This is a genomic window from Rhodococcus sp. IEGM 1307 (assembly GCF_030056915.1).
GTDB classification, from domain to species: domain Bacteria; phylum Actinomycetota; class Actinomycetes; order Mycobacteriales; family Mycobacteriaceae; genus Rhodococcus_F; species Rhodococcus_F opacus_D.
The window spans coordinates 230,687-285,849 of the sequence record NZ_JASHKW010000008.1; the positions used below are offsets into that span (position 1 = coordinate 230,687).

The window sequence follows — 55,163 nt, forward strand, 5'->3', positions numbered from 1 at the left end:
GGAAGTTCGCGAGCAGTTCGTGACCGAAGGCGGTGCTGATCGACTCGGGGTGGAACTGGACGCCCCACAGCGGACGAGTGCGGTGACGGACACCCATCAGCAGGCCGTCGGCGGTCCAGGCGGTGACCTCGAGGTCGTCGGGGAGATCCTCGACGATCAGCGAGTGGTAGCGGACCGTCGGAAACGGTGACGGAATGCCCGCGAAGAGTTCGGAACCGTTGTGTTCGACGAGGGACACCCGGCCGTGCATCGGTTCGGGTGCGAGAACCACACTGCCCCCGAACAGCTGGCACAGCCCCTGATGGCCGAGGCACACGCCGAGGACGGGGAGTGCGGTCTCCGTGATGACGCGCGCACTGATGCCGAAGTCCCGTTGCCGCTCCGGGCGTCCGGGGCCGGGGGAGATGACGATGTTGTCGAAGTCGGACCAGGGGATCGAATCCCACTCCACATCGTTGTGCACGACCGTGGGGGGTTCACCGTTCACCTCGGCCAGGAGGGTGAATAGGTTGTAGGTGAAGGAATCGTAGTTGTCGACCAGGAGCGTCCGGGTACTCATCACGACTCGACATTCGCAGAGGGCACGGAACTGTGACGAACGTGGTGGTTGTCACGGTGGTCGTGGTGTCCGTTGTGGTAGAGCCCCTCGTCGGCGGGCTCCGCGTTGATCACGAGGTCCTCGAGCCTGCAGGTCTCGGCGATGAGAAGGTCGTAGAGCGAGTCGAAGAACTCCGGGGACAGTGAGTGGCTGTCCGCGTACTGTCGCGCCCGTTCGTGGACGATGTGGATCCGGCCGGGCTGCATCATGGCGATGTGCTCGCGTCGCTTCAGTTCGCCGATGCGCAGGCACACCTCCAAGCGCTGCCGGACCGCGTCGAGAAGGGTCGCGTCGACTGCGTCGAGTTCCGCGCGCAGACCGTCGAGTGCCTGCTGCGCCGAGGCGTCAGAATGCTCTCCGGAATCGTCGCCGTTCCGCTGTCCTACGGAGAAGTACATAATCGCCCCACTCACTCGATCGGCAGTAGCTTTCTCTTCCCGACTATCGTGTGTCGTTGGTGGTTCGTTTCCATGAGCCTCCCGGATGGCCGGGAGGACCGTGTTCGATCGGCCGAATACGAACCAGGTGGGTTATCACCCCCAGAGTCTCGATCTCGAGTTGAGACTTTGATGGACGGTTGGCTAACGTAACCTGAAGTCTATTTCCGCTCACTCAGGATACGAGGAATATGCGTATATCGTCGGCCAGTAGGGCTCTGATGTTCGTGCTGGCAGGCATTGTGATGCTGGGCGGCGCGGCACCAGCGGCAGCGGATCCCGTGGAAGCGGAACCCGCGCCCGTGGTCGATCCGTCCGTGCTTCCAGGGGCGAACGACTGGAGCTGTAAGCCATCCGCGGCACATCCGCGTCCCGTCGTGCTGGTGCACGGCACCTGGACGGGCATGGTGGGAACGTGGAAGGACCTCGCTCCGGCGCTCCACGCGGAGGGCTACTGCGTCTTCGCCCTCAACTACGGACAGGCCGCCGGTCTGACCGAGGGCAACATGATGCGCATGTTCGGCGGCGCCGACATCGCGGAGTCCGCTCAGCAGCTCGCCGGCTTCGTCGATCAGGTCCGCACCACCACCGGCGCTTCGCAGGTCGACATGATCGGGCATTCGCTCGGTGGCACGGTGTCCCGCCAGTACCTGCGGTTCGACGGCGGCGCGGACCGCACGAACCCGGCGCTGAACAAGGTGCACTCGCTCGTCACGCTCGGCGCCACCAACCACGGCACCAGCTTCGGGGACGTCCAATCGCTCGGCGCGATCGCGCAGGCACTGGGTGTGCCGGTCACGACGCTCGCCGGTGTCGCGGTCGGACCGTCCTACATCCAGCAGATGGTGGGCTCGCCCTTCCTTCAGCTCCTCAACGCGGGCGGCGACACCGACCCGGGCATCGAGTACACGGTGGTCGCCAGTCGCAGCGATACCGTGTCGACCCCGCCGGAGAACACGTTCCTGACGGCCGGTCCGGGGGCCGTCGTGCACAACATCTGGCTCCAGGACGGCTGCGACGCGAACACGGCCGAACACAATCAGCTGACCACCGATCCGCGGGCCGTGTACATCATCCAACGGGCGCTGGACCCCACGTACGGAGATCGCAACCCCGCACCGTGCTGACCCGGCGCCGGGGACCGGTGGTGCCGGTCAATCCCAGATGCCGACCTCGTCGAGATGCGCGACCAGCCGCTGGGCGCCGTCGATGAAGTGGGCCTTGTTCTCGGCACCCACCACGCCGGCCTTCCCGTCGGCGAGGGCGGCGATGAGACGGCGATGGCTGTCGACCGCCGACTCGCCCCAGGCCGGATCGGACGAATAGAACTGCACCGGGGTGTATCGGGTGGCGCTGAGCAGGAACCACGACAGCTTGCTCGCGTCGGCAAGCCGGTTGATGACCCGGTGGAACGAGAACTCGAGGTCCTCGATGCGGTCGGCGTCGCCGTCCTCGACGGCGCGTCGCAGCTTCTCGTTGATCGCGGTCAGCTCCTCCACGGCCTCCGGAGTGGCCGACCGCGTCGCGCGGACCGCGAGTTCCTCGGCGATCTGCCCCTGCAGCCAGAAGAGGTCGTGGATGTCGTCCCGGCTGAGCGGGGCGACGACGTACCCGCGGTGAGGAACCAGTTCGACGAGTCCCTCGCCCCGCAGGGTCAGGAGCGCCTCACGGACAGGTGTGACGCTGACCCCCAGGTCCGCCGCGGTCTCGTCGAGCCGGATGAAGTCACCCGGGCGAACGCCCCCGGACATGATCAGGTTACGGACGTGCACGGCGACGTCGTCCGACAGCTGGGGTCGACGGCGCAGGGTGCGGCCCGCTGGGGATCGTGACACGGAGGGCGATGCCATGGAGAACTCCTTCGATGCGGCAAACCAGCATAAACCGCAGGGGATGATTACAAGCCGTAGGTCTTGCCGATGATGTCGCGCTGAATCTCGTTGGTACCGCCGTAGATGGTCGACACGATGGTGGAGCGGACGTGCTTCTCCATGTCGAACTCGGTGGCGTAGCCGTACCCGCCCATCATCTGCATGCCCTCGAGCGCGACCTTCTTCGCCGTCTCCGTGACCTTCAGTTTGGCCATCGACGCCTCGCGGGCCAGCATCTTGTCCGGGTTCGCGTCGACGTCCTCGGCGACGCTGTAGACGAGCAGCTTGCAGCACTCGATCTCGGTCGCGAGATCGGCGATGCGGTGGCGCAGCGCCTGGAACGATCCGACGGGCCGCCCGAACTGCTTGCGCTGGGTGACGAAGTCGAGGGTGTCGGCGAACGCGCGCTGCGCGGTGCCGAGCATCATGGCGGCGAGGATCAGGCGTTCGAAGTTCAGGCCGGTCATCAGCTGGCGCCAGCCGTTGCCGACCTCGCCCACCACCGCGTCCTCGGGCAGGACGCAATCGGTGAAGTAGAGATCGTTGACCTCCTTGCCGCCCATCGTGTCGATGCCGCTGATCTTCAGCCCGGCGGTATCCGCGGGGACGTGGAACATCGTGAGGCCTTCGTGCTTGCCGTCGCCGCGCCCGGTGCGGGCCACGAGCAGGATGTTGTCGGCGAAGTGTGCGTTGGAGCACCACGTCTTCTGACCGTTGATCACCCAGCCGTCGGCGGTCTTCTCCGCGCGGGTGCTGAGGTTGCCGACGTCGGAACCGGCTTCCGGCTCGGACATCGAGATGGACTGTGATCGGCCGGCCACGATGCCGCGCAGCACGATGTCCTTCTGTGCGTCGGTCCCGAACTTCGCGTAGGCGCCGCCCGTGATCAGGGTGGGACCGATGCCGCCGATGGGGGCCATGCCCTTGGCGGCCTCCTCGAGCAGGATGCACATGTCGACGTGGCTGGCGGCCGATCCGTCGTACTCCTCGGGAATGGTGATGCCCAGCCAGCCCAGCTTGGCCATCTTCTCGTAGACGTCCTGATTGTGGTTGTGCTCGCCGTGATTCGTCAGCCTGTCGCGCTGCTCGCGGGTGCCGCTCTCGCGCTTGCAGAAATCGGCGATTGCCGACGCGAAGTCCTTTTGTTCACTGGTGAATTCGACGCTCATGTCCGGGGGACTCCTCGAGGTTGATTCGGCCGGCGAATCGGTCGGCCGGAGGTGACTGTGTGGGGCTTGCCGCGATGGGGTCTGCCGCATACTGTGATGTCCACTACATTACATCACATCACATATATTTGATGTGATCTCGAGGGAGGACAGACCATGCCACAGCAGGCGGAGACGACCGAGACGACGGCCGGCGCGCAGCCCGCGGCCTCGACGGAGCAGGCGCCGAAGACGTTCGCGTCCCTGGACCCGCGCAACGGCAACGTCCTGGCCGAGTACCCGATCCAGGGGGAGCAGGAGGTGCGCGAGGCCGTCGACGCGGCCCGAGCGGCCGCTCAGTGGTGGAACGCTCTCGGATTCGACGGCCGCAAGCAATGGCTCCTCGACTGGAAGAAGTCCGTCGCGCGAGACGGTGAGCAGCTCGCCGCACTCGTCGCCGCCGAAACCGGTAAGCCGTACGACGACGCGCTCCTCGAAGTGATGCTCGCCGTCGAACACCTCGACTGGGCCGCGAAGAACGCGGGCAAGGTCCTGAAGCGGCGCAAGGTGCCGTCGGGCCTGGTCAGCGCGAACCAGGCCAGCAGTGTCGGATACGAGCCGATGGGTGTGGTCGGTGTCATCGGGCCGTGGAACTACCCCGTGTACACGCCGATGGGGTCGATCTCCTATGCGCTGGCGGCGGGCAACACTGTCGTCTTCAAACCCAGCGAGCTGACCCCCGGGGTCGCGGTGTGGCTCGCCGACAAGTGGAAGACGCTCGTTCCCAACCAACCCGTGCTGCAGGTGGTCACCGGAGACGGGTCGACCGGCGCGGCTCTCGTCTCGGCCGGGGTCGACAAGATCGCCTTCACCGGATCTGCCGCCACCGGCAAGCGCGTCATGGCCGCGTGCGCCGAAACGCTCACCCCCCTCGTCGTCGAGGCGGGCGGCAAGGACGCCATGCTCGTCGACGCCGACGCGAATCTCGACGAGGCGGCCGGCTTCGCGGTGTTCGGCGCGATGGGCAACGCCGGACAGACGTGCGCCGGCGTCGAGCGCATCTACGTCGTCGACTCGGTGTACGACGAGTTCGTCCGACTGGTCGCCGAGAAGTCGAAGGTCCTGCACCCCGGCCCCCGGGACGCCGCCTACGGTCCGATGACGATGGCCGGCCAGTCCGACGTCGTCCGCGGCCACGTCCAGGACGCACTCGACAAGGGCGGATCCGCGGTGGTCGGCGGACTGGACTCCATCAAGGACGGCTACGTCGGGCCGATCGTGCTGACCGGCGTTCCCGAGGACAGCACCGCGATCCGCGAGGAGACGTTCGGACCCACGGTCGTCATCAACAAGGTCGCCAGCCTCGACGAAGCGGTCACGAAGGCCAACGGCACCACGTTCGGGCTCGGCGCATCCATCTTCACCAAGGATGCGACGAAGGCGATGCAGGCTGCCGAGAAGCTCAGGACCGGAGTCGTGACGATCGGTTCGGTGCTCGGGTTCGCCGGTGTGGCGGCGCTGCCGTTCGGGGGTGTCGGAGATTCGGGCTTCGGCCGCATCCACGGCGCCGACGGTCTGCGTGAATTCAGCCGGGTCAAATCCATCGCCAGGCAGAAGTTCGCGGCTCCGCTGAACCTGCTCACCATGCAGCGCAAGTCGCGGGACATGAAGATCTCGGCCTGGATGTTGAAGAACCGGCACGGACGCTGATCACACGGCAGGAGGGTATTCACATGCTGATGAAGACCAAGCGTGCCGACACCGGCGCGCCGGGCGAGGTTCCGCGGGGCAGGCACGGCTGGCGGCGCCGCATCGAGGAACTCGACCCGATTCGGGATCACCAGGAAATCCATCGCATCACGGCCGGCTACGAATTTCCGTGGGACTACCAGCGATCCCTCGAGTTCGCGCTGTTCCGGACGTACTGCGTCCCCACCATTTCGGAACTGCTGCAACGCACCGGTGAGTTCGAGAAACGGCCACAGAAGCGGTACGACGACACCGCGCTGCTGATGGCCGAACTCGTCGAACACGGCTACGACTCCGAGCGCGGCGTCGAATCGCTGCGCGTCGTGAACCGCATGCACGGCAAGTACGACATCGACAACGACGACATGCTGTACGTGCTGACCACCTTCATCTACGAGCCGATCGACTGGATCGACCGCTTCGGGTGGCGGCGGCTGACCCCGAACGAGCGTCTCGCGTGTTTCCATTTCTACCGCCAGGTGGGAATCCGAATGGGAATCAAGAACATTCCCGAGCATTTCGAGGACTTCTACCGGTTCAAGGTGGACTACGAGCGGAAGCATTTCCGGTACACCGACGACAACCATCGCGTCGGCACCTACACGCTGAAGCTGTTCTGTTCCTGGTTTCCGGCGCCTCTCCGGCCGCTCGTCGCTCAGGGGGTCTACGCCCTCCTCGACCCGATGATGCTGTCGGCGTTCGGGTTTCCCGCCGCCCCGATCTGGCTGCAGAACGCGTCCCGCCGTGCGCTGCGGATCCGTGCGAGGTTCGTGCGCTTCCTGCCGCCGCGGCGGGAGTCCAAGGCCGCCCGGGATCGGCACAACCGGAGCTATCCCGGATACCCGGTCGGCTACCGTCCCCGGGATCTGGGCGCGGACAGCGACAATCACCGTGGAGCCCGTCGACAGGTCGCATGACGGCTGTGCCCCTGGGCGACTCGTCCAGGGACACGGCCTCAGTGGCCCAGTAGTACCGCCGTCATCAGGGTGTGGAGACGCGCACGCGACTCCTCGCGGGTGTCGAAGTGGACCAGTCGGCCGATATCGAGAACCAAACCCAGCGCCGCGTGAACCAGGAACCGTGCCTCCGGAGCCGAGAGTTCGGAGCGCACGGTGGTCACCAGGTGGACCCACTCCTCGACGTGCAGGCGCTGCACGTTGCGGAGATTGGTCCGCTCGTTCTTCGGGAGATTCCCGATCTCCGCGAAGTACACCGACAGCACTTCCGGGTTCCGGAAGGCGAGTTCCAGATAGGACTCCGCGAGTGTGCGGAGTGCATCCTCGGGGCCGGTGGCGGTGGACAGCGCTGCCGAGGTAGCCACAGCCAGCCGGTCGGACGCGCGGTAGAACACCGCCGCGAGAAGGTCGGCCTTGCTGGGGAAGTGGCGGTACACGCTCGACGCGTTGATGCCGGCCGCGGCGCCGATTTCTTCGATGCTCGAGTCGTGATAGCCGTGCCGGTCGAATATCTTCACGGCCTCGTTGATCAGCAACTCGCGCTTGGACGTCACCGCCAGGCCGCGTACCGCACCTGTGCCCGCGTTCCTGCCGTCGGCCGGGACGGCGGGAGGCAGTGTCGCGTGCAGGATCGATTCGCACGCCGACTCGAGTAGCGCGCCGAGCCGGCGCGTCGCGAGGGTGGTGCGGTGTGCGCTGATGCTTCCCATCACGCTCAGTGTCGACGCCCCCAGTGTCGTGGCGTCGACGGACGTGAGTTCGGGGCGCAGTTCCCGCAGGGGGCCCGCCACGCACTGGGTGACGTGAACGAAGACGTCGCGGATTCGCGTGCGATCCTCGGCCTCGAGGTACCGGCCCTCCCAGCGGTAGAGCCCGGCGACCTTGCGGTTCTCGATGGTATTCGCGACGAGCGCGGAGATCAGATGGTCGAGGCGGTCTCCGGGCTCGCGTTCGGCCATCCCCTCGAGCGCGCCGTCCGCGGCTGCCTGCAGAGCGTCGGCCGTCGTGGTGGCGGCGTGTACGAGCAGGGCGTACTTGTTGGGGTAGTGCCGGTAGAGGGCGGGGCCGGAGATCCCGATGGTGGCCGCGATCTCGTCGACGCCGACCGCGTGGTAGCCGCGCTCGCTGAAGGCCTCGGCAGCGACGTTCGCGATCTGGGCCTTGCGGTTCTTCGGGCGACGGCGGATCGGCCGCTCGGTGGCGGCACCGGCCGTCGTGCTGGTCCGAGCCACGGTCACCTCCAGTAATTGGCAGTCATCTGCCAGTTTAACTGTCGATCATCTTAACCGAGACTTTCGCATCGTCTGGTCGGCTGAGGGTTGCGTTCGGAGAAATTCTCACGCCGCATTCTCGGAAAATGCCGGTGAATCCGGCCGACAAGGTGTCGTGGGGGTATTGACACGTGAGGAACAGGCGGAATAAGTTAACCGAAATTCGCATGTGCCCGCGGTCTCTCCTGACGGTCGTGCGCTCCTGGTTGTCACATTTCGAACTATCGGAGGTAGCTGGAACATGAGTGCAACCCGGCAGAGCGGGCAGGCATTGATCTTCGACGCGATCAGAACCCCTCGTGGGCGGGGCAAGAGCAACGGTGCCCTGCACGGCACCAAGCCCATCGACCTGGCGGTCGGGTTGATCGAGGAGATCCAGGTCTGGAATCCGAATCTGGACCCGGCGCTGATCGACGAGTTCGGCCGCAAGGGTCGCTCCACAGGCGCCGGCTTCTACGAGTACGCGGACGGTAAGCGCGTCGGATTGTGGTCCGGGCTCGAGATGTTCCGGCGCGATGGTGCGCACACCGAGATCCCGTTCGAGGACATCAAGGAGCGGATGCTCTTCATCGAGGCCGTCGAGACGGTCCGATGCCTGGAAGAGGGGGTGCTCGAGTCGACCACCGACGCCAATGTCGGTTCCATTCTCGGCATCGGGTACCCCGGCTGGACCGGTGGCGTGGCCCGCTACATCGACCAATACGCGGGCGGGATCCAGGGGTTCGTCTCCCGGGCGCAGCTGCTGGCCGCGCGGTACGGCGACCGATTCCTTCCACCCCAACTACTGCTGGACAAGGCTGCCGCAGGCGGCACGTTCGAAGAGGTGAACTGAGATGAGGACGAAATTCACCGAGGCCTTCGGTGTCGAGCATCCGATCGTCCAGGGCGGCATGATGTGGGTCGGCCGTGCCGAACTCGTAGCGGCCGTGGCCGATTCGGGGGCGCTCGGATTTCTCACCGCGCTCACCCAGCCGACTCCCGAAGATCTCGTTGCGGAGATCGCCCGCACACGGGAGCTCACCGACAAGCCCTTCGGTGTGAATCTGACGATCCTCCCGTCGATCAACCCGCCGCCGTACGCCGAGTACCGCCAGGCGATCATCGATTCCGGAATCGGGATCGTCGAGACCGCCGGCTCCAATCCGGTGGACCACCTCCCGCACCTCAAGGACGCGGGGATCAAGGTGATCCACAAGTGCACGAGCGTGCGGCACGCGGTGAAGGCGGAACAGGTGGGTGTCGACGCGGTCAGCATCGACGGCTTCGAATGCGCAGGGCACCCGGGTGAGGACGACGTCGCGGGCCTGATCCTGATCCCGGCGGCCGCCCGAAAGCTCACGATCCCCCTGATCGCGTCCGGAGGTATCGCGGACGCGCGTGGTCTCGTCTCAGCACTCGCACTCGGCGCCGACGGCGTGAACATGGGCACCCGATTCATGTGCACGGTCGAATCCCCGGTGGCACACGCCGTCAAGGAACAGATCGTCGCCAACACCGAACGCGACACCGAACTCATCTTCCGCTCCCTTCGCAACACCGCCCGCGTCGCGACCAACGCGGTCAGCACCGAGGTGGTCGACATCGAATCCCGTGGCTGCGAATTCGCCGACATCCAGCATCTCGTCGCCGGAGCCCGGGGACGCACGGTGTTCGAAAGGGGCGATCTCGACGCCGGAATCTGGACCGCTGGACAGAGCCAGGGCCTGATCGACGACATCCCGACCGTGTGCGAACTCGTGACCCGGATGGTCACGGAGGCGGAATCGATCATTACCGGACGGCTCGCGAGCACGGTCGACTCGCGCATCGGAGCGGTGTCGTGACCGCCCCGGCGGTCGACGGGCTGCGCGTCGTCAACGAGGCCGGGATCCTCCGGATCACGATCGACCGCCCCGACCGGATGAATGCCCTCGACCTGGCACACATGACGGCACTGGGCGACGTGCTCACCGCAGCCGCCACGGACTCCTCGGTTCGCGTCGTGATCATCGCGGGGGCGGGCAAGGCCTTCAGCACGGGCGCGGACCTCGCGGCGGCCGCCGCGGCCGGGGGCCGGGAAGCGCCCGCGGAGGTGGTGATGGACTCCGCCAACCGGGTGGTTCGTGCCATCGTCGAGTTGCCGGTCCCGGTCATCGCGCAGGTGAACGGGGCGGCCGCGGGTGTCGGGGCGTCCATCGCGCTGACGGCCGACCTGACGTATGCCTCCGAGAACGCCTATCTACTTCTTGCGTTCGTCAACATCGGGTTGATGCCAGACGGCGGTTCCAGCGCGCTGATCGCGGCGTCCGTCGGCCGGGCACGGGCTACCCGGATGGCACTCCTCGGAGAGCGCCTGCCCGCCGCGCAGGCGGAGCGGGACGGCCTGATCGCGGGCGTCCTCCCTCCGGACGAACTCGCCGCGCACGTCGATGCCGTGGCGGCCCGGCTCGCTCGTGGTCCGAGGCGGGCCATCGAACTCACCAAGCGGGCACTCACCGCAGCGACGCTCACAGCTCTGGACGCATCACTCGACCGCGAGAAGGCGGGCCAGGCGGAACTGCTGCAGGCCCCCGACTTCGTCGAAGGCGTCACCGCGATGCTCGCGAAACGCGCTCCGAACTTCCGGAGCTGATGCGAATTGCGGTTAACAAGACTGTTCCGATAGACGTCGAGATCTGTAATACTCGTCACAGCTCGGTGCGGGTCCGAACAGGCAGACGGGCGCCGGACACGAGTACAGCGAAGGGACCACCACCACATGTCGTCACGTAGCGAGCTGCTGGAGCAGCCACTGCAATCCCGCCGCAACCACTGGAACAACTGGGTTGCGTCGCACGCGGAGATGAAGCCCGATCAGGCCGCGTTCCGCTTTCTCGGCCATAGTACGACCTGGCGCGAATTGCACGACCGATCGGAGGCGCTCGCCGGCGCACTGTCCCGGCGAGGCGTGAAGTTCGGCGACCGTGTTCTGCTGATCACCCTCAACCGCACCGAATTCTTCGAAGCGGTTCTCGCGATCAATGCCCTCGGCGCCATCGCGGTCCCCGTCAACTTCCGGCTCACCCCGCCCGAGGTCGCGTTCATCGCCCGTGACTCCGGGGCTTGTGCGGTGTTCACCGAGCCCGCGCTCGCACCGCTGGTCGCGGCGGTGCGGCAGGACGTTCCCGAACTGAGCCTGGTCGTGAACATCGGCGCCGACACGGAAGCCGACATGCTCGGCTACGAAGAACTCGTGTCGGAGTCCGGCCCGGCCCATGCCCCCGTCGATCTGCCGGAGGACACACCGTCGCTGATTCTCTACACGTCCGGAACGACGGGTACGCCCAAGGGGGCGGTGCTGTCGCACTCGAACATGGTCGGACAGTCCATCACCTGTATCCGCGCGATGCGTTACGACCGCGGCGACGACATCGGGTTCCTCGCGTCCCCCGTGTTCCACGTGGCCGCGCTCGGTTCCGTCGCCCCGATGCTGATGCTCGGCGGTACCACGGTGATTCACCCGCTCAAGGCGTTCAACCCCACCGAGATGCTCGACGTGTGGGAGCAGGAGCGGATCACGACGGTGTTCCTCGTGCCGGTGCAGTGGCAGGCCGTCTGCGCCGACCCGACCGTCCGGGGTCGCGATCTCGCCCTCCGCGTCATCAGCTGGGGGGCGGCGCCCGCATCGGATACTGTGCTGCGCGCCATGGCGGACACGTTCCCGCGGGCGCTCATCGTCGCCGTGTTCGGGCAGACCGAGATGTCGCCCATCACCTGTGTCCTCGACGGGGACGACGCGATCCGCAAACTGGGTTCGGTGGGCAAACCGATCCCGACGATCCAGACACGCGTCGTCGACGACGACATGAACGTCGTCGCACCCGGGACCGTCGGCGAAATCGTCTACCGCGGACCGACGATGATGCTCGAGTACTGGCAGAACCCGGCCGCCACGGCGGACGCGTTCGCCGGCGGGTGGTTCCACTCCGGAGATCTGGTGCGGCAGGACGACGAAGGATTCGTCTACGTCGTCGACAGGAAGAAGGACATGATCATCTCCGGCGGAGAGAACATCTACTGCGCCGAGATGGAGAACGTCCTGTTCGGACATCCGCGGATCCGGGAGGCCGCCGTCGTCGGCCGGCCCGATCCCAAGTGGACCGAGGTGCCCGTCGCCGTCGTCGCACTCGACGACGAGGGATCCGACCTCACTGTGGACGAACTCGCGGCATGGCTCGACGACAAGCTCGCCCGGTACAAACACCCGAAAGACGTCGTGATCGTCGACGCGCTGCCCCGCAACGCCAGCGGCAAGGTCGTCAAAGGCGAGCTCCGAAAGGCCCACGGCGCATCCGGCGTCGCGGTCGTCTGACCCCGTATCGAACATCTCGAGGCCGGTCCCCGCTCTGCGGTGACCGGCAACGGGGGAGGACCGCGTGACATTCGAGTTGCCACCCGCCAAAGGGCCCGTGAGTCACTTCGCCAACGAAGTCGGCGCACTCATCGGATTCTCTATCGCGACCACGGTGGCCGCGGTGCGAGTTCTGGTGCGGCGCAAGTTGGCCTGGCGGGAACTGCTGGATCAGGCCTGGCGGATCGCGTCGGTCACATCGGCACCCGCCCTGCTGTTGATGATCCCCATCGGAGTCCTCATCGCTGTCACGATCGGTAGCCTCGCCGGTCAGCTCGGCGCCGAGGGGTACACCGGGGCGGTCGTGGGGTTCGTGATCGTCGGGCAGGCGTCCGCCCTGGTGTGCGCGCTGATGCTGGCCGGGGTCGGAGGGTCCGCGATCTGCGCCGACCTCGGCTCGCGGACGATCCGCGAAGAGGTCGAGGCCATGGAGGTGCTCGGGCTCAATGTGATCGAGCGGCTCGTGGTCCCGCGCGTGCTCGCAGCGGTGATCGTCGGCATCGCACTCTGCGCGATGGTCACCGCCGTCGGAGTGTCGGCCTGCTTCCTCTTCCAGGTGATCGTCCAGAACAGTTCGGCGGGAAGCTTTCTCACCGCACTGTCGCAGTACACGCGGCTGTCGGATTTTGTGGTCGCCCTCGTCAAATCGACGGCGTTCGCGGTGACGTCGGCGCTCGTCGCCAGTTTCAAGGGGCTGCACGCCAAGGGCGGGCCCAGCGGTGTCGCCGACGCCGTCAACGAGGCCGTCGTTCTGGCCTTCATCCTGGTCTTCATCGTCAACACCGTGCTCAGTCAGCTCTATTCCGTTCTCGTCGTCCCGGTAGGTGGTTACTGATGGTCGTGAGCACCAGATGGCCCGCAGTGCACTGGGTGCGGGCCCGGGCTCGTCAGCCCCTCGACCTGATGACGGGGCTGGGGCGGGAATTCACGTTCTACGGCAGCGTGATCGCCGGAGTTCCCCTCGCCATCGTGAAGTACTGGCGGCACATCATGCGTCAGATCGGCGACATCAGCTTCGGCGGTGCCACGCTGCTCGCCGGCGGCGGCGCGATCGGTGTCGTCTTTGCGATGTCCGCCGTCGCTGCGACGCAGGTGGGCATCGAGGGGCTGCGCGGACTGGACCTGCTCGGCATGGGATCGCTGTCCGGACTCCTGTCGGCGATCCTCAACACCCGCGAACTGGCGCCCGTGATCGCCAGCATCGCGCTCGCGGCGAAGGTCGGAACCGGGTTCACCGCGCAGCTCGGCGCCATGCGCATCTCGGAGGAGATCAGTGCGCTGGACGCGATGGCGATCCGGTCGCTGCCGTTCCTCGCGAGCACACGACTCGTCTCGTGCCTGATCTGTGTGGTGCCGTTGTACGTCGTCGGCCTGCTGTCGTCGTACCTGGCATCGCGGCTCGTGATCGTCACGTTCGGCGGGCAGTCGGCCGGAACCTACGACTACTACTTCCATCTCATGCTCACCCCCACCGACGTCGTGTACTCGTTCGTCAAGGCCGTCGTGTTCGCGACGATCATCGCGCTCGTCCACTGCTCGTACGGATACCACGCGCACGGCGGCCCCGAGGGCGTCGGCCGTGCGGCCGGACGTGCGTTGCGGACCAGCATCCTCGCCATCGGTATCGTCGATCTGCTGCTGACGCTCTCGCTGTGGGGTCTCGTCCCGTCCGCCCCCGCCCTGGGGTTGCCGTGATGCGCGGCCGCCCGGGTGGTCCGGGCACCGGCGCACTCGCCGTGCGGGGGGTGATCGGAGTGGCGGTCCTGATTCTGGGATCGGCATTGCTGGTCGGTTTCGGCACCGGAACGATCGTCACCGATCCCGTGGTGACAGCGACACTTCCGGCCGACGCCGGTGCCGTGAAGTCGCACACCACGGTGTCCTACAAGGGGGCGACCGTCGGAACCGTGTCGAGTGTCGACGCCGGAATGAACGAGACGGGCATGGACATCAGTCTCCGCCCCGAGCAGATGCGTCACATCCCGGCTTCCGTCGAGGTGCGGGTCGTTCCCCGCACGCTGTTCGGCGACCAGACCGTCGAGCTGGTGTCGACCGCCGGAAGCGGCGGCGCCCGACTCGAGGCCGGGGCGCGGCTGCAACCCGACACCTCGGCGGAGACCGTCCAGATGTACGACCTGTACTCGAAGGTCTACGACATGCTGTCGCGGGTGAAACCCGAACAGATGCAGGCCGCACTCAGCGCCGTCGCCGACGCGTTGCGGGGTCGCGGCGAGCAGTTGGGGCACACCATCGACAGCCTCCACGCTGTGGCGACATCCACCGCGCCACTCGTCGAGTCGGTCGCGGAGCGGACGCCACAGATCGCCCGGATCAGTGAGCAACTGGCCGCGGCCGCGCCGGACGTCCTCGCCGCCATGGACGCCGCGGTGTCGCTGTCGAACACACTCGTCGAGAACACCGACAGCTTCACCGGTTTCCTCGCCGCTTCGCTCGTCGTCTCGAGGAATTCCGGCGACGTCCTGGAACAGAACGCGGACAACATGATCGCGGTGGCCCTGAACGTCTCGCCGACCCTGGGCACCATGGCCAGCAAGTCCGATCTGCTGCGGGCCACCCTCGACGAGGCAGGCCCGTTCGGCGAGGCCGGCGCCGCCGTCTTCGCCACCGGCAAGTTCGCGGTCCGGGTCGCCGCGGACCTGTCCAACCCGCGGCCCTACACGTCGGCCGACTGCCCGCAGTATCCCGGCATGGACGGACCGAACTGCGGGGGAGGTGGCGGAGGATGAGCGTCCGGAACTCGGCAATCAAACTGGCGATCTTCGGCGTCCTCGGCATCCTCTCGGCAGTGCTCGTCGTGAACACGCTGCGGGTCCCGGTCGAGGGGCAGACCGTCACGTACAAGGCGTTGTTCACCGACGCCCAGGGTGTCACTCCCGGCAGCGACGTCACCATCGCCGGTGTGCGGGTGGGACGTGTCGATTCGATCGACATCGTCGACGGCGACGCCGGAAGTGCCACCGCCCTGGTGGACTTCGAGGTGCAGCGCGATCAGAAGCTTCCCGCCGACACCACCGTCGCCATCCGGTACGGCGACCTCCTGGGGGTCCGGTATCTCGATCTCGCGGCCGGGCCGTCGGGCGAGGGCACCCTCGAGGAGGGCGACACGATTCCGCTCGACCGAACGTCGCCCGCACTCGACCTCACCAGTCTCTTCAACGGATTCAAGCCACTGTTCGACGCCATCGACCCGAAACAGGTCAACGCACTCGCCACCGAAGTCGTCGCGGTGTTCGACGGCAGGAAGGCGAGCATGGAAACTCTGCTGCGCAGGGTGGCGGACGTCACCGGCAACCTGGCGAATCACGATCAGTTGATCGGTGATCTCATCCGGAACCTCGAGGTGGTGGTGGGAACGGCGGCGGCACGGGGTCCCGAGCTGTCCCACCTCGTCGACAGCCTCACCCAGTTCACCGGGATGCTGGCCGAGAACAACGAGGTTCTCATGGACACCCTCGATCAGAGTGCGGCGGTGAGTCGCTCGGCGCTGCAGATCGTGGACGGGCGCGTCCCGGAGCTCGGCCGCACCGTGGAACAACTTCACTCGCTGACGGGGGCGATGCTGGGCGCCAACCCGGAATTCGATCACCTCATGGTGGCCATGCCGGAGTTCTTCTCCTCCGTCGACCGCTCGGGCTCGTACGGCTCGTGGCTCAACATCTACCTGTGCACCTTCATCGTCAACGTCGACGGTCGCGAAGGCGCCCTCGGTCCCGACCTGCATTCGAGGTACTGCCAATGAGTGTCACCGAGAACGTGCGCGACGTCTGGGACTCGCTGGCCGGAAATCAGCGAGTGCGGCCCGTCAACCCGCTGATCGTCGGAATCGTGGGAATTCTCGCGGCAACGCTGGCGCTGGCGCTGGTTCTGGTGATCCCGCGGGTGAGCTTCGCCGTGCGGACCGACGGGTACACGGCCGAACTCGCGAACGCTGCGGGCCTGACCGATTCGGACTACGTGTACGTGGCGGGGGTCCCCGCCGGCCGGGTCACCGGAGTGGACCTGGCGGGCGATCACGTGGTCGTGCACTTCCGGCTCGACGGTGAACGTCACCTCGGATCGACGACGTCCGCGGGGGTGAAGCTGTCGACCATCCTCGGCAAGCGCTATCTGGACGTCGCGCCGTCGGGGCCGGGAGACCTGGGGGACGACGGGGTGATTCCACTCCGCCGCACCAGCGTTCCGTATTCGCTCGACGACATCGGATCGTCCGCGATCGAGACGGCGGACGAACTCGACCTCGGGGGACTGCAGAAGATGCTTGCGGTGGTGACGGAGACGTTGCCGCAGGACGCGAACCTCAACCGGGAGGCACTGGCGGGTGTGAGCGCGGCGTCCACGATCCTGGCGAAGAACGCCGATCAGGTCACGCAATTGCTCGACAGCTCGCGGACCCTCACGGACGTGCTGGTCGGTCAGCAGGGTCAGCTCACCACCTTGCTCGGTAACGCGGACGTCGTGATGAACACACTCGCCACCCGGCGTGCAGCCATCCGCCAGATGGTCGACGATCTCCAGGCGCTCGTCGCACAGGCATCCCAGTTCCTCGGCGAGAACACCGCCGAGCTGGATTCACTGCTCGCCAACGCGAGGCAGGTGACGGACCGGTTGCAGGCGAACCTCGCCAACCTCGACGCGCTCCTGACCACGGGTGCACCGGCCGCGAGGGCCCTCGTGAACGCGACCGGAACCGGCGACTGGGCCGACGTCTCCGCGCCGTCGGCCGTCATCGCCGACAACCTGCTGTGCGTCGTCGGACTGATCACGGGGTGCTCGTGAACGCGGGTATCGCGCGCCGGGTCGCCGGGATCGGCGGCGTGCTCGCGCTCGTGGTGGCGATCGTCGTGGCCGGCTGGCTGCTGATCTTCCGCACGTCGTCCACCGTCGTGCATTCCGAATTCGCCTACGTCAACGGCGTGTTCCCCGGCACCAAGGTCTCGGTGCTCGGGGTTCCGGTCGGCACGGTCGAGGCGGTCGAGCCGAGAGGCGCGACCGTAATGGTCACGATGTCCGTCGCGTCGGACATCGTGCTGCCCGCGGACGCGAACGCGTACGTGCTGGTGACGTCCGCGATCGGTGAGCGATTCGTCGAACTCGGCCCCGCGTACACCGGCGGCCCGGTGTTCGAGAGCGGGCAGACCATTGCACCCGAGCGCAGTCATTCGCCGATCACCTGGGACCAGTTGATGGACAGCGTCGACACCGTCGTCAAGGCGCTCGGTCCGGACGGAGGCGATGCCGGCGCAGCGATCTCCGCTGCCGCCGCGTCCTCGGACGGCCTCGGTCCCGCGATGAACGACGCCATCCGCACACTGTCGCAGGCGAGTTCGGTGATCGCAGGCAACAGCGCGGATGTCGGCGCGCTCGTCGACAACCTCGAGGTGCTCGTGAACGCGATCTCGTCGCGTCAGGCGCAGGTCGATTCACTCGCCGGTTCGCTCACTGCGATCGGCGACGAGTTCGCCGGCCAGCAGTTCGCGATCGGCGACACGGTGAACCAGTTGTCCGCGCTCCTGAACCAGTTCGACCAACTCGTGTCCGCCCGGGGCGGCGACGTCGCCGCCGGCATCGACAACCTCGCGGGAGTGAGCGAGGTGCTGCAGAGGCACGACACCGACCTCGCCGAGATCATGGACCTGGTGCCCTTGCTGATCGACAACATCCAGCGTGCGGTCACTCCTGACCAGCGTGCCCGCATCCGGCTGAACATCTCCACCAACCTGGCGCAGGCCGAGCCGACGTCCCCGCTCTGCGCGGTGGTCGATCCGATCCTCTGCCGCGGAGCGGGAATCACCAACCCGATTCAGTTTCCGCCCAGCATGTCCGACCCGTTCGGGCTGCGCGAACTCATGGTCGGAGGACGATGACGATCCGGACGAGAACGAAATCGCTGACGGCGGCGCTGGTCGTCGGTATGGCGCTGCCGGTCGCGGGGTGTTCGCTGAGCCTGCAGGATCTGTCGGTGGGCCGTTCGCCGGACGGTCCGTCGTATCAGATCTCCGCGCAGTTCGACGGTGTCGATCGTGTCGTCCCGGGCGCCGAGGTCCGGGTGGGTCAAGAGGTGGTGGGCCGAGTCTCGGACGTGTCGACCCGGGACTTCACCGCTCGGATCGAGATGCGGATCCGCGACGACGTCCCGATACCGCAGGATGCGACGGCCCGGATCGAATTGCCCACGGCCCTCGGCAATCCCTTCGTCCGACTCGACGTCGGGGACGCGGCGGGCGCGCCGATGAGCGAGGGTGACACCATCCCACTGGACCGGACGTCGCGCGGTCCCGACATCGAGAGTGGCCTGGCCGCGCTGGCCACCGTGCTGAACGGCAGCGGCATAGACCAGATGCACGCCATCATGAACGAATTGACCGTCGCCTTCGCGGGCCGCTCGGACAAGGTCCGGGAACTGGTGGACATGTTGAACGACACACTGGGCGTCGTCGACGACCATCGGGACGAACTCGACCGGGCGATGGTGGCGTCCAATGCCTTCGCGGCGGAACTCGCCGCCGGGCAACCGACCCTCGATCGGGCGATGACCGGCCTGGCGCCTGCGTTGGATCTCCTGGTGTCGCAACGAGATCAGATCGTCGCGTTGATGGGGGAGGCGTCGCGTCTCAGCCGCGAGGCGCAACATGTCCTCGGCAGCGCCGGATCCGAACTGTCGGCCGAGATCAGCGACGCGGGGGCCGTGCTCACGGCACTCGACGGGTTCGAGTCACAACTCGTGCCGACGTTGAATTCGGTGGCGACGTTCCTCGGTGGATTCGCCGCGGCCACACCCGGCGATTACACGACGTTCGACGGAACGTTCGACGTCACCGCCGTCATCGCCAAGTTGCTCACCGGATCGGCTCCGCTCGAGGTGCCGGAAGCCCGCACGCTGCCCGAGGTACTCGCCGGAGGCGTCCGATGACGACACGTCACGTGGTCGCGCAGTTGGTCCTGTTCCTCGTGATCTCGATCGCCGCGATGCTGTTCGGTCTGCGGTACGTCGCAGGCCCGGACACGTTCGGAAGTCCCATTCACCTGAGTGCGCGGCTCGACCACGCCGCGGGCCTCGCCCAGGGAGCGTCCGTCAATTATCGCGGCGTCGGAGTGGGCACTATCAGCTCCGTCGACGTGAACCCCGAAGGGACGGGCGTCGTCCTCGGCATCGAACTGCATCCCGGTACCCAGGTGCCGGCCGGATCGACGGCGAAGATCACCACCGAGAACGCGATCGGCATCCAGGCGCTCGACATCATGCCCGACAGTGCGGACCCGCCGTACCTCGCGGACGGAGACGTCGTCGAGGTTCCGGAGGAGGGAATCCCGCGCTCGCTCGACGCGACCCTCGTCGAGACCACGGACCTCGTGAACTCGATGGACGTCACCGCTCTGTCGTCGCTGGCCGACACGTTCGGCACCGCCTTCGGGGGCACGGGGCCCGACCTGCAGAACCTGCTCGACGGTTCCGCCGAGATCGCCCGGACACTCGAAACCCGCACCGACGCATTGTCGACCATCGTGAACAAGGGCATGCCGCTCCTGGACACCGCGGACGGCGTCACCGCCGCTCTGCCGGAATCGGCGAGCACCGCCCGGAGCGTCCTCGAGCAGTTGCGGGCCAACGATTCCGCGCTCGTCGACCTGCTCGGGCGCTCGCCGCAGACGATGGCGAGTCTGGACTCGTTGCTGTCGGGAAATCGGGACTCACTGGGCGCCCTGATGACGAATCTGGTCCTCCCCACCCGGATCGTCGGTGACCGCACACCCTCCCTCGACTACGGCCTGACGATCATGCCCGGCGCGCTGCCGAAGATCGCGTCGATCGAGAAGGGCGGACTCGCGGACCTTTTCCTGGTCGGAACGCAGGGGCCGATGTGCGTGTACGACGCCCCTCGCCGTCTGGTGACCGACGCGGAACCGAGTGCGCCCGCCCTGGACTGGACGTGCCAGTCGCAGCAGTACCTGGAGCAGCGGGGTGCCGTGAACGTTCCACGACCGGACGACCTGGGTCAGGAGAACGCGACGAGGAACGGCGGCGTCTACGGACCACCGGCCGCGGACGATCCGTTGGTGATCGAGCCGCCACTCACGGGGCACACCCCGCGCTAGGTCCGTGCACGAGCCGAGGAGAGAACATCGATGAGCAAACCGACGGGTGCGGCGGACGGTGTCGATACGGCCGGCCGTATCAGGAGACTCACCCAGGCCGCACTCAATGCCGACGTCACGATCGGCCGCGTCGACGGGGTGGCCCACGAGATCGGGACGTCCCTCGACGAATTCGCCCGCGTGCTGGGCAGGTTCGACGCGTTGCTGGACAAGTTCGCCGACGGGCTCGACACCTTCGCAGGCACGGTCCGGTCGGTGGACGGAGTCGTCGGGTCGCTGACGGCCCCCGAACAGGACCTCGACGAGCTGCTGCTGCGCGTCGGCCGGATCGTCGAGACGGTCGACTGGCTCCTGACCCCCGCGACGGCGGTGCGTCACCGGTTGGCCGGGATCAGATTCTTCTGAGCTCCGGTATGCGAGGGGCTATGCCGGGTTGCCCGCGGCCCGGCGATAGCCGCGCACCGCGGGGTAGGTGAAGATCAGCAGCCCGGCGAGCGACCACGCGATGGTCTTGAGCAGAGGCTCCGCGACGGGACCGCCCATCGACAGTCCCTTCATCGCGTCGATCGCGCACGACATCGGCTGGTTCTCCACGAACGGCTGGAGCCACGTGGGGTAGGCGCCGGTGGGTACGAATCCCGAGTTGAAGAACAGCAGGAGAGTGCACAGCAGGGAGAGGAGTTCGACGAGCGGTGCCTTCGCCGCGTTGACGGCGAGGGCGGTCACCATCGTCGCGAAACTCACCCCGAACAGCAGCGGCAGGAGCATCAGCGCGACACCGGCGAGGATGCCCTGATCGAACCGGAACCCGATGGCGAAACCGACGGCGATGATCAGCACCGTCGTGAGCATGATCCGCACCGATTCGGCCATCAGGCGACTGAGCAGGCCCGACGCGCGGTGCACGGGCAGCACCCAGAACCGGCTCAGGAGCCCGTCCGCCCATTCCTTCTTCAGCGACAGGCCGCCCGCGATGGATCCGAACATCGCGCCGACGAGCGTGATCATCGGAACGGTCCCGAAGACGCTGTTGACCCCGGTGGCCTTGGTGATCGAGATCCCGAGCACCGCCCAGAACATCAGCAACATCAACGACGGGTACACGATCGCCTGCAGCATGGTGTACGGGTCGCGCGCCCAGCGGAGTAGAAGTCGTCTGGTCTGCAGCAGGCTGTGCGAGAAGAGTGCGGCGAAGGAATTCTCCGGGTGGGGTTCGAGCACCTCGGGGAAGGTCACCGTCGCCGGTGTGTCGGATCGGTATTCGGTGGTCATCCGCGCCTCACATTCGACCAGATCGACAACGGAATGAAGACCAGTGCCAGCCCTCCGCACCACAACAGGGTGGGTGTCAGCTGGTGGAACGTGATCGTGCCTTCCGTCATGGCACGCATGGACGAGGAGAACTGCGAGATGGGCTGATTTCGCACGAAACCCTGCGCCCACTCCGGGAACTGCGTCACCGGAACGAAACCGGACGAGAACATGCCGAGGATCAGCTGGGGGAGCGTCAGCGCCTGACTGGTGACCTCGGGGCTCCGGGTCAGGGTGCCGAGGGCGTCGGCACCCGTCGTGAGCGTGAAGCCGATCAGCATCGCCAGCCCGCAGAACGCCGCGGTCAGCCCGAATCCGCCGTCGAACCGGAAGCCGATCGCGTATCCGTAGCCGATCGCGGCGACGAGTGAGATCGTCGAGTGCACGAGGGAGGCTGTCATTCGCGCGGCAAGCGGGACCGCCGCCCCGACCGGCATCGTCTGGAATCGCGAATTCATGCCGTTCGACGCCTCGGTGGCCGCGCGGTGCGCCGCCGAGATCGCGGTGAACGCCATGGCCTGCAGGACGATGATCGGCATGACGAACTGCGCGTAGTCGATGCCCTGGAACTTCATCACCAGACGCAGCGGCAGATAGAAACCGACTGTGAAGATCAGCGGGGCGAACACCGCGATGAAGAACTGACCGAACACCCACATCGTGTGCAGATTCCGCTGGGACAGCGCAATCCACTGCTGGATGATCGACGGTTGCGGCCGCCGGTGCCTGCCTTCGAGGGCACTGTCGAATCCGAGCTGGGCGGGCGCCGTCACGACGGCAGGCTCTCGTCGACGCGGACGTGACCGGTGAGGGAGAGGAAGACGTCGTCGAGGGACGGGCGCCGCAGGGCGATGTCGGCGAGCGTGACCCCGGCGAGGTCGAGGCGGCGCAGAACCTCGGCGAGGGTCTGGGCGCCGTGTTCGGCGGGAATCGACAGCCGGTCGGTGCCTTCCTCGATGGCCCGGCCGGGTGGGCAGAGGCTCGAGAGGATTTCGCGGACGCGCGGCAGGTCGTCGAGACTCACCGGGACGACCTCGCAGTAGCTTCCGCCGGTCCGGGCCTTCAGTTCGTCGGCCGTGCCCTCGGCGATCACGGTGCCCTTGTCGATGACGACGATGTTGTCGCTCAGCAGGTCGGCTTCTTCGAGGTACTGCGTCGTCAGCAGGATCGTGATGCCCTGCTCCTTCAGTGCGGACACGAGGGACCACACGCCCTGGCGGCTGCGGGGGTCGAGGCCGGTGGTGGGCTCGTCGAGGAACACCACCTCGGGACGGATCACGAGGCCACAGGCGATGTCGACGCGCCGGCGCATACCGCCGGAGTACCCGGACACCTTCCGGTCACCCGCTTCGAGCAGATCGAACTGTGTCAGGAGGTCCTGTGCGCGCGATTTCGCGGACGCCTTGGGCAGGCCCATCAGGCGGCCGAACAGCACCAGATTCTCGCGGCCGGTCAGCGACTCGTCGAGGGCGGCGTACTGGCCCGTCATCATGATGCTGCGCCGGACGTTCGCCGACTCCTCGACGACGTCGTGTCCGGCGACGAACGCGCGGCCCGCATCGGGGCGCAGCAGAGTGGACAGCACGTTGACGGTGGTGGTCTTCCCTGCGCCGTTGGGGCCCAGGATGCCCAGGACCGTGCCGCGGGGCACCTCGAAGCTCACACCCCGCAACGCTGCTACGTCACCGAAGGATTTCTCGATTCCCTCGACAAGAACGGCGGAGTCAGGTGCTGGCATGTCCCGAGTATGTCACGCGAAGAGGGTGATCAAGGCAGACCGGGGAACACCTTCGCGCCCGACGAAGGGGTGGGAAAAACTTCTGTAACGCGTAAAGACAGGTACACGATAAATGCCGGACGTCTGTACCACTTCGGCCTCGGCGACCACGGCGGAAACCGATCCCGTCCGGCCGGAAGGTCGTGCTGTACCGCGACGTTCCGGCTCCGGGGAAGTGCCACACGGCAATTCGGGTCACTCCCGCGAACTTCGAGACGAATGTGAGCTTCGACATGCGCCTTTCGCGCTCTACCGCGGCGTGACCCACGTCGTGATGTCGGCGTGAACCACCTCTACTCCCTGTCGGTCGAAGATGCGCACGGGCACCACCACGTCGGTGCCCTCGGTGATCGCGGCAAAATCCGGCAGCTCCGGCAGTTCCGCGACGGCGCGCAGCGTTCCGTTCGCCTTGGCGAGGTAGTCGACCGTCATCGACTTCGGGATCCACCGGTGGGTCGACGGCACGGTCGCCTCGGACAGCATGCCCATGGCGGCCTCGGCGAGGTTGCATGCCGCGATCGCGTGGAACGTACCCAGGTGGTTGCGCACGCCCCACCATTTCGGTGCGCGGACTTCGCAGCGGCCCGGGCGCATCTCGACGACGCGGGGGAGTACCGAGCCGAAGTAGGGGACGCGCAGACACATGCCGATAGAGAAGAGGACGTGTCCGAGCGTGTTGTCGGGGAGCTTCTGCCACGCGGCGAACGTGGGACTCGAGGTAGTCACTCCCGTATCTTACTTCAGAGTAAGTTCGGTCGAGTACGAGAGGAATCGAGCCCGGTTTGAAGTCTCCCGCCCGGTACGGCATACTGGTCGGGTTGCCTTGTCTGGGACGCGATCGTTTGCGGCCCGAAACAGGTGGGGTGAAACGTCGCGGTGTAGATCACATGACCTGCTCGCGGCCACATGCAAGACGGAAGCAGTACCTACTGGCACTCGAATTCGAGTGCATCCGGTGCGCGTTCCCGGCCCGAAAAGCTGAAAAGTTCCGGGTCGGAGAATGAGTGGGAGGGCGACACGCCCGACCGCGTGTACCGGAGAACCATGACAGATGAACAGCGGCAGCGGATCGGGTGTGTCCCGGTCGCCTAGCGTTCGGACAGTTGCGGCCCAGGTAAGGGACTGTGCAGACGAGGTAGTTCGGCCCGACTCGGGTGGGACTACGAAACGCGGCAAGAAAAGGACACTAAGCGTGGCGGGACAGAAGATCCGCATCAGGCTCAAGGCCTACGACCATGAGGCGATCGACGCGTCAGCGCGCAAGATCGTCGAGACGGTGACCCGTACCGGGGCCCGCGTCGTTGGACCCGTGCCGTTGCCGACCGAAAAGAACGTGTACTGCGTCATCCGCTCGCCGCACAAGTACAAGGACTCGCGCGAGCACTTCGAGATGCGTACTCACAAGCGGCTTATCGACATCCTCGACCCGACGCCCAAGACGGTTGACGCGCTCATGCGAATCGACCTTCCGGCCAGCGTCGACGTCAACATTCAGTGAGCGCGGCGGAGACAAAAACAATGACTGATACCAAGATCAAGGGAATCCTGGGCACCAAGCTCGGCATGACCCAGGTCTTCGACGAGAACAACCGGGTCGTTCCGGTCACCGTCGTGAAGGCCGGACCGAACGTCGTGACCCAGATTCGTACCGAAGAGCGTGACGGCTACAGCGCCGTGCAGCTCGCGTTCGGCGCCATCGACCCGCGCAAGGTGAACAAGCCGACTTCCGGCCAGTTCGCCAAGGCCGGCGTCACCCCGCGCCGCCACGTTGTGGAGCTCCGCGTTGCCGACACCTCGGAGTACGAGGTCGGCCAGGAACTTACCGCCGAGGTCTTCGAGGACGGCGCCTACGTCGACGTCACCGGAACCAGCAAGGGTAAGGGCTTCGCCGGAACCATGAAGCGCCACGGCTTCGCCGGTCAGGGTGCATCGCACGGTGCGCAGGCCGTTCACCGTCGCCCCGGTTCCATCGGTGGTTGCGCCACTCCGGGCCGCGTGTTCAAGGGCATGCGCATGTCCGGCCGCATGGGTAGCGACCGCATCACGACGCAGAACCTCTCCGTCCACAAGGTGGATGCCGAGAACGGCCTGCTGCTGATCAAGGGTGCGATCCCCGGCCGCAAGGGTGGCCTCGTGATCGTCAAGAGTGCAGTGAAGGGTGGTGCACGAGCATGACCAGCACCGAGACATCGACGACCAAGCTGACGCTGGACGTCAAGGTCGCCGGCGGCAAGACCAACGGCACCGTCGAGCTCCCCGCGGAGATCTTCGACGCGCCTGCCAACATCGCGCTTCTCCACCAGGTTGTCGTCGCGCAGCTCGCTGCTGCACGTCAGGGCACCCACGCCACCAAGACCCGCGGCGAGGTTCGCGGCGGTGGCAAGAAGCCGTACCGCCAGAAGGGGACCGGCCGCGCACGTCAGGGCTCGACCCGTGCACCGCAGTTCGCCGGCGGTGGCACCGTCCACGGCCCGCAGCCGCGCGACTACAGCCAGCGGACCCCCAAGAAGATGAAGGCCGCCGCCCTGCGCGGAGCCCTCTCCGACCGGGCCCGCAACGAGCGCATCCACGTGATCACCGAACTGGTTGCCGGTCAGACTCCGTCCACGAAGTCCGCCCGCACCTTCCTCGGCGAGATCTCGGACCGCAAGAAGGTCCTGCTCGTCGTCGGACGCGAGGACATCGCGGCCTGGAAGAGCGTGCAGAACCTGGACGGCGTGCACCCCATTGCACCCGACCAGCTCAACACCTACGACGTGCTCAACAGCGATGACGTCGTGTTCAGCGTCGAGGCGCTGAACTCGTTCATCCACGGGCCCGCCGAGACCGCCCAGGAAGAGAACAAGGAGGAGGGCAAGTGAGCACCATCGCCGATCCCCGCGACATCCTGCTCGCCCCGGTCATCTCCGAGAAGTCCTACGGACTGATCGAGGAAGGCACCTACACCTTCCTGGTGCACCCGGACTCGAACAAGACGCAGATCAAGATTGCCGTCGAGAAGATCTTCGGCGTCACCGTGACCAGCGTCAACACCGCCAACCGTCAGGGCAAGCGCAAGCGGACCCGGTTCGGTTACGGCAAGCGCAAGGACACCAAGCGCGCGCTCGTGACCCTCTCGGCCGACAGCAAGCCCATCGAGATCTTCGGAGGACCGGTCGCGTAAGCGCCCGGGACTTGACGAGACATAGAGGACGAGAAGACTCATGGCAATCCGTAAGTACAAGCCGACTACCCCGGGCCGTCGTGGCTCGAGCGTCTCGGACTTCGCCGAGATCACTCGGTCGACCCCCGAGAAGTCGCTGGTTCGCCCGCTCCACGGACGCGGTGGACGTAACGCACACGGTCGTATCACCACCCGGCACAAGGGTGGCGGACACAAGCGCGCCTACCGGCTGATCGATTTCCGTCGCAACGACAAGGACGGCGTGCCGGCCAAGGTCGCTCACATCGAGTACGACCCCAACCGCACCGCGCGTATCGCCCTGCTGCACTACGCGGACGGCGAGAAGCGCTACATCATCGCCCCCAAGGGCCTGATCCAGGGTGCTCCGGTCGAGTCCGGCGCAGGCGCCGACATCAAGCCCGGCAACAACCTGCCCCTGCGCAACATCCCGACGGGTACCACCATCCACGCGGTGGAACTCCGCCCGGGTGGCGGCGCCAAGATGGCCCGCTCGGCCGGATCCAGCATCCAGCTGCTCGGTAAGGAAGGCACCTACGCCACGCTGCGTATGCCGTCCGGCGAAATCCGTCGTGTCGACGTTCGCTGCCGCGCCTCGATCGGTGAGGTCGGCAACGCCGAACAGTCGAACATCAACTGGGGCAAGGCCGGCCGTATGCGCTGGAAGGGCAAGCGCCCGACCGTCCGTGGTGTCGTGATGAACCCGGTCGACCACCCGCACGGTGGTGGTGAGGGTAAGACCTCCGGTGGTCGCCACCCGGTCAGCCCGTGGGGCAAGCCCGAGGGCCGCACCCGCAAGAACAAGGCGAGCGACAAGCTCATTGTCCGTCGTCGCCGTACCGGCAAGAACAAGCGCTAGGAGGGAGTGAAGGATGCCACGCAGCCTCAAGAAGGGCCCGTTCGTCGATGACCACCTCCTCGCGAAGGTGGACGTGCAGAACGAAAAGGGAACCAAGCAGGTCATCAAGACCTGGTCCCGTCGTTCCACGATCATCCCGGACTTCATCGGCCACACGTTTGCGGTTCACGACGGCCGCAAGCACGTCCCCGTGTTCGTTTCCGACTCGATGGTCGGACACAAGCTCGGAGAGTTTGCACCGACCCGCACGTTCAAGGGTCACATCAAGGATGATCGGAAGGCGAAGAGGCGATGAGCAACACCGAAACCGCCAACCCGACCGCCAAGGCAGTTGCGCGCCACGTGCGCGTCACGCCGATGAAGGCGCGTCGTGTTGTGGACCTGGTCCGCGGGCGTTCGGTTGAAGACGCCCTGAACATCCTGAAGTTCGCGCCGCAGGCAGCGAGCGAGCCGGTCGCCAAGGTGATCGCCTCTGCAGCAGCCAACGCCGAGAACAACCTCGACCTCGACCCGAGCACGCTTGTCGTCGCCACGGCGTTTGTGGACGAGGGCGCGACCCTCAAGCGGTTCCAGCCGCGTGCACAGGGACGTGCGTTCCGTATCCGCAAGCGCACCAGTCACATCACCGTGATCGTGGAGAGCCTGCCGAAGACCGGAACATCGACCCGTAATCGCCGGAAGGGAAGTGCTCAGTAGTGGGCCAGAAAATCAACCCGCACGGCTTCCGCCTCGGCATCACCACCGACTGGAAGTCTCGCTGGTACGCAGACAAGCAGTACGCGGAGTACGTCAAGGAAGACGTCGCGATCCGTAAGCTCCTCGCCACCGGCATGGAGCGCGCGGGCATCGCGAAGGTCGAGATCGAGCGCACCCGTGACCGTGTGCGTGTGGATATCCACACCGCTCGCCCGGGCATCGTCATCGGCCGCCGCGGCGCCGAAGCCGATCGCATCCGTTCCGAGCTCGAGAAGCTGACCGGCAAGCAGGTCCAGCTGAACATCCTCGAGGTCAAGAACGCCGAGGCCGAGGCTCAGCTCGTCGCACAGGGTGTGGCCGAGCAGCTCTCGAACCGTGTCGCCTTCCGTCGCGCCATGCGCAAGGCCATCCAGTCGGCCATGCGTCAGCCCAACGTCAAGGGCATCCGCGTTCAGTGCTCCGGTCGTCTCGGCGGCGCCGAGATGTCCCGGTCGGAGTTCTACCGCGAAGGCCGTGTGCCGCTGCACACGCTTCGTGCGGACATCGACTACGGCCTCTACGAGGCCAAGACCACCTTCGGCCGCATCGGCGTGAAGGTCTGGATCTACAAGGGCGACATCGTCGGTGGCAAGCGTGAGCTGGCCGCCAACGTGGCTGCTCCCGCAGGCGACCGCCCGCGCCGTGAGCGTCCGAGCCGTCCCCGTCGTTCCGGTGCCACCGGCACCACCGCGACCAGCACCGAGGCCGGCCGCGCAGCGACCGCCACTGCCGATGCACCCGCTACGACTGAACAGAAGGAGGGCTGACGCATGTTGATCCCACGGCGGGTCAAGCACCGCAAGCAGCACCATCCGAGCCGTTCGGGTGCCGCCAAGGGTGGAACCCAGGTGACCTTCGGTGACTACGGCATCCAGGCTCTCGAGCCGGCCTACATCACCAACCGGCAGATCGAGTCCGCTCGTATCGCCATGACCCGGCACATCAAGCGTGGCGGCAAGATCTGGATCAACATCTTCCCGGATCGCCCCCTCACCAAGAAGCCGGCCGAAACCCGAATGGGTTCCGGTAAGGGTTCGCCCGAGTGGTGGATCGCGAACGTCAAGCCCGGTCGCGTGATGTTCGAGATGAGCTACCCCAATGAGGAGATCGCTCGTGAGGCCCTGCGCCGCGCGATGCACAAGCTCCCGTGCAAGTGCCGGATCGTGACAAGGGAGGAGCAGTTCTGATGGCTACTGGAACCCCAGCCGCAGAGCTCCGCGAGCTCACCGAAGAAGAGCTGGTCACCCGGCTTCGTGAGTCGAAGGAAGAGCTGTTCAACCTTCGTTTCCAGATGGCCACGGGTCAGATGGACAACAACCGTCGACTTCGTACCGTTCGTCACGAGATCGCGCGTATCTACACCGTTCTGCGTGAGCGTGAGCTCGGGCTGGCCGTTGGTCCGGACGCAGGTGACGCGGCATGAGTGAGGAAAAAGCAGTGAGCACTGAAGAGCGCGGCAGCCGCAAGGTCCGCACCGGATACGTCGTCTCCGACAAGATGGAGAAGACGATCGTGGTCGAGCTCGAAGACCGGGTCAAGCACCCGCTCTACGGCAAGATCATCCGGCGCACCAGCAAGGTGAAGGCGCACGACGAGAACGGCGTCGCAGGCATCGGTGACCGCGTGCAGCTGATGGAGACCCGTCCGCTGTCCGCGACCAAGCACTGGCGCCTCGTCGAGGTCCTCGAGAAGGCCAAGTAAGAAACCGAATAATGTATCCAGTACGATGGTGGGGTTGCCTTGCGGCAGACGCACGGCAACCCCACCGTTGTGCCGCCCACCCGGGCGGCCCCTCTCGCAGGGCACGGGTACAGACCGCGCACGTCGGGTCGGAAATCTGCCGTGCAACAGTCCAGGTCAAGGAGAAGTAAGTGATTCAGCAGGAGTCGCGGCTGCGCGTCGCCGACAACACGGGTGCCAAGGAGATTCTCTGCATCCGCGTTCTCGGTGGTTCGTCTCGCCGCTACGCCGGGATCGGTGACATCATCGTCGCCACCGTCAAGGACGCCATCCCGGGTGGAAACATCAAGAAGGGCGAGGTCGTCAAGGCCGTCATCGTCCGTACCACCAAGGAACGTCGCCGTCCGGACGGGTCGTACATCAAGTTCGACGAGAACGCCGCCGTCCTCATCAAGCCGGACAACGATCCCCGTGGCACCCGCATCTTCGGCCCCGTCGGCCGTGAACTGCGTGAGAAGAAGTTCATGAAGATCGTCTCGCTCGCCCCGGAGGTGCTGTGATGAAGGTGCACAAGGGTGACACCGTGCTGGTCATCGCCGGCAAGGACAAGGGCGCGAAGGGCAAGGTCATCCAGGCCTACCCCGCGACCAACAAGGTCCTCGTCGAAGGCGTGAACCGCATCAAGAAGCACACCGCGGTTTCCGCGAACGAGCGCGGAGCCTCCTCCGGCGGCATCGTCACGCAGGAAGCCCCGATCCACGTTTCCAACGTCGCGGTCGTCGACTCGGACGGCAACCCCACTCGCGTGGGCTACCGGACCGACGAAGAGTCCGGCAAGCGCGTTCGGATTTCCCGGAAGAACGGGAAGGACATCTGACATGACCTCCACTGAGAACAAGATCCAGCCGCGCCTGAAGACTCGCTACCGCGAGGAGATCAAGGCTGCGCTGAACACCGAGTTCGACTACGCCAACGTGATGCAGATCCCCGGCGTCGTCAAGGTCGTCGTCAACATGGGTGTCGGTGACGCCGCGCGCGACGCCAAGCTGATCAACGGTGCCGTCAACGATCTCGCTCTGATCACCGGTCAGAAGCCCGAGATCCGCAAGGCACGCAAGTCCATCGCGCAGTTCAAGCTCCGCGAGGGAATGCCGATCGGTGCCCGCGTCACGCTGCGTGGCGACCGCATGTGGGAGTTCCTGGACCGTCTCGTGTCCGTCGCGCTTCCCCGCATCAGGGACTTCCGCGGCCTGTCGGGCAACCAGTTCGACGGCAACGGCAACTACACCTTCGGCCTGAACGAGCAGTCGATGTTCCACGAGATCGACGTGGACAAGATCGACCGCCCGCGCGGCATGGACATCACCGTGGTGACCACCGCGACCAACAACGAAGAAGGCCGTGCCCTGCTGAAGCACCTCGGCTTCCCGTTCAAGGAGAACTGAGCTAATGGCTAAGAAGGCATTGGTCAACAAGGCCAACAAGAAGCCCAAGTTCGCGGTGCGCGCCTACACCCGCTGCCAGCGCTGCGGCCGTCCGCACTCGGTGTTCCGCAAGTTCGGCCTGTGCCGAATCTGCGTCCGTGAGATGGCGCACGCCGGCGAGCTGCCCGGCGTCCACAAGAGCTCCTGGTGAGCCGGTGACGCCGTCGCCTCGGCGGCGGCGTCACCCCACAGACTTCCGGTTCGTAACCTCGGACCGGGAAACGTAAGACCTACTTCGCGATAGGCCTGCGCCGGAAACGGCAGAGGGAACCGTTGTGAGAAAGGTAGAGGTCAACCTCATGACCATGACCGACCCCATCGCAGACTTCTTGACGCGTCTGCGCAACGCCAACACGGCGTACCACGATGAGGTGAAGTTGCCTCACTCGAAGATCAAGGCGAACATCGCCGAGATCCTCAAGCGCGAGGGTTACATCGCCGACTACCGCACCGAAGACGCCGAGGTGGGCAAGACCCTCATCGTCGACCTGAAGTACGGCCCGAGCCGTGAGCGCAGCCTCGCCGGCGTGCGCCGCGTCTCCAAGCCCGGTCTGCGTGTGTACGCGAAGTCCACCAACCTGCCCAAGGTTCTGGGCGGCCTCGGCGTGGCGATCATTTCCACGTCCACCGGCCTGCTCACCGATCGCCAGGCGGCCAATCAAGGAGTGGGCGGGGAAGTCCTCGCCTACGTCTGGTAAGGGAGGCCACCACAATGTCGCGTATTGGAAAGATTCCCGTCACCGTCCCCGGCGGCGTCGACGTCTCGATCGACGGCCAGGACGTCACGGTCAAGGGTCCCAAGGGCTCACTCGCCCTGACGATCTCCGAGCCCATTGCCATTGCGAAGAACGACGACGGCACGCTCAGCGTGACCCGTCCGGACGACGAGCGTCGCAGCCGCGCGCTGCACGGTCTGTCTCGTACCCTGGTACAGAACCTCATCACCGGTGTCACCGACGGTTACACCACCAAGATGGAGATTCACGGCGTCGGTTACCGCGTCGCTCTCAAGGGCAAGGACCTCGAGTTCGCACTCGGCTACAGCCACCCGGTCCCGATCGAGGCTCCGGAAGGCATCACCTTCGCGGTCGAGTCGCCCACCAAGTTCTCGGTGTCGGGCATCGACAAGCAGAAGGTCGGGCAGATCTCGGCCAACATCCGTCGTCTCCGTCGTCCGGACCCGTACAAGGGCAAGGGCGTGCGTTACGAGGGTGAGCAGATCCGCCGCAAGGTCGGAAAGACGGGTAAGTGATATGAGCCAGACTGCAAACCAGAAAGCCAAGCGGGTTCCGCTCGGCAAGGATGCGTCCACGAAGCGTCGCCTGTCGAAGGTGCGTCGTCACTTCCGTCTCCGCAAGAAGGTCTCCGGCACGCCCGAGCGTCCCCGCCTGGTCGTCAACCGGTCCTCGCGCCACATCCACGTCCAGCTCGTGGACGACCTCGCAGGCCACACCCTGGCCGCGGCGTCGACCACCGAGGCCGACGTGCGGGCCGCGGACGGCGACAAGAAGGCCCTCAGCGCAAAGGTCGGTCAGCTGATCGCCGAGCGCGCGAAGGCTGCCGGCGTCGAGACCGTGGTCTTCGACCACGGCGGACACGGCTACCACGGTCGCATCGCGGCCCTGGCGGACGCAGCTCGCGAAGGCGGGTTGAAGTTCTGATGACCATCATTTCGAACGGAAGGACAGCCTGATGCCGGGACGTCAGAGGCGTGACGGCGGAAGCGGACCCGCCGGACAGAATGGCCCCAACACGGGGGACAACCGCGGCGGCGGCGACCGTCGTGGTGGCGGTCGCGACGATCGTCGCGGCGGACAGTCGGCCGAGAAGTCGAACCACATCGAGCGCGTCGTCACGATCAACCGCGTGTCGAAGGTCGTCAAGGGTGGTCGTCGCTTCAGCTTCACCGCTCTGGTGATCGTCGGCGACGGTAATGGACTGGTCGGCGTCGGCTACGGCAAAGCCAAGGAAGTTCCTGCGGCCATTCAGAAGGGTGTCGAGGAGGCTCGCAAGAGCTTCTTCCGCGTTCCGATGATCGGTGGCACCATCACGCACCCGATTCAGGGTGAGGCCGCAGCGGGCGTCGTCATGCTGCGTCCGGCCAGCGCGGGTACCGGTGTCATTGCCGGCGGCGCGGTGCGTGCCGTGCTGGAGTGCGCCGGTATCCACGACATCCTGTCGAAGTCGCTCGGTAGCGACAACGCCATCAATGTCGTGCATGCGACCGTTGCTGCGCTCAAGGGCCTGCAGCGTCCCGAGGAAGTTGCGGCTCGCCGCGGTCTCCCCCTCGAAGACGTGGCTCCCGCCGGCATGCTGCGTGCACGCGCACAGGCTGGGAGCGTGAAGTAATGGCCGAACTCAAGGTCACTCAGATCAAGAGCACCATCGGTACCAAGCAGAACCAGAAGAACTCTCTGCGCACGCTGGGCCTGAAGGGCATCCGTCAGACCGTTGTTCGTGAGGACAACGCGCAGAACCGCGGTCTGATCAACGTGGTGCGCCACCTCGTCACAGTTGAGGAGGTCTAACCATGACCATCAAACTGCATCACCTGCGCCCCGCACCCGGAGCCAAGTCCAACAAGATTCGTGTTGGTCGTGGTGAAGGCGGCAAGCGCGGCAAGACCGCCGGTCGCGGCACGAAGGGCACCAAGGCCCGCAAGAACGTGCCCGCAGCCTTCGAGGGTGGACAGATGCCGCTGCACATGCGTCTGCCCAAGCTCAAGGGCTTCACCAACCCGTTCCGCACCGAGTACCAGGTCGTCAACGTCGGCGACATCGCCCGTCTGTTCCCCGAAGGTGGACAGGTCACGGTCGAGGACCTCGTTGCCAAGGGTGCCGTTCGCAAGAACCAGCTCGTCAAGGTTCTCGGCGACGGCGACCTGACTGTCGCCGTCCAGGTGACGGTCGACAAGTTCACCGGCTCCGCCAAGGAGAAGATCGCTGCTGCCGGTGGTACCGCCACCGAGCTGTGAGCTATCACCGCTAGCCAGTAGATGGCCGCAGTACAGCCTCGCGCTGTACTGCGGCCATTTGCGGCTGTACGGGCAGCACTGCCGCAGGTCTCCCAACTGTGCGTTCAGTTGCCACTGTTAGAGTTCTAGAGTTCATTCACGGACAAGTCTGCTTTCGACTCGTCTCCCCACCGTCGTGCCAGGAGGATCTTTGCTTTCCGCCTTCGTCTCGGCCCTCAGGACCCCAGACCTGAGGCGGAAGATCCTCATCGCGCTCGGTCTCGTTGCGCTCTATCGCATCGGTGCCGTGATTCCGTCGCCGGGCGTCGACTACGGGAACGTCCGAGCCTGTGTCGATCAGCTGTCGGGCGGTGACTCCGCGGGTATCTACTCGCTGATCAACCTGTTCTCCGGCGGCGCGCTACTCCAGCTGTCCATTTTCGCGATCGGCATCATGCCGTACATCACGGCCAGCATCATCGTCCAGCTGTTGACGGTCGTCATCCCGAAGTTCGAGGAACTCCGGAAGGAAGGCCAGTCCGGCCAGGCGAAGATGACGCAGTACACGCGTTATCTGTCGATCGCCCTGGCGATCCTGCAGGCCACCGGCATCGTGGCGCTCGCGTCGCGCGGCCAGCTGCTGCAGGGATGCCAGGAAGAGATCATCGCCGACAAGAGCATCTTCGGCCTCGTGATCATCGTGCTGGTCATGACCGCGGGCGCTGCTCTCGTCATGTGGTTCGGTGAGGTCATCACCGAGCGCGGTGTCGGTAACGGCATGTCCCTGCTGATCTTCTCGGGTATCGCGTCCCGCCTGCCGTCCGAGGGCAAGGCCATCCTGGACAGCCGTGGGGGACTGATCTTCGCGATCATCTGCGTCGCGGCCCTCGCCATCATCGCCGGCGTCGTGTTCGTCGAGCAGGGCCAGCGGCGGATCCCGGTCCAGTACGCCAAGCGCATGGTCGGCCGCAAGATGTACGGCGGCTCGTCCACGTACCTGCCGCTCAAGGTCAACCAGGCCGGCATCATCCCGGTCATCTTCGCGTCGTCGCTGCTGTATCTGCCGAACCTCATCGCGCAGCTCACCGGCGCCACGTCGTCCGCCGATCCCAGCTGGTGGCAGCGGATCATCAACGAGTACCTGGTGAATCCGAACAACCCGGTGTACATCGTCATCTATTTCGCGCTGATCGTGTTCTTCGTGTTCTTCTACGTCGCGATCACGTTCAATCCGGAAGAGCGCGCGGACGAGATGAAGAAGTTCGGCGGTTTCATTCCCGGTATCCGCCCCGGTCGCCCCACCGCGGACTACCTGAATTACGTGCTCAACCGCATCACCGTTCCCGGCTCGATCTACCTCGGCCTGATCGCGGTGCTGCCCCACTTCTTCCTGTCCGGAAGCCAGACCTCCAGCAGCATCTTCGGTGGTGCGGCCGTGCTGATTCTCGTCAGCGTCGCCCTGGACACGGTCAAGCAGATCGAAAGTCAATTGATGCAACGTAACTACGAAGGGTTCCTCAAGTGAGACTTGTCCTCCTTGGTCCTCCCGGTGCAGGCAAGGGCACCCAGGCCGCGATTCTGTCCGAGAAGCTCGGCGTCCCGCACATCTCCACGGGCGACCTGTTCCGCGCGAACATCGGCCAGGCCACCCCCCTCGGCCTCGAGGCGAAGAAGTACCTGGACGCCGGGGACCTGGTTCCCAGCGAGATCACCAACAACATGGTGAAGGCCCGTGTCGGCGAGCCGGACGCGGCCAACGGATTCCTCCTGGACGGCTTCCCCCGGACCGTCGACCAGGCTCAGGCACTCGAGGCGATCCTCGCCGAGCTGAACACCAAGCTCGACGCAGTGCTGTCCTTCATCGTCGACGAGGACGTCGTGGTCGAGCGGATGCTCGCCCGTGGCCGCGCCGACGACAAGGAAGACGTCATCCGCAACCGGCTCCGGGTGTACCGCGAGGAGACCGCGCCGCTGCTGGACTACTACAAGGACCAGCTGGTGACCGTCGACGCCCTGGGCGAGGTCGACGAGGTCAACGCGCGCGCACTGGCAGCGTTGGGTAAGTAATGGGCTTCGGGCGTAAGCGCAAGGTCGTTCCGTTCCGGACCGCAGGCGAGCTCGACGCAATGGCGGCCGCCGGTGCCATCGTCGGTGCGGCTCTGGTGGCGGTCCGCGAAGCGGCGAAGCCGGGTGTGAGCACGCTCGAACTCGACGAGGTGGCCGAATCGGTCATCCGCGGCGCAGGCGCCGTGCCCTCGTTCAAGGGCTACCACGGGTTCAGCGGATCGATCTGTTCGTCCGTCAACGATCGTGTGGTGCACGGGATTCCCTCGGCGGAAGACATTCTCGCCGAGGGAGACCTCGTCTCCATCGACTGCGGCGCCATTCTCGACGGCTGGCACGGCGACTCTGCGTGGACCTTCGGTGTCGGAGACATCATCGAAGCGGACCAGCAGCTCAGCGACGCCACTCGGCTGTCCATGGAGGCGGGGATCGCGGCGATGCTTCCCGGCAACCGCCTCACCGATATCTCCCACGCCATCGAACTCGGCACCCGCGCCGCCGAGGTGGCGCACGACCGTAAGTACGGCATCGTCGACGGCTACGGCGGTCACGGCATCGGCCGGGAAATGCACATGGAGCCGTTCCTCGCCAACGAGGGCGCTCCGGGCAAGGGGCCGCAACTGGTGGTCGGTTCCGTTCTGGCGATCGAACCGATGTTGACCCTCGGCACCACCGATACCGTTGTCCTCGAGGATGATTGGACCGTCGTGACCTCCGACGGCACCCGTGCCGCACACTGGGAGCACACGGTCGCGGTCACCGAGGACGGGCCGCGCATCCTGACCCTGCGTCCGGAGTAGCGGCCGCCCGCGGGTGCGGGCCTACACGTCGATGAGCAGCGTCACCGGACCGTCGTTGACGAGGCTGATCTCCATGTGTTCGCCGAATACGCCGGTCTCGACGGTCGCGCCCAGCGCGCGCAGGGCGCCGGTGAACTCGTCAACCAGTGGTTCCGCCACCGGCCTCGGCGCCGCGGCGGACCAGGACGGGCGCCGGCCCCGGCGGGTGTCCGCCATGAGCGTGAACTGACTGGCGACGAGCACCGGGGCGTCGAGGTCGGACGCGGACCGTTCGTCCTCCAGGATGCGCATGGTCCACACCTTCTTCGCGAGCAGGGCCGCCTTCGCCTCGTCGTCGGTATGGGTGACGCCGACCAGGACGAGCAGCCCGTGGCCGCCGGCCGGGGGAGTGATTCGGCCGACCTCCTCGCCGTCGACGCGGACCGACGCGGACGTCACTCGCTGTACCAGGGCGCGCACGCACACCATCCTTCGCATCGTGGCCGTGGGTATCGGAAGTCGAATTCTCGCCGGGCTTGCGGGTCCGTCAGGGACCGCATTTGGCCTGGTGAGCAATTTCCCGTAACATGGATCAACGGTGCGCTATGCGTGCCGGTTGTCTGCGTGCCCAGTGCCGGATTCGATCCGGATTGTTCATGTTTCGGCCGGTGAAGATCCCATTGGGCGCCACGGTAACGGAAACAGATGCAATAAGCACGCCAAACCACATGGATCGCGGAGGATATGGCTAAGAAAGACGGGGCCATCGAGGTCGAGGGACGAGTAGTCGAGCCGCTGCCCAATGCGATGTTCCGCATTGAGCTCGAGAACGGCCACAAGGTTCTCGCCCACATCAGCGGAAAGATGCGTCAGCACTACATTCGCATCCTCCCGGAAGATCGCGTTGTCGTAGAGCTCTCGCCCTACGACTTGTCGCGCGGACGCATCGTTTACCGGTACAAGTAAGGCTTCCCCGCCCGACCAGGTCGGGGAGAAGTACGTCCGCTGCGGCTCTGCGTAGTGGGCTGCCACAAAACAGGAGATCAGAAGACGTGAAGGTTCAGCCGAGCGTCAAGAAGATCTGCGAAAAGTGCAAGGTGATCCGTCGTAACGGCCGGGTCATGGTGATCTGCGAGAACCTGCGCCACAAGCAGCGTCAGGGCTAGATCTCCGCTTTTCGAGGATCTGCTTGGCAACAAGCAAAGATGACCTCCCAGCACCAGCCAGTACTCACGGCTTTCGAGCAGGTACTGGTTCACCCCCGGCACGGAGGCCGGGGCCCCACTGAGTTAGTTGAAGCATTGTCGGTCGCGAGACCGCCGACGTTTGAAGAGGCACAGGGGATGGACTGGGAGCAGACCTCCGCACACCGATAGGAAATGCCGACATGGCACGTCTCGCAGGTGTCGATCTTCCCCGTGAAAAGCGGATGGAGATCGCACTTACTTACATCTACGGCATCGGCCGTACCCGCTCCAAGGAGATCCTGGACGCCACCGGCGTCAGCCCGGATCTTCGGAGCAAGGATCTCTCGGACGAGGATCTGGCCAAGCTCCGCGAGTACATCGAGGAGTCGCTGAAGGTCGAGGGTGACCTTCGCCGCGAGGTCCAGGCCGACATCCGACGCAAGATCGAGATCGGCTGCTACCAGGGCCTGCGCCACCGTCGTGGTCTGCCCGTGCGTGGTCAGCGCACCAAGACCAACGCCCGCACCCGTAAGGGTCCGAAGCGCACCATTGCAGGCAAGAAGAAGGCGAAGTAATGCCCCCCAAGTCACGTAGCACCGGTCCGAAGAAGACCCAGAAGGCGCGTCGCAGGGACAAGAAGAACGTCCCGCACGGCGCCGCTCACATCAAGAGCACGTTCAACAACACCATCGTGTCCATCACGGACCCCGCCGGAAACGTGATTTCCTGGGCGTCCTCGGGACACGTCGGCTTCAAGGGTTCGCGTAAGTCGACCCCGTTCGCCGCTCAGCTGGCCGCCGAGAACGCAGCCCGCAAGGCGCAGGAGCACGGTGTCAAGAAGGTCGACGTCTTCGTCAAGGGCCCCGGCTCCGGCCGTGAGACCGCGATCCGCTCGCTTCAGGCCGCTGGCCTCGAGGTCGGCACCATCTCCGATGTCACCCCCCAGCCGCACAACGGCTGCCGTCCGCCCAAGCGGCGTCGGGTCTAGCGGGAAGGATAGGTAGAAGAAAATGGCACGTTATACCGGACCCATCACCCGCAAGTCGCGTCGTCTGCGCGTCGACCTCGTTGGAGGCGACCAGGCGTTCGAGCGTCGTCCCTACCCGCCGGGCCAGCACGGCCGCGCGCGGATCAAGGAGAGCGAGTACCTGCTCCAGCTGCAGGAGAAGCAGAAGGCTCGCTTCACCTACGGCGTCATGGAGAAGCAGTTCCGCCTGTACTACAAGGAGGCGAACAACCGCCCCGGTAAGACCGGTGAGAACCTGCTCCGCATCCTGGAGTCGCGTCTCGACAACGTCGTGTACCGCGCCGGACTGGCTCGCACCCGCCGCCAGGCCCGTCAGCTGGTCACCCACGGCCACCTCCTTGTGAACAACAAGAAGGTCGACATCCCCAGCTACCGCGTCTCCCAGTACGACATCATCGATGTCAAGGACAAGTCGCTGTCCACGCTTCCCTTCCAGGTTGCGCGCGAGACCCAGGGCGATCGCCCGATCCCGGGTTGGCTGCAGGTTGTCGGTGGACGTCTCCGGGTTCTGGTTCACCAGCTTCCCGAGCGTGCGCAGATCGACGTTCCTCTGCAGGAACAGCTCATCGTCGAGTACTACTCGAAGTAGGCCTGACGGCTCGTGCGCCTTTCCGGTAGTTCCGACTACCGGAAAGGCGCACGGGCACGAAGTGCCTTTCCCATCGTGGGCGTCAAATAGCGGACGCCCGTACAGGAGGAAATCCAATGCTCATTTCTCAGCGACCCACGCTGACCGAAGAGGTCATCGCTGACAACCGCTCGAAGTTCGTCATCGAGCCCCTCGAGCCAGGCTTCGGGTACACCCTCGGCAACTCGCTCCGCCGCACGCTGCTCTCGTCGATTCCCGGCGCTGCTGTCACCAGCATCCGCATCGACGGCGTTCTGCACGAGTTCACCACAGTTCCCGGTGTGAAGGAAGATGTCACCGACATCATCCTGAACCTCAAGGGCCTCGTCGTGAGCTCCGAAGAGGACGAGCCGGTCACCATGTACGTCCGCAAGCAGGGCCCCGGCGCTGTGACCGCAGGCGACATCGTGCCCCCGGCCGGCGTCACCGTGAACAACCCGGATCTGCACATCGCCACCCTGAACGACAAGGGAAAGCTGGAGATCGAGCTCGTCGTCGAGCGCGGTCGCGGCTACGTCCCCGCCGTCCAGAACAAGGCGTCCGGCGCCGAGATCGGCCGTATCCCGGTCGACTCGATCTACTCGCCGGTGCTCAAGGTCACCTACAAGGTGGAGGCCACCCGCGTCGAGCAGCGCACCGACTTCGATCGGCTCGTGCTCGATGTGGAAACCAAGAACTCCATCACCGCTCGGGACGCGCTCGCTTCGGCGGGCAAGACCCTGGTTGAGCTCTTCGGCCTGGCCCGTGAGCTGAACGTCGAAGCAGAAGGCATCGAGATCGGCCCCTCGCCCGCCGAGGCCGATCACATTGCTTCGTTCGGACTGCCCATCGAGGACCTGGACCTGACGGTCCGTTCCTACAACTGCCTCAAGCGCGAAGGTGTTCACACCGTCGGTGAGCTTGTCGGCCGTACCGAGTCCGATCTGCTCGACATCCGCAACTTCGGACAGAAGTCCATCGACGAGGTGAAGGTCAAGCTGCATTCGCTCGGCCTGGCCCTCAAGGACAGCCCCGCGTCCTTCGATCCCACCACCGTTGCCGGCTACGACGCCGCCACCGGGACGTGGAGCGACACGGACGCCGGTTCCTTCGGTGATGCCGAGGGCACCGAGGACTACGCCGAGACCGAACAGCTGTAGCTCACGGTCCTTTACTAGGAGATCATCATGCCCAAGCCCAAGAAGGGTGCCCGCTTCGGCGGGTCGGCTTCGCACCAGAAGGCGATCTTCGCCAATCTGGCTACCGCGCTCTTCGAGCACGGCCGCATCACCACCACGGAGTCCAAGGCCAAGGCCCTGCGCCCGTACGCCGAGAAGCTCGTCACGCACGCCAAGGCCGGAACCCTGGCTCACCGTCGCGAGGTTCTGAAGGTCATCCGCAACAAGGATGTCGTGCACACCCTGTTCGCGGAGATCGGCCCGTTCTACGCCGATCGTGACGGCGGCTACACCCGCATCATCAAGACGGTCCCCCGCAAGGGCGACAACGCGCCGATGGCGATCATCGAGCTCGTCAAGGAGAAGACCGTCACCTCCGAGGCCGACCGCGCTCGTCGCGTGAAGGCATCGAAGGATGCGCCGGCTGCTGCTCCCGCCGAGGAGAACGTCGTCGAGGCCGTCGAGGCCGAGGCAACCGACGCCGAGGTCGAGAACGCTGACGCCGTTGTCGAGGCCATCGAGGACGAGACCGCCACCGCGGCCGACGCCCCCGAGGCCGAAGAGGCCAAGAAGGACTAGTCCACTTGGTTTCGGCACACGCTGAATCGAACGGGCCCGTCGTCCCCCCGAGGGACGGCGGGCCCGTTTCGTATGGGACCCGTCGCTTGCGCCTGGACATCGCGTACGACGGAACCGATTTCTCCGGGTGGGCCCGCCAGAACGGGCTGCGCACGGTGTGCGGGGAGATCGAGGAGAAGCTCGGCGCCGTCCTGCGTACACCGTTGCAACTCACGGTGGCGGGGCGCACCGACGCCGGGGTCCACGCCACCGGACAGGTGGCGCACGTCGATGTTCCGGTCGACGCCCTCCCTGACGACCCATCCCGGCTGGTCCGCAGGCTCGCGCGGTTCCTGCCGAAGGACGTGCGGATCAAGCGGATCGCCTTCGCGCCCGAACACTTCGATGCGCGGTTCTCCGCGATGCGCAGGCACTACGAATACCGGCTGACGTCGGCGGCCTACGGCGCCGATCCGCTCCGAGCCCGGGACACCGTGTCGTATCCGAAGGTTCTCGACCTCGAACTCATGCGCTCGGCGTCCGCGACACTGCTGGGTCTGCACGACTTCGCGGCGTTCTGCAAACGCCGGGAAGGCGCCACGACCGTCCGCGATCTCCAACGTTTCGACTGGGAGCGCGACGGCGACGTGTTCACGGCCTTCGTCAGCGCCGACGCCTTCTGCTGGTCGATGGTGCGCAGTCTTGTCGGTGCGGTTCTCGCCGTGGGGGAGGGGCGCCGCGACCTCGGCTGGATCGAAGGACTCCTCCAGGAGAAGTCGCGGTCGAGTTCGATCCTGGTGGCCCCGGCGCACGGACTGACCCTGGTGCGCGTCGACTACCCGGACGACGCGGATCTGGCGGCACGCAACAAGATCACCCGGGACGTCAGGACCGTGCCGGGCGGCTGCTGCGGCGACTGACCGGAACCTGCGGAGTCGATCACCACCGCGGTAGCCGAGGCGCCAGCACCTACGATGGCTCCGGAAGAGAAGGAGCCTGTTCATGACCGCAGTCGCACCCGTCCGGATCGAGATCATCATCGGATCCGTCAGAGTGGGCCGGATCGCTCCCGTCGTCGCCGGCTGGTTCGCCGAACGTGCTCGCGCCTACCCGGGGCTGGACGTGGGCATCATCGATCTCGCCGACACGCCGTTGCCGCAGGATCTCGGCGCATCCCCCGCGACGGACGAATTCCGGGAGCGAGTGGGCAGAGCCGACGGGTTCGTGGCCGTCACCTCCGAGTACAACCATGGTTACCCTGCAGCGCTGAAGACCGCGTTCGACAGCGTCAAACACGAATGGCGCTCGAAGCCCATCGGTTTCGTGTCGTACGGCGGGTTGGCCGGCGGGCTCCGGGCAACCGAACAGCTGCGCCAGGTGGTTGCCGAATTGCACATGGTGTCGGTGCGGCAGAGCGTGAGTTTCCACCAGGTGCGCAAGCGATTCGACGACCAGGGGCAGACGACCGACGGCGCCGCCATCGACTCGGCGGACCGCATGCTGGCGCAGCTGGCATGGTGGGCCGCCGCGGTCCGCGTACAGCGCGGAACCACCCCGTACCCCGGCTAGTAGGCCCAGGAAGAGTCGTTGCCCGGCAAACGAATTCCGCGCGGACAGCGGTCACATTCACAGGTGAATGCGATCAACCCGGGCACACAACGATTGGGAAGAAACCCAGGAACGCTACCGCAAAGGTCTTCAACCGAGACTCCTCGCCGCGCAGAGCATTCGGCGCGTAGCTCAGATCCCCGGACCAATTCCGAGTTCCGGCACCCAGCGCCGCGTTCACCGATGAGCGGCCAGCACTGCCGCCAGGCCTTCTTGCAGGTCCTTGACGAAATACTCGGGAACCTCCAGCGACGGGAAATGTCCCCCGATTTCGGGCGACCTCCATCGGACGATTTGTCGGTACCGCTCCTGTGCCCAGGGACGCGGACACTTCTCGATGTCGCGGGGATACATACTGATTGCTGACGGGACGTCGACCCGAAGTTCGGGGTCCAGCGAGTTGTGGCTTTCGTAATAGATGCGGGCCGACGATGCGCCGGTCCGCGTCAGCCAATACAGGGTGACGTTGTCGAGAACGCGGTCTCTGGAAATCGTCTCGAACGGGCTGTCTTCGGTATCTGTCCACTCGGCGAACTTGTCCAGGATCCAGGCAAGAAGCCCGACCGGTGAGTCGACGAGCGAGTAGCCGATGGTCTGCGGTCGGGTCGCCTGCTGCTTCGCGTACGCCGCGTGGTGGCGCCAGAAATCGCGGGTTTCCTCGGTCCATTTGCGCTCGGCCGCCGTCAGCCCGTCCGTTGTCAACCCGGGCGGTGCCTCCGCGAACGTTGTGTGGATGCCGAGAACGTGCGCCGGGAACCTGCCGCCGAGAACCGTGGTGATATTGCCTCCCCAGTCGCCGCCGTGGGCTGCGAACTTGCTGTAGCCGAGCCTTCCCATCAGTTCCACCCATGCGGCTGCGATCTTTTCGGTTCCCCACCCGGTGGTGGCCGGCTTGTCGCTGTATCCAAAGCCCGGCAGCGATGGAACCACGACGTGGAACGCCGGCGCGTCTGCATCTTGCGGATCTGCCAGCTCGTCTACGACATCGACGAACTCGGCAATGCTGCCTGGCCAGCCGTGCGTCACGATCAGAGGAGTGGCATCTGCGCGCGCGGATCGGCGGTGCAGGAAGTGGATTCCCAGATCATCAATGGTCGTGCGGAACTGGCCGATACGGTTGAGGCGCTCTTCGAACGACCGCCAGTTGTACCCGGTGCGCCAGTAGTTCACGACATCGACGAGGTCGGCGAGCGGAACGCCCTGTTCCCATCGGCGAGGGTCGGGCGCGGCGTGATGGACCGTCTCGGCCTCCGGTAGCCGCGCCGCGGCTAATCGCGTGCGCAGATCGTCGAGTTCAGCGTCTGTTGCGTGGGCTTCAAATGCTTGCACGTCGCTGGTTGGACGGGGCATGAGACCTCCTGGCAATCGTGGAACCGGATACAACCTTTCGCGAACCGTCTAAGACGGTTCTAGCATGTCCGATCACAGGGTGCAACCTGCTAAGGTGGTTCCATGCGAGCCGAGTTTCCTGACTTTCGCCTCGGAAACGTGCTAGCGACCAGCTTTACGGCGACTCTGACGGAGCGGCGCGGCAACGCTCTAGAGCGCATTCCCACGCCGCAGCGACTCGTCGACTGGCTGGCAGTGAACGGCCTCGCCGTGGAGTCCTGCACCACCGCCCAGCTCGAACTCGCTCGGGAACTGAGGGAGTCAATTCACGCCGCCGCGACAGCGGCCGCGATCCAGGACTCTCTCCCTGCGTCTGCTGTCCAAGTCATCAATGACTGCAGCGCTCAGGGTCGGGCCGCGGCTATCCTGACGCCGGAGGGTAAGCGGCGATGGCGACTCAGCTCGGCTTCCTGCGTGGAAGATGCCCTCAGCGTGATCGCCGCCGACGCGATCAGCATCATCGCAGGCGAACGAGACGGAAAATTGGCCCTGTGCGCATCGCCAACGTGCCAAGCCGCCTTCTTCGATACCAGTCAAAGTCGCACCCGCAAATGGTGTGACATGAACACGTGCGGGAATCGTCAGAAGAAGGCGCGCTTCCACGCCAACCAGCGCAAGGACGGGACTGCCGCACGGACGGGTGGCATCTGATCTGGATTGCCCGGGAGGGCGGGCCTGGAGGGAGGGAATCGGATTCCGGGGCCTAGTGCTGGTGGACCGGCACGTACTCGTCCACCGCGCGAGGCCGGCCGATGAACGCCGTCTCGGACGAGATCGTGACCAGCATCAGTTCGATGCTCGTCCCTCCGGTCGACAGAAGAATGCGATCGCCCAGAGCATTCGGCTGGACTATCGACAAGTCCGGTTCGGCACCGGGCCACTGGCTCGGTTCTCCGTAGAGATAGATCGCGGTGACCCCGGCGCGGGGCGGCAGCGCGTTGACGCCGTCGAACACGACCGTGTTGAACCTGTTGTCGGACTGCGGATTGTGGCCGGCGATCCGCAACCGGTCGGGTGTGGCGATGGAGTCGATCAACGACGACCACGCGTCGGGCCGATCGGTGTGGATGAGCACCCGGGCGCCGGTCGCGACGGCGCGGAACACCAGTTGCTGGGCGAGATACAACTCGCCCGCCACGTAGACCATGCCGACGCCGGGACCTGCGATGCGGGCGGTGATTCCGTGCCCGTGGTCGTCGGAGCCGATGAGCTGGCCGCACCCCGCAGGCGGCAACTGCAGCGCACGCAGGTCCTCGACGGACATGTCGGTCAACGGCATCACGTCGTCGAGATCCGGCATCGCGACGGGGAGATTGGACAGCAGTCCGTCCCGGTGCCTGCCCCGCATCGAGACGAGCCCGGGAATCGTGAGCGACTCGGGCATCGTCCGGGTGGTGACCCGGCAGGCCGCGCCGACCTTCACCTGACCGTCGTGTCCGCTGGGGCGCAGCCGGATCGTCACGGTCGTGCCGAGGCTCGACGGAACCCAGAGCTTCGCGAGCAGGTCTCGTGTCAGGTAGCGCGGATCGACACCGTAGCCGGTGTTGCACACTCCGGGCAGCGGTGCATGCTGCCACGTCTCCGTGAAGGTCTTCGGATCGACGCCCCGACTGATCTGCAGCGCTGCGGATTCGATTTCCGGTGCGGTGAGAATGCGCGCGCGGCAGCCGGAATCGGCCAGTGCACGCACGACGCGGCTTGCCGCGATCGTGATCGCGCGCGACGCGCCTTCTTCGCCGCCGCCGCGCCGCGCCGCTGCGACAACACTCTGGGTGGCGTCGAATCGCAGGGCGACCCAGACCATCCGGGTCGCGGTCGCCGGGAGCGGACCGACCAGCCTGTCGTACACATCGGTGGCGGGGGAGCCGGCCGCGGCACGATAACCGTGGCTGACGATGTCGATCCCGCTCAGCGAGATGTCGTGCTGCACGAGACACGCGGCGAGCGCGTCGGTGGGAAGTTCGTGCGTCGTCTGGAATCCGTCCCGGGTGATCTGCGTGAGGCTCCCCGCAGGAGGAAGGACCTCGACGACGGCGACCACGCCGCCGCCGTCCCAGCGGAGCCCGACGGATTGGCCTGTCGGTGCCTGGAAGCTGACGGTGCGAGACTGCGTCCGACCGGGTTTGGTGCAATATCGCCAGCACGTCCGGGCCCAATCCACGCTCGACCAGCCGCCCACGCGGACGAGCGCAGCAAGAACGAGGACGACCGCGACGACGACGGCGCCCCACCACACCAGCCCGCACAGCGAGGCCGCGACCCCGCCGGCCACTCCCAGAAGTTGCGCCACGATCATCTCGGTCGCCGAGAACCGAAGAGACGACGGCCGGCGTGTGACGTGCGAACGGTCCATGGTTCCTCCCCCGAATACCTGAACCCAGCAGACCCGTACCCGTCCGCCGTGAAGATTGTCGATGGAACTGTACTGTGTCACCCCGAGCGCTGTGCAGCACGGGGGAGGAACAATGGCTGTAACACCCACCACGCGGTGGCAGGTCAACGGGTATCGCTTTCTGGTCAGACGGATGGAGCACGCCCTGGTGCGTCGCGACGTCCGAATGTTGCACGACCCCATGCGGTCGCAGTCGCGCGCACTCGCGGTGGGGGTCGTGATTGCGTCGCTCGGACTCGCCGGCTGCGCCGCGCTGGCACTGTTCCGTCCGCAGGACAAGATCGGCGACGCGTCGATCGTCGTCGGTAAGGATTCGGGCGCGATGTTCGTCGTCATGGGCGACACCCTCCGTCCCGTGCTGAATCTCGCGTCTGCCCGGCTCATCGTCGGAAAGCCCGAGAATCCCGTGATCGTCAAGGAATCCGAACTCGACACCCGCCCCCGCGGTGCCCTCGTCGGGATCCCCGGCGCGCCCTCTGCGCTGCCGGCGGGAGACCCCGCCGCGATGACGCCGTGGACGGTGTGCGACTCGATCGGGGCCGACGGAAATCGCTCCGTCACAACATCGGTCATCGTCGGCGAGACGGAGAGCTCCGAGGGTGGCGGGACCCTCACTGGAGATCAGGCGCTGCTCGCGTCGACCCCTGATGCGTCGTACCTGATCTATGACGGCAAGCGGGCCAGGATCGACCTCGACGATCCGGCGGTCACCCGCGCGCTGGGCCTCGAAGGCGCCCGGCCACGCCCGGTGAGCAAGGGTTTCGTCAACGCCGTCCCCGAAGTGCCGCCGCTCGCCGCGCCCGTCGTCCCGGGGGCCGGGAGCAGCCCACGGTATCCGTTGCAGGACAAGGTCGTGGGATCCGTCTTCCAGGTGCTGATCGGCTCCGAGACCACGCATTACGTCGTCCTCCGCGACGGAATCCAGAAGATCAGCTCGGCTGTCGCGAACCTGATCTTCCTGTCGGACTCGCACGGCGACACCGAGATGTCCAGCATCACGCCCGACGCGATGAATCGGATCCCCTCCGTGGAGCGGATTGCGGTGGACAGCTTCCCGGAGTCGGCGCCGAAAATCGTCGATGCGTCGGAAAGCCCCGTGAGCTGCCTGTCGTGGCAGCCACTCCGTGCACCGGACGAGTCGAGCGCGAGCGGTCCGGCGGCCGAGCTGTCCTTGGTAGCGGGTCGCACCCTTCCGATTCCCGGCGACGCTCGCGCGGTCGAGTTGGCCCAGGCGGACGACGCGGGCGACAACGCGGATTCGGTGTACGCGCAGCCGGGTACGAGCGGTTTCGTGCAGTCGACCGGCATCGAGCCTACGAGCACGCGACGCGACAGCAGCTTCTTCGTCGCGGACACGGGAGTCCGGTTCGGTATCCCGGATGGCGACTCCGCCAAGGCGTTGGGTGTCGACGGCGCTCGCCCTCTCGCACCGTGGCAGATTCTCGGCCTCCTGGCGCAGGGCCCGGCGCTCGGGAAGTCGTCGGCGCTCGTCGCGCATGACGGAATCGCCCCGGACGCAGCCCCGGCCGCTGTCGCGTCGGGGTCCAACTGAGCAGGTTCGGTCAGCGCCGACCGGTCGCCGACTGGAACCGGCGGCGGAGGGGGAACGACGCCAGGACGCCGAGCACGAGCAGCGCGCCCAGCGTCGCTGTTGCCGCGACAGCGACGTTGCGCGGTCGATGATCCGGGGGAGCAGCCGCCGGGAGCGCCTCGACCGCGACGGAAGTCGACTGATCGACGGTGGCACCGTCGAGGGGAACGTCAGCGGTGACTGCGGCCAGCGGATCGATGATCCCGTGCCCGACAGACGTATTCCACCCCTCCGCCGGCGCATGCGCTGTGGCCTCGATCCGGGCCATGACCTGTTGTGCGGACAGTTGCGGGAACCGTGAGCGGACCAGCGCGACGGTCGCCGAGACGTACGGCGCTGCGAAACTCGTGCCCTTTACCGGCTCCGCGTTGCCTTGCACGCCGTACGTCGTATTCGTCAGGTCGCTGTTAGTCGGATGCAGCGAGGTCAGACCGGATCCCGGAGCTGCCACGTCGACCCACGGGCCGGCCAGGCTGAACTCGCTCGGTGATCCGTTCGCCTCGACGGAGCCGACGGTCAGCACGTAGTCGTCGTACCAGGCAGGACTGGCGATGGTGCTGACGGAGTCCCACAGATCGGCGCCGGGACGGAGGGGATCGTGTGCCGGATTCTGAAGCGTGCATTCTCCCGAACCGAAGTTCCCTGCCGCCGCGACCACCACGGCGTTGTGCACCGTGACGGCGTATTTCACGGCCGACCCCAGATACCGGTCGCCATCGCCGATTCCCTCGGCGGCGGTCTTGCACGCGACCTCGGAGATGTTGATGACCGTGGCGCCCGAGTCGGCTGCACGCCGGATCGCCGTCGCCATCGTGGCAACGTTCCCGTATCCGCCGACCGAGTTGCCCGCGTTGTCGACCTGATCGGCCTGGCCTGCGGCGTTGTACGCGCTACTCGTCTGCCGGACGGACAGGATCCGGGAATCCGGTGCACCACCGGCGAAACCGGAACCGGGAACCTGCGCGGCGCCGATCAGCCCGGCGACGAGCGTGCCGTGCGCGTCGCAGTCGACCGTGCCGGTCTCCGTCCCCACGAGGTCACCGCCGTCCATGAGGCCGGGAAGTCGCGGATGCGGGGAGACGCCGGTGTCGATCACCGCGACGATCTGACCGGCACCCCGGGTGATCGGCCAGACCGATTGAAAGTCGAGATCGCGCTGGGCAACCGGAATGTCGGGGCCGTCCGGCACGCGCACAGCGTCTTTGCACGGCCGGCGTTTCTCGACCTTCGTGCTGTCCTTCGGTGGAATGAGCCCGGCGTCCACGGGAGCGGGCACGACAGCAGAGGCGCCGCCCTGACCCACGGCGGCGATGACCGCCACGACCGCGGTGGCCAGGACGACGCGGATGAGCCGGCGCCTCACAGTCCACGCATCAGCGAGTAGAGACCGGTCACCCAGCACACCAGCGGAACGATCGACGCGATCACCGCCAGATCGATGAGCTCGGCCACCCGTCGCATCACGGGGGAGAACGTCTGGCGAGGGGCGAGGATTCCCAGTACCAGCCCACCGACGGCGAACAGGATCGCGACGGCGAACGACGCGATCGCGAAGTCGGGCACGGCAACGGCTGCGGCGATGAGCAGCAGAACCAGTATCGTCACCCCGCCCGCGATCAGCGGTACCGCCTGCTCGGCGCTGCTGTACGTGCGTCCCCGGAACATCAGCACGGCGGCGGTGGCGACGGCGAGAGAGAGCCCGGGCCAGAAGATTCCATCGGACACACCGGGTTGCGCCGCGATGAGGGCGCCGATCACGGCGAGTGCTGTCATCGCGCCGACCAGACCGGTGAGGTACTTGCGGGCGCGTGCCGCGCGCTGTGCCAGCGAGTCGAACGACGGCATCGTCACCTCGTCGTCCGGGTCGTCCTCGGACGGATCGACCGAGGTGCCCGGCGCCGGGACGGGAGGCAGTGGAAGTTTCGCCAGGAGTATCGCCACCCGGGCCGAGAAGGCGAGTCCGATCAGCGCCGCCGCCACGACACCCGCGCCGACAGCGGAAACCGGATTGCCGAACAGAGTCGCCACGAGGGCGGCGAGCGAACCGAACAGGGACGACACCGACAGGGCCGTGAACAGTCGTAATCCGACACCGCCCAGTCGCAGCGCAAGAACGGCGGTGGTGCCCGCCAGCACGAGTCCGAGGAGCAGGTGCGGAGCGCCGAGATCGCCGGGCACGAACAGCATCCCCGCCGCGAACGAGAGGGGAACGGCGCATCCGCTGAGGACGACAGAGCTTGCCGCGTCGCCGTAGAGGCGACCGGTGACCGCGCCGGCGATCAGGAAGAGTAAGGCCGTCGCGAGTGCACACCCCGCCCCCAGGAATCCTCCGGACCCCGCCCCGGACCACAGCAGCGCGAACGATCCGACGACGGTGCCGAGCACCGCGGCGACGGAGCCCACGACCCGTGCGGAACCCCGGGTCCACTCACGGTCGCCTTCCGCGTCGGCGACCGCCACGTTGTACATGATGTCGTCGAACAGCGGCGGCGGCGCACTGGCGTGCACGCTCTGCAGTACGAGGAGATCGCCGTCGCGGATTCCGTGCTCGTGCAACGTCAACGTGGTCGAGAGCGGCGAGTGCCCGATCTTCGCGAGCACCCACTCGCTGGGTTCGTACTGTTCGAGCGAGTCGTCGAAGTCGTTGGCACTGCGATGGGTGCGGATGGTGTCGACGATGCCCGGAACGAGGATGGCCAGCGGCACACCGAACGGCACGGCCATGTCGACCTGCGAATGCGTCGACAGGACGGTGATCCGGCAGAGATCTGCTGCGGCACCGGGACGGGTGGACGAGGCGGATCCCCGCGATTCGTCATGCGTGATGGACACTGCGATTTCCCCCAACTCTGCGACGCACAACCCCATCTGCGCCGTTACGACACCGATCGACGACCGGTCACAGATCGTCATCCGATTTGATCACCGGTGACCTTACGACACGGCGGACGCCGCCTCCAGTGTCCGGCAGGGCGCGGACCTTCCCTATGCCCGCTCGCCCCTCATGGGTTAGTGTCTGACTTCGCGGATCGAGCCCAGGGGGGCGACCCGGAGTTCCGGGATCGGATCGGCTGCACGGTTTTTTCGGGGCGGTTGTAGTCATGGGGGGCGAGTAGTGAGCACTATTCGGTTCGTGCGCAAGGCGCGACGGGAAGTCCCGCGCATTCCGGGCGGCGAAGTGAGCCTGCAGGCTCCGCCCGAGATTCCACGCCTGGTACCGGGAAACCTTCTGACCAAGCTCCTTCCCGTGGTCATGGTCGTCGCCATGGTCGGGATGATGGCCCTGATGTTCTCGTCGGGCATGGCTCGCAATCCGATGTCGATGCTCTTTCCCGTCATGATGATGGTGTCGATGCTCGGCATGCTGGCCGGTGGCGGCCGCGGCGGCCCGAAAGCGGCGGAGGCAAACGAAGACCGCAAGGACTACCTGCGCTACCTCGATCAGTTGCGCCGCGACGTCGACGAGACCGCCGAGCAGCAGCGAAAGGCGCTCGACTGGAGCCACCCCGAGCCCGGCCTGCTGTGGACCATCGCAGGCACGGCGCGTATGTGGGAGCGCCGCGTCACCGACCCCGATTACTGCCACGTGCGCGTCGGTCGGGGCAGCCAGCGCCTCGCAACCCGCCTGATCGCGCCGGAGACCGGACCGGTGGAGGATCTGGAACCGGTTGCCGCGGTGTCACTTCGTCGCTTCGTCCGCGCGCACTCCGTCGTTCAGGATCTGCCGACCGCGGTGTCGCTACGCGGCTTCGCGGCCATCTCCGTGGAAGGGGAACGCGGTACGGCACGGTCCCTGGTGCGGTCGATGCTCATGCAGTTGTGCGCATTCCACGGCCCGGACAATCTTCTGGTCGCCGTCGTGTGTGGCCCCGACACCGAGCACGAGTGGGACTGGGCCAAGTGGCTGCCGCACGCGCAGCATCCCGATTCGTCGGACGGTGTCGGTTCTTCCCGCATGATCTATGGCTCGATCCTCGAACTCGAATCTTCGCTCGGCCCGCAGCTGTCGATGCGTAACCGATTCTCGCGCAACGCTCCCGCCGCCCCCGGTGTCCCACAGTTCGTCATCGTCGTCGACGGGGGAATTCTCGAGGGCGAATCGGGGATGATCACCGACGGCGGGGTCGACTCGGTCTCCGTTCTCGACATCAGCGGCTTCTGCCCGCGACTGACGGCCACGCGAGGACTCCAGTTGGTGGCGCAGGACGGATCCCTCGGCGCCCGCAGCGGAGCCGGCGTGGAGATATTCGCGACAGCCGACCTCGTCAGCGCTCATCAGGCCGAGACGCTGGCCCGGCGACTCGCGCCGTACCGGACGGCGTCGCAGACTGCGGTGGACGGGGGCGACGACGATCAGCCGGTGCAGACGTGGAGCCAGATGCTGGGAATCGGCGACGTCGGCCGTCTCAACCCGGATCACGCATGGCTGCCCCGCCAGGGCCGCGACCGGCTGCGGGTCCCGATCGGTGTCGGAGTGGACGGTCACCCGGTCGAGATCGACCTCAAGGAGTCGGCCGAGAACGGCATGGGGCCACACGGTCTGTGCATCGGAGCCACCGGTTCGGGGAAGTCGGAGTTCCTGCGGACACTGGTGCTCGGCCTGATCGCGACGCATTCGCCCGACGTGCTCAACCTCGTCCTCGTCGATTTCAAGGGCGGCGCCACGTTCCTCGGCCTCGAGGACGCGCCGCACGTCGCCGCGGTGATCACCAACCTGGCCGAGGAACTCGCAATGGTCGACCGGATGCGGGACGCACTCGCCGGTGAGATGAACCGACGTCAGGAACTTCTGCGTTCCTCCGGGAACTTCGCGAACGTCACCGAATACGAGAAGGCTCGCCAGGCGGGCGCCGACCTCGACCCGCTGCCCGCACTGTTCATCGTCGTCGACGAATTCTCCGAACTACTCAGTCAGCAGCCCGAGTTCGCGGACCTGTTCGTCGCCATCGGCAGGCTCGGCCGATCGCTGCACATTCACCTGCTGTTGGCGAGTCAGAGGCTCGAGGAGGGCAAACTGCGGGGGCTCGACAGTCACCTGTCGTACCGCATCGGTCTCAAGACGTTCTCGGCCAACGAATCGCGCACTGTGCTCGGCGTCCCGGACGCCTACCACCTGCCCGCGACCCCGGGCGCCGGATACCTCAAATGCGATTCTGCGGAGATCGTCCGCTTCCAGGCCTCGTACGTGTCCGGTACCTACGAGGGTGGACGGGAAGACAGTGTCCGACGGCCGGGTGAGGCGGCTGTCGAGCTGCGGCCCAAGATCTTCACGGCCGCACCGGTCGCGCTCGATGTCGTCGAGATCCTCGACGAACCACAGTCGCTCCACCTGGCCGAGGAGCCGACGGAGATCCGCACCACCATGGAGGTGGTGGTCGAACGGATCACGGGTCGCGGACCGCGAGCTCACGAGGTGTGGATCCGGCCGCTCGACGCCGCGCCTAGCCTCGACCAGATGCTGCCGAAGTCTGTTCTCACCGAACCGGTTCCCGCGCTGAGCTCGCTGCGTACACCGATCGGAATCATCGACAGGCCCTACGACCAGAGGCGCGACCCCCTGATCGTGGATCTGTCCGGATCTACCGGCAACATGGCGGTGGTGGGTGGGCCGCAGTCGGGCAAGTCGACTGCGATTCGCACGCTCATCACGTCGTTGGCTGCCACCCACTCCGCGGAGCAGGTGCAGTTCTACTGCCTCGACTTCGGTGGCGGCACGCTCGCCGGACTGTCGGGGCTGCCGCACGTCGGTTCGGTCGCCAACCGCCTCGACGTCGATCGGGTGCGTCGCACCGTCGCTGAGATGAACACCATCGTCCGTCAGCGCGAGGAGCGTTTCCGCGAACTCGGGGTCGAGTCGATGGCCGAGTTCCGGCGACTGCGCGCCACCGATCCCGGCAGCCGCGGCGCGGCGGCCGGGGTCGCGCAGGATCCGTTCGGAGACGTCTTCCTGGTGATCGACGGTTTCGGCAGCATTCGTCAGGACTTCGAGGCTCTCGAACAGCAGATCACCAACCTTGCATCCCAGGGGTTGTCGTACGGGGTGCACGTCGTGCTCACCGCCTCACGGTGGGGCGAGGTCCGGCCGGCGCTCAAGGATCAGCTCGGCACGCGGATCGAGCTGCGCCTCGGTGATCCCTCGGATTCCGACCTCGGTCGCAAGACCGCGGCACTCGTTCCCGAAGGCCGACCGGGACGCGGCATGACCCGCGACAGCCTGCATCTGCTCGTCGGGTTGCCGAGGATCGACGGGAGCTCGGATACGACCGACCTGGCATCCGGTGTGGCGCAA

65 protein-coding genes and 1 pseudogene (2 of these 66 running past the window's edge) are annotated in these 55,163 nt (G+C 66.1%); 52 read left to right on the forward strand and 14 right to left on the reverse strand.

All coding sequences use genetic code 11. The annotated features are described in order from the left end of the window. Both pabB and QM841_RS17750 read right to left on the reverse strand, forming a co-directional pair. Positions 1–559, reverse strand: partial view of an aminodeoxychorismate synthase component I gene (gene pabB / locus QM841_RS17745; RefSeq protein ID WP_283332963.1) — the 5' end (the start) only. It extends 1,514 nt beyond the left edge of the window; the window shows 559 of its 2,073 coding nt (coding positions 1–559); it begins with the start codon at positions 557–559; its stop codon lies off the left edge, out of view. Continuing rightward, positions 559–996 carry a chorismate mutase family protein gene (locus QM841_RS17750; protein ID WP_317569268.1) on the reverse strand — a complete coding sequence of 146 codons (438 nt, stop codon included), beginning with the start codon at positions 994–996 and terminating at the stop codon, positions 559–561. Before QM841_RS17750 ends, pabB begins: the two co-directional genes overlap by 1 nt. A gap of 230 nt (positions 997–1,226) precedes the next feature. Here QM841_RS17750 and QM841_RS17755 point away from each other — a divergent pair, with 230 nt between their 5' ends. Further along, the gene (locus tag QM841_RS17755) at positions 1,227–2,162 is read left to right on the forward strand and encodes an esterase/lipase family protein (RefSeq protein ID WP_283332965.1); all 936 of its coding nucleotides are present in this window, start codon (positions 1,227–1,229) and stop codon (positions 2,160–2,162) included. 27 nt (positions 2,163–2,189) lie between these two features. Here QM841_RS17755 and QM841_RS17760 read toward each other — a convergent pair whose 3' ends face one another. Both QM841_RS17760 and QM841_RS17765 read right to left on the reverse strand, forming a co-directional pair. Then, positions 2,190–2,885: a GntR family transcriptional regulator gene (locus tag QM841_RS17760; protein WP_283332966.1), complete on the reverse strand. Its 696-nt coding sequence runs from the start codon at positions 2,883–2,885 to the stop codon at positions 2,190–2,192. Positions 2,886–2,932: 47 nt separating this feature from the next. After that, on the reverse strand, positions 2,933–4,075 hold the full coding sequence (locus tag QM841_RS17765; protein ID WP_283332967.1) for an acyl-CoA dehydrogenase family protein: 1,143 nt from the start codon (positions 4,073–4,075) through the stop codon (positions 2,933–2,935). Positions 4,076–4,231: 156 nt separating this feature from the next. Here QM841_RS17765 and QM841_RS17770 point away from each other — a divergent pair, with 156 nt between their 5' ends. Further along, on the forward strand, positions 4,232–5,764 hold the full coding sequence (locus QM841_RS17770) for an aldehyde dehydrogenase family protein (RefSeq protein WP_283332968.1): 1,533 nt from the start codon (positions 4,232–4,234) through the stop codon (positions 5,762–5,764). Between the two features lie 23 nt (positions 5,765–5,787). Beyond that, the gene (locus QM841_RS17775) at positions 5,788–6,720 is read left to right on the forward strand and encodes an oxygenase MpaB family protein (protein ID WP_283332969.1); all 933 of its coding nucleotides are present in this window, start codon (positions 5,788–5,790) and stop codon (positions 6,718–6,720) included. A gap of 38 nt (positions 6,721–6,758) precedes the next feature. Here the strand turns inward: QM841_RS17775 and QM841_RS17780 are convergent, their stop codons facing one another. Continuing rightward, positions 6,759–7,997, reverse strand: coding sequence for a TetR/AcrR family transcriptional regulator (locus QM841_RS17780; RefSeq protein WP_283332970.1), 1,239 nt, complete (start codon positions 7,995–7,997; stop codon positions 6,759–6,761). 439 nt (positions 7,998–8,436) lie between these two features. Between QM841_RS17780 and QM841_RS17785 the strand changes: the two are divergent. From QM841_RS17785 to QM841_RS17845, 13 genes and pseudogenes are all read left to right on the forward strand, one after another. After that, positions 8,437–8,862: pseudogene (locus QM841_RS17785) on the forward strand (3-hydroxyacyl-CoA dehydrogenase); the annotation flags it as partial. Between the two features lies 1 nt (position 8,863). After that, a complete protein-coding gene (locus QM841_RS17790; protein WP_283332971.1) occupies positions 8,864–9,853 on the forward strand; it encodes an NAD(P)H-dependent flavin oxidoreductase in 990 nt (329 codons plus the stop codon). Continuing rightward, positions 9,850–10,641 (forward strand): enoyl-CoA hydratase, encoded by a 792-nt coding sequence (locus QM841_RS17795; RefSeq protein ID WP_283332972.1) that lies wholly within the window; start codon positions 9,850–9,852, stop codon positions 10,639–10,641. Before QM841_RS17790 ends, QM841_RS17795 begins: the two co-directional genes overlap by 4 nt. A gap of 126 nt (positions 10,642–10,767) precedes the next feature. Further along, complete coding sequence (gene fadD5, locus QM841_RS17800; protein WP_283332973.1) at positions 10,768–12,360, forward strand: fatty-acid--CoA ligase FadD5; 1,593 nt, start codon at positions 10,768–10,770, stop codon at positions 12,358–12,360. Positions 12,361–12,424: 64 nt separating this feature from the next. Next, complete coding sequence (locus QM841_RS17805) at positions 12,425–13,234, forward strand: MlaE family ABC transporter permease (RefSeq protein ID WP_105412661.1); 810 nt, start codon at positions 12,425–12,427, stop codon at positions 13,232–13,234. Then, positions 13,234–14,094 carry an MlaE family ABC transporter permease gene (locus tag QM841_RS17810; RefSeq protein WP_009479359.1) on the forward strand — a complete coding sequence of 287 codons (861 nt, stop codon included), beginning with the start codon at positions 13,234–13,236 and terminating at the stop codon, positions 14,092–14,094. Before QM841_RS17805 ends, QM841_RS17810 begins: the two co-directional genes overlap by 1 nt. Next, positions 14,094–15,146, forward strand: coding sequence for an MCE family protein (locus QM841_RS17815; RefSeq protein WP_283332974.1), 1,053 nt, complete (start codon positions 14,094–14,096; stop codon positions 15,144–15,146). Before QM841_RS17810 ends, QM841_RS17815 begins: the two co-directional genes overlap by 1 nt. Further along, positions 15,143–16,159, forward strand: coding sequence for an MCE family protein (locus QM841_RS17820; RefSeq protein ID WP_280782626.1), 1,017 nt, complete (start codon positions 15,143–15,145; stop codon positions 16,157–16,159). The genes QM841_RS17815 and QM841_RS17820 overlap by 4 nt, the downstream gene beginning before the upstream one ends. After that, on the forward strand, positions 16,156–17,196 hold the full coding sequence (locus QM841_RS17825; RefSeq protein ID WP_283332975.1) for an MCE family protein: 1,041 nt from the start codon (positions 16,156–16,158) through the stop codon (positions 17,194–17,196). Before QM841_RS17820 ends, QM841_RS17825 begins: the two co-directional genes overlap by 4 nt. Continuing rightward, positions 17,193–18,284 (forward strand): MCE family protein, encoded by a 1,092-nt coding sequence (locus QM841_RS17830; protein ID WP_283332976.1) that lies wholly within the window; start codon positions 17,193–17,195, stop codon positions 18,282–18,284. The genes QM841_RS17825 and QM841_RS17830 overlap by 4 nt, the downstream gene beginning before the upstream one ends. Next, the gene (locus QM841_RS17835; RefSeq protein WP_283332977.1) at positions 18,281–19,330 is read left to right on the forward strand and encodes an MCE family protein; all 1,050 of its coding nucleotides are present in this window, start codon (positions 18,281–18,283) and stop codon (positions 19,328–19,330) included. The genes QM841_RS17830 and QM841_RS17835 overlap by 4 nt, the downstream gene beginning before the upstream one ends. Then, on the forward strand, positions 19,327–20,514 hold the full coding sequence (locus tag QM841_RS17840) for an MlaD family protein (protein WP_283332978.1): 1,188 nt from the start codon (positions 19,327–19,329) through the stop codon (positions 20,512–20,514). The genes QM841_RS17835 and QM841_RS17840 overlap by 4 nt, the downstream gene beginning before the upstream one ends. A 30-nt stretch (positions 20,515–20,544) precedes the next feature. Beyond that, a complete protein-coding gene (locus tag QM841_RS17845) occupies positions 20,545–20,919 on the forward strand; it encodes a hypothetical protein (RefSeq protein ID WP_283332979.1) in 375 nt (124 codons plus the stop codon). Between the two features lie 18 nt (positions 20,920–20,937). Here QM841_RS17845 and QM841_RS17850 read toward each other — a convergent pair whose 3' ends face one another. The 4 genes from QM841_RS17850 to QM841_RS17865 form a co-directional block, all read right to left on the reverse strand. Beyond that, positions 20,938–21,786, reverse strand: a complete 849-nt coding sequence (locus tag QM841_RS17850; protein WP_105412652.1) for an ABC transporter permease — start codon at positions 21,784–21,786, stop codon at positions 20,938–20,940. Continuing rightward, positions 21,783–22,598 (reverse strand): ABC transporter permease, encoded by an 816-nt coding sequence (locus tag QM841_RS17855; RefSeq protein WP_105412651.1) that lies wholly within the window; start codon positions 22,596–22,598, stop codon positions 21,783–21,785. Before QM841_RS17855 ends, QM841_RS17850 begins: the two co-directional genes overlap by 4 nt. Beyond that, positions 22,595–23,563 (reverse strand): ATP-binding cassette domain-containing protein, encoded by a 969-nt coding sequence (locus tag QM841_RS17860; RefSeq protein WP_105412650.1) that lies wholly within the window; start codon positions 23,561–23,563, stop codon positions 22,595–22,597. The genes QM841_RS17855 and QM841_RS17860 overlap by 4 nt, the downstream gene beginning before the upstream one ends. A 288-nt stretch (positions 23,564–23,851) precedes the next feature. Next, entirely contained in the window at positions 23,852–24,328 is a 477-nt protein-coding gene (locus tag QM841_RS17865; protein WP_280782634.1) for a hotdog fold domain-containing protein, read from the reverse strand. A 466-nt stretch (positions 24,329–24,794) separates the two neighbouring features. Between QM841_RS17865 and rpsJ the strand changes: the two genes are divergently transcribed. The 24 genes from rpsJ to map all read left to right on the forward strand — a co-directional run bounded on the left by rpsJ (position 24,795) and on the right by map (position 37,358). Beyond that, positions 24,795–25,100: a 30S ribosomal protein S10 gene (rpsJ, locus tag QM841_RS17870; RefSeq protein ID WP_003938093.1), complete on the forward strand. Its 306-nt coding sequence runs from the start codon at positions 24,795–24,797 to the stop codon at positions 25,098–25,100. A 20-nt stretch (positions 25,101–25,120) separates the two neighbouring features. Beyond that, positions 25,121–25,777, forward strand: coding sequence for a 50S ribosomal protein L3 (rplC, locus tag QM841_RS17875; RefSeq protein WP_009479366.1), 657 nt, complete (start codon positions 25,121–25,123; stop codon positions 25,775–25,777). Beyond that, entirely contained in the window at positions 25,774–26,463 is a 690-nt protein-coding gene (gene rplD / locus QM841_RS17880) for a 50S ribosomal protein L4 (protein ID WP_105412648.1), read from the forward strand. Before rplC ends, rplD begins: the two co-directional genes overlap by 4 nt. Further along, on the forward strand, positions 26,460–26,765 hold the full coding sequence (rplW, locus tag QM841_RS17885) for a 50S ribosomal protein L23 (RefSeq protein WP_005239632.1): 306 nt from the start codon (positions 26,460–26,462) through the stop codon (positions 26,763–26,765). The genes rplD and rplW overlap by 4 nt, the downstream gene beginning before the upstream one ends. A 40-nt stretch (positions 26,766–26,805) precedes the next feature. Next, positions 26,806–27,642 carry a 50S ribosomal protein L2 gene (gene rplB, locus QM841_RS17890; protein WP_280782635.1) on the forward strand — a complete coding sequence of 279 codons (837 nt, stop codon included), beginning with the start codon at positions 26,806–26,808 and terminating at the stop codon, positions 27,640–27,642. Positions 27,643–27,655: 13 nt separating this feature from the next. Continuing rightward, positions 27,656–27,937, forward strand: coding sequence for a 30S ribosomal protein S19 (rpsS, locus tag QM841_RS17895; RefSeq protein ID WP_003940820.1), 282 nt, complete (start codon positions 27,656–27,658; stop codon positions 27,935–27,937). Beyond that, the gene (gene rplV / locus QM841_RS17900; protein WP_005239634.1) at positions 27,934–28,338 is read left to right on the forward strand and encodes a 50S ribosomal protein L22; all 405 of its coding nucleotides are present in this window, start codon (positions 27,934–27,936) and stop codon (positions 28,336–28,338) included. The genes rpsS and rplV overlap by 4 nt, the downstream gene beginning before the upstream one ends. Further along, positions 28,338–29,144, forward strand: coding sequence for a 30S ribosomal protein S3 (gene rpsC, locus QM841_RS17905; RefSeq protein ID WP_005239635.1), 807 nt, complete (start codon positions 28,338–28,340; stop codon positions 29,142–29,144). The genes rplV and rpsC overlap by 1 nt, the downstream gene beginning before the upstream one ends. 3 nt (positions 29,145–29,147) lie before the next feature. Then, positions 29,148–29,564: a 50S ribosomal protein L16 gene (gene rplP, locus QM841_RS17910; protein WP_005239636.1), complete on the forward strand. Its 417-nt coding sequence runs from the start codon at positions 29,148–29,150 to the stop codon at positions 29,562–29,564. Further along, positions 29,564–29,800, forward strand: a complete 237-nt coding sequence (gene rpmC / locus QM841_RS17915; protein WP_005239637.1) for a 50S ribosomal protein L29 — start codon at positions 29,564–29,566, stop codon at positions 29,798–29,800. The genes rplP and rpmC overlap by 1 nt, the downstream gene beginning before the upstream one ends. Further along, a complete protein-coding gene (gene rpsQ / locus QM841_RS17920) occupies positions 29,797–30,078 on the forward strand; it encodes a 30S ribosomal protein S17 (RefSeq protein WP_005239638.1) in 282 nt (93 codons plus the stop codon). The genes rpmC and rpsQ overlap by 4 nt, the downstream gene beginning before the upstream one ends. A gap of 170 nt (positions 30,079–30,248) precedes the next feature. Continuing rightward, positions 30,249–30,617: a 50S ribosomal protein L14 gene (rplN, locus tag QM841_RS17925; protein WP_005239639.1), complete on the forward strand. Its 369-nt coding sequence runs from the start codon at positions 30,249–30,251 to the stop codon at positions 30,615–30,617. Beyond that, on the forward strand, positions 30,617–30,934 hold the full coding sequence (rplX, locus tag QM841_RS17930; RefSeq protein ID WP_005239640.1) for a 50S ribosomal protein L24: 318 nt from the start codon (positions 30,617–30,619) through the stop codon (positions 30,932–30,934). The genes rplN and rplX overlap by 1 nt, the downstream gene beginning before the upstream one ends. Position 30,935: 1 nt before the next feature. Further along, on the forward strand, positions 30,936–31,502 hold the full coding sequence (gene rplE, locus QM841_RS17935) for a 50S ribosomal protein L5 (protein ID WP_005239642.1): 567 nt from the start codon (positions 30,936–30,938) through the stop codon (positions 31,500–31,502). A gap of 4 nt (positions 31,503–31,506) precedes the next feature. Continuing rightward, complete coding sequence (locus tag QM841_RS17940; protein WP_005239644.1) at positions 31,507–31,692, forward strand: type Z 30S ribosomal protein S14; 186 nt, start codon at positions 31,507–31,509, stop codon at positions 31,690–31,692. Between the two features lie 148 nt (positions 31,693–31,840). Next, a complete protein-coding gene (rpsH, locus tag QM841_RS17945; RefSeq protein ID WP_005239657.1) occupies positions 31,841–32,239 on the forward strand; it encodes a 30S ribosomal protein S8 in 399 nt (132 codons plus the stop codon). 14 nt (positions 32,240–32,253) lie between these two features. Beyond that, positions 32,254–32,793: a 50S ribosomal protein L6 gene (rplF, locus tag QM841_RS17950; protein WP_009479371.1), complete on the forward strand. Its 540-nt coding sequence runs from the start codon at positions 32,254–32,256 to the stop codon at positions 32,791–32,793. A 1-nt stretch (position 32,794) separates the two neighbouring features. Next, positions 32,795–33,202 carry a 50S ribosomal protein L18 gene (rplR, locus tag QM841_RS17955; protein WP_072945701.1) on the forward strand — a complete coding sequence of 136 codons (408 nt, stop codon included), beginning with the start codon at positions 32,795–32,797 and terminating at the stop codon, positions 33,200–33,202. Positions 33,203–33,233: 31 nt separating this feature from the next. Further along, positions 33,234–33,890, forward strand: coding sequence for a 30S ribosomal protein S5 (gene rpsE / locus QM841_RS17960; protein WP_073359810.1), 657 nt, complete (start codon positions 33,234–33,236; stop codon positions 33,888–33,890). Next, positions 33,890–34,069, forward strand: coding sequence for a 50S ribosomal protein L30 (rpmD, locus tag QM841_RS17965; RefSeq protein ID WP_005239665.1), 180 nt, complete (start codon positions 33,890–33,892; stop codon positions 34,067–34,069). The genes rpsE and rpmD overlap by 1 nt, the downstream gene beginning before the upstream one ends. A gap of 2 nt (positions 34,070–34,071) precedes the next feature. Next, positions 34,072–34,515 carry a 50S ribosomal protein L15 gene (gene rplO, locus QM841_RS17970; RefSeq protein ID WP_280782637.1) on the forward strand — a complete coding sequence of 148 codons (444 nt, stop codon included), beginning with the start codon at positions 34,072–34,074 and terminating at the stop codon, positions 34,513–34,515. Between the two features lie 190 nt (positions 34,516–34,705). Further along, on the forward strand, positions 34,706–36,019 hold the full coding sequence (secY, locus tag QM841_RS17975; RefSeq protein ID WP_005239668.1) for a preprotein translocase subunit SecY: 1,314 nt from the start codon (positions 34,706–34,708) through the stop codon (positions 36,017–36,019). Further along, on the forward strand, positions 36,016–36,561 hold the full coding sequence (locus tag QM841_RS17980) for an adenylate kinase (RefSeq protein ID WP_009479373.1): 546 nt from the start codon (positions 36,016–36,018) through the stop codon (positions 36,559–36,561). Before secY ends, QM841_RS17980 begins: the two co-directional genes overlap by 4 nt. Next, complete coding sequence (gene map, locus QM841_RS17985) at positions 36,561–37,358, forward strand: type I methionyl aminopeptidase (RefSeq protein WP_280782638.1); 798 nt, start codon at positions 36,561–36,563, stop codon at positions 37,356–37,358. The genes QM841_RS17980 and map overlap by 1 nt, the downstream gene beginning before the upstream one ends. 21 nt (positions 37,359–37,379) lie before the next feature. Here map and dtd read toward each other — a convergent pair whose 3' ends face one another. Continuing rightward, complete coding sequence (gene dtd, locus QM841_RS17990; protein WP_280782639.1) at positions 37,380–37,817, reverse strand: D-aminoacyl-tRNA deacylase; 438 nt, start codon at positions 37,815–37,817, stop codon at positions 37,380–37,382. Between the two features lie 264 nt (positions 37,818–38,081). Between dtd and infA the strand changes: the two genes are divergently transcribed. The 9 genes from infA (at position 38,082) to QM841_RS18035 (ending at position 43,463) form a co-directional block, all read left to right on the forward strand. Continuing rightward, positions 38,082–38,303 (forward strand): translation initiation factor IF-1, encoded by a 222-nt coding sequence (gene infA / locus QM841_RS17995; RefSeq protein WP_003418601.1) that lies wholly within the window; start codon positions 38,082–38,084, stop codon positions 38,301–38,303. 86 nt (positions 38,304–38,389) lie between these two features. Further along, the gene (gene rpmJ, locus QM841_RS18000) at positions 38,390–38,503 is read left to right on the forward strand and encodes a 50S ribosomal protein L36 (protein ID WP_003938068.1); all 114 of its coding nucleotides are present in this window, start codon (positions 38,390–38,392) and stop codon (positions 38,501–38,503) included. Between the two features lie 221 nt (positions 38,504–38,724). Continuing rightward, positions 38,725–39,099, forward strand: coding sequence for a 30S ribosomal protein S13 (gene rpsM, locus QM841_RS18005; RefSeq protein WP_005239677.1), 375 nt, complete (start codon positions 38,725–38,727; stop codon positions 39,097–39,099). Beyond that, a complete protein-coding gene (gene rpsK, locus QM841_RS18010) occupies positions 39,099–39,512 on the forward strand; it encodes a 30S ribosomal protein S11 (RefSeq protein ID WP_005239680.1) in 414 nt (137 codons plus the stop codon). The genes rpsM and rpsK overlap by 1 nt, the downstream gene beginning before the upstream one ends. A 22-nt stretch (positions 39,513–39,534) precedes the next feature. Beyond that, positions 39,535–40,140, forward strand: a complete 606-nt coding sequence (gene rpsD / locus QM841_RS18015) for a 30S ribosomal protein S4 (protein ID WP_005239683.1) — start codon at positions 39,535–39,537, stop codon at positions 40,138–40,140. 116 nt (positions 40,141–40,256) lie between these two features. Further along, complete coding sequence (locus QM841_RS18020; protein WP_005239684.1) at positions 40,257–41,318, forward strand: DNA-directed RNA polymerase subunit alpha; 1,062 nt, start codon at positions 40,257–40,259, stop codon at positions 41,316–41,318. A gap of 27 nt (positions 41,319–41,345) precedes the next feature. After that, positions 41,346–41,915 (forward strand): 50S ribosomal protein L17, encoded by a 570-nt coding sequence (gene rplQ / locus QM841_RS18025; RefSeq protein WP_005239685.1) that lies wholly within the window; start codon positions 41,346–41,348, stop codon positions 41,913–41,915. An 86-nt stretch (positions 41,916–42,001) separates the two neighbouring features. Beyond that, complete coding sequence (gene truA, locus QM841_RS18030) at positions 42,002–42,814, forward strand: tRNA pseudouridine(38-40) synthase TruA (RefSeq protein ID WP_280782640.1); 813 nt, start codon at positions 42,002–42,004, stop codon at positions 42,812–42,814. Between the two features lie 82 nt (positions 42,815–42,896). After that, the gene (locus QM841_RS18035) at positions 42,897–43,463 is read left to right on the forward strand and encodes an NADPH-dependent FMN reductase (protein WP_280782641.1); all 567 of its coding nucleotides are present in this window, start codon (positions 42,897–42,899) and stop codon (positions 43,461–43,463) included. A gap of 216 nt (positions 43,464–43,679) precedes the next feature. Here QM841_RS18035 and QM841_RS18040 read toward each other — a convergent pair whose 3' ends face one another. Continuing rightward, positions 43,680–44,852: an epoxide hydrolase family protein gene (locus tag QM841_RS18040; RefSeq protein ID WP_283332980.1), complete on the reverse strand. Its 1,173-nt coding sequence runs from the start codon at positions 44,850–44,852 to the stop codon at positions 43,680–43,682. Positions 44,853–44,954: 102 nt separating this feature from the next. Here QM841_RS18040 and QM841_RS18045 point away from each other — a divergent pair, with 102 nt between their 5' ends. Next, positions 44,955–45,542, forward strand: coding sequence for a CGNR zinc finger domain-containing protein (locus QM841_RS18045; RefSeq protein WP_283332981.1), 588 nt, complete (start codon positions 44,955–44,957; stop codon positions 45,540–45,542). Between the two features lie 52 nt (positions 45,543–45,594). Here the strand turns inward: QM841_RS18045 and eccE are convergent, their stop codons facing one another. Beyond that, a complete protein-coding gene (eccE, locus tag QM841_RS18050; protein WP_283332982.1) occupies positions 45,595–47,244 on the reverse strand; it encodes a type VII secretion protein EccE in 1,650 nt (549 codons plus the stop codon). A gap of 112 nt (positions 47,245–47,356) precedes the next feature. Between eccE and eccB the strand changes: the two genes are divergently transcribed. Further along, a complete protein-coding gene (eccB, locus tag QM841_RS18055; protein ID WP_283332983.1) occupies positions 47,357–48,835 on the forward strand; it encodes a type VII secretion protein EccB in 1,479 nt (492 codons plus the stop codon). Between the two features lie 10 nt (positions 48,836–48,845). Here the strand turns inward: eccB and mycP are convergent, their stop codons facing one another. Both mycP and eccD read right to left on the reverse strand, forming a co-directional pair. Next, positions 48,846–50,237, reverse strand: a complete 1,392-nt coding sequence (gene mycP / locus QM841_RS18060; RefSeq protein ID WP_283332984.1) for a type VII secretion-associated serine protease mycosin — start codon at positions 50,235–50,237, stop codon at positions 48,846–48,848. Beyond that, a complete protein-coding gene (gene eccD / locus QM841_RS18065) occupies positions 50,234–51,706 on the reverse strand; it encodes a type VII secretion integral membrane protein EccD (RefSeq protein ID WP_283332985.1) in 1,473 nt (490 codons plus the stop codon). Before eccD ends, mycP begins: the two co-directional genes overlap by 4 nt. Before the next feature lie 283 nt (positions 51,707–51,989). Here eccD and eccCa point away from each other — a divergent pair, with 283 nt between their 5' ends. After that, a protein-coding gene (gene eccCa / locus QM841_RS18070; protein ID WP_283332986.1) for a type VII secretion protein EccCa crosses the window boundary here: on the forward strand, positions 51,990–55,163 show its 5' portion. The gene runs 828 nt beyond the window's last position; only the first 3,174 of its 4,002 coding nucleotides appear in the window; it begins with the start codon at positions 51,990–51,992; its stop codon lies off the right edge, out of view.

Coding starts and splice junctions, on each gene's coding strand:
- QM841_RS17750 (WP_317569268.1), bottom strand. CDS start 996: ATGTACTTCTCCGTAGGACAGCGGAACGGCGACGATTCCGGAGAGCAT.
- QM841_RS17755 (WP_283332965.1), top strand. CDS start 1,227: ATGCGTATATCGTCGGCCAGTAGGGCTCTGATGTTCGTGCTGGCAGGC.
- QM841_RS17760 (WP_283332966.1), bottom strand. CDS start 2,885: ATGGCATCGCCCTCCGTGTCACGATCCCCAGCGGGCCGCACCCTGCGC.
- QM841_RS17765 (WP_283332967.1), bottom strand. CDS start 4,075: ATGAGCGTCGAATTCACCAGTGAACAAAAGGACTTCGCGTCGGCAATC.
- QM841_RS17770 (WP_283332968.1), top strand. CDS start 4,232: ATGCCACAGCAGGCGGAGACGACCGAGACGACGGCCGGCGCGCAGCCC.
- QM841_RS17775 (WP_283332969.1), top strand. CDS start 5,788: ATGCTGATGAAGACCAAGCGTGCCGACACCGGCGCGCCGGGCGAGGTT.
- QM841_RS17790 (WP_283332971.1), top strand. CDS start 8,864: ATGAGGACGAAATTCACCGAGGCCTTCGGTGTCGAGCATCCGATCGTC.
- fadD5 (WP_283332973.1), top strand. CDS start 10,768: ATGTCGTCACGTAGCGAGCTGCTGGAGCAGCCACTGCAATCCCGCCGC.
- QM841_RS17810 (WP_009479359.1), top strand. CDS start 13,234: ATGGTCGTGAGCACCAGATGGCCCGCAGTGCACTGGGTGCGGGCCCGG.
- QM841_RS17815 (WP_283332974.1), top strand. CDS start 14,094: ATGCGCGGCCGCCCGGGTGGTCCGGGCACCGGCGCACTCGCCGTGCGG.
- QM841_RS17820 (WP_280782626.1), top strand. CDS start 15,143: ATGAGCGTCCGGAACTCGGCAATCAAACTGGCGATCTTCGGCGTCCTC.
- QM841_RS17825 (WP_283332975.1), top strand. CDS start 16,156: ATGAGTGTCACCGAGAACGTGCGCGACGTCTGGGACTCGCTGGCCGGA.
- QM841_RS17835 (WP_283332977.1), top strand. CDS start 18,281: ATGACGATCCGGACGAGAACGAAATCGCTGACGGCGGCGCTGGTCGTC.
- QM841_RS17840 (WP_283332978.1), top strand. CDS start 19,327: ATGACGACACGTCACGTGGTCGCGCAGTTGGTCCTGTTCCTCGTGATC.
- QM841_RS17845 (WP_283332979.1), top strand. CDS start 20,545: ATGAGCAAACCGACGGGTGCGGCGGACGGTGTCGATACGGCCGGCCGT.
- QM841_RS17850 (WP_105412652.1), bottom strand. CDS start 21,786: ATGACCACCGAATACCGATCCGACACACCGGCGACGGTGACCTTCCCC.
- QM841_RS17860 (WP_105412650.1), bottom strand. CDS start 23,563: ATGCCAGCACCTGACTCCGCCGTTCTTGTCGAGGGAATCGAGAAATCC.
- rplC (WP_009479366.1), top strand. CDS start 25,121: ATGACTGATACCAAGATCAAGGGAATCCTGGGCACCAAGCTCGGCATG.
- rplD (WP_105412648.1), top strand. CDS start 25,774: ATGACCAGCACCGAGACATCGACGACCAAGCTGACGCTGGACGTCAAG.
- rplB (WP_280782635.1), top strand. CDS start 26,806: ATGGCAATCCGTAAGTACAAGCCGACTACCCCGGGCCGTCGTGGCTCG.
- rpsS (WP_003940820.1), top strand. CDS start 27,656: ATGCCACGCAGCCTCAAGAAGGGCCCGTTCGTCGATGACCACCTCCTC.
- rplV (WP_005239634.1), top strand. CDS start 27,934: ATGAGCAACACCGAAACCGCCAACCCGACCGCCAAGGCAGTTGCGCGC.
- rplP (WP_005239636.1), top strand. CDS start 29,148: ATGTTGATCCCACGGCGGGTCAAGCACCGCAAGCAGCACCATCCGAGC.
- rpmC (WP_005239637.1), top strand. CDS start 29,564: ATGGCTACTGGAACCCCAGCCGCAGAGCTCCGCGAGCTCACCGAAGAA.
- rpsQ (WP_005239638.1), top strand. CDS start 29,797: ATGAGTGAGGAAAAAGCAGTGAGCACTGAAGAGCGCGGCAGCCGCAAG.
- rplX (WP_005239640.1), top strand. CDS start 30,617: ATGAAGGTGCACAAGGGTGACACCGTGCTGGTCATCGCCGGCAAGGAC.
- rplE (WP_005239642.1), top strand. CDS start 30,936: ATGACCTCCACTGAGAACAAGATCCAGCCGCGCCTGAAGACTCGCTAC.
- QM841_RS17940 (WP_005239644.1), top strand. CDS start 31,507: ATGGCTAAGAAGGCATTGGTCAACAAGGCCAACAAGAAGCCCAAGTTC.
- rpsH (WP_005239657.1), top strand. CDS start 31,841: ATGACCATGACCGACCCCATCGCAGACTTCTTGACGCGTCTGCGCAAC.
- rplF (WP_009479371.1), top strand. CDS start 32,254: ATGTCGCGTATTGGAAAGATTCCCGTCACCGTCCCCGGCGGCGTCGAC.
- rplR (WP_072945701.1), top strand. CDS start 32,795: ATGAGCCAGACTGCAAACCAGAAAGCCAAGCGGGTTCCGCTCGGCAAG.
- rpsE (WP_073359810.1), top strand. CDS start 33,234: ATGCCGGGACGTCAGAGGCGTGACGGCGGAAGCGGACCCGCCGGACAG.
- rpmD (WP_005239665.1), top strand. CDS start 33,890: ATGGCCGAACTCAAGGTCACTCAGATCAAGAGCACCATCGGTACCAAG.
- rplO (WP_280782637.1), top strand. CDS start 34,072: ATGACCATCAAACTGCATCACCTGCGCCCCGCACCCGGAGCCAAGTCC.
- map (WP_280782638.1), top strand. CDS start 36,561: ATGGGCTTCGGGCGTAAGCGCAAGGTCGTTCCGTTCCGGACCGCAGGC.
- infA (WP_003418601.1), top strand. CDS start 38,082: ATGGCTAAGAAAGACGGGGCCATCGAGGTCGAGGGACGAGTAGTCGAG.
- rpsM (WP_005239677.1), top strand. CDS start 38,725: ATGGCACGTCTCGCAGGTGTCGATCTTCCCCGTGAAAAGCGGATGGAG.
- rpsK (WP_005239680.1), top strand. CDS start 39,099: ATGCCCCCCAAGTCACGTAGCACCGGTCCGAAGAAGACCCAGAAGGCG.
- rpsD (WP_005239683.1), top strand. CDS start 39,535: ATGGCACGTTATACCGGACCCATCACCCGCAAGTCGCGTCGTCTGCGC.
- QM841_RS18020 (WP_005239684.1), top strand. CDS start 40,257: ATGCTCATTTCTCAGCGACCCACGCTGACCGAAGAGGTCATCGCTGAC.
- rplQ (WP_005239685.1), top strand. CDS start 41,346: ATGCCCAAGCCCAAGAAGGGTGCCCGCTTCGGCGGGTCGGCTTCGCAC.
- QM841_RS18035 (WP_280782641.1), top strand. CDS start 42,897: ATGACCGCAGTCGCACCCGTCCGGATCGAGATCATCATCGGATCCGTC.
- QM841_RS18040 (WP_283332980.1), bottom strand. CDS start 44,852: ATGCCCCGTCCAACCAGCGACGTGCAAGCATTTGAAGCCCACGCAACA.
- QM841_RS18045 (WP_283332981.1), top strand. CDS start 44,955: ATGCGAGCCGAGTTTCCTGACTTTCGCCTCGGAAACGTGCTAGCGACC.
- eccE (WP_283332982.1), bottom strand. CDS start 47,244: ATGGACCGTTCGCACGTCACACGCCGGCCGTCGTCTCTTCGGTTCTCG.
- eccB (WP_283332983.1), top strand. CDS start 47,357: ATGGCTGTAACACCCACCACGCGGTGGCAGGTCAACGGGTATCGCTTT.